Below are 57,671 nucleotides of genomic sequence, written 5' to 3' on the forward strand. Positions count from 1 at the left end.
ATTGTCAGCCAATGAAGGCAGGCTCACAACACCAAGTGTACTGAGTGCCAAAACGGCGAGTTGTTTTTTTGCAAACATAAATTGCTCCTGTTGATTTTTACTTTGGTTGATTGCGGACTTAAAGAGAATCGTCCGAGGGTTTTAACATTCGAACGAGCGTTTTATCGCGTTTGATAAAGTGGTGAAATAATGCAGCAGTCGCATGGAGGGCTACTAACGCAATTAGTCCCCAGGCAACGTATTTGTGAATTTTACCTGCGCGATCGATATTATCGGCGGATAGCTCGAGCGTGGTCGGGATATTAAAAATGCCAAAAAAATTTGCGCCGCTGCCTTCTGCGGTTGTGATCAAATAGCCGGTAATACAAATCGTGAATACTGCAATATAAATAACAAGCTTCACGAGATTTGCTGCGAGTTGGTTGCTTTTGGGAATTGTCGCTATAGCCTCTGGCGATCCACTGCGGAGTCGCCAAAGCAAACGCAATACCATCAAGAAAAAAATAAGTAAGCCTAATTCGATATGAATTTCAGGTCCACGATGATACCAAGGTGAGTAGTAATCTAACCCGCGCATGTAAACGCCGAGACCAAAGACAAATAGTATTAAGGGAGCGCAAGCCCAGTGAAAAATGATGCTAATTAAACCGTAGCCAGTTTTTGAGTCTTTTAACATTTTTATCCTCCCTATGTAGCCTGTTTGGATGCGCACATTTGCCGGTAGTTCCTAGACTACCGCTGTTTTCACAAAGTTGTGTGACATTAACAGCAATTTAGGCGAAATACAGCAGAGGAAATAAATACTCAAAGACCTTAGTTTTAGGGGGATATAGGTTATCGGCCAAAAGTCGAAGATCTATCTTATTGAATTTAAAATGCTTATTAAGAGTTTATGGGTTTTGCATCAACCGAATGTTTAACAAAAGATCAAATTTTTCGTGTTATTTGATCGAAATCTTGGCGGCATTTTATCCCCTAATAGGTCGTTTTCTACTTTGTTCATCGATGGCTACGTAAACAAACTCACCTTCTGTAACCTTAATGCGTTGGTGTGTTTTAAAATCCTTTATCCACACTTCTATTCCAACTTTTATAGATGTATGACCAATTCCACGCAGGAGCGAATAGCAACTTACCAGAGAGCCAACCGGAACGGGATGCAGGAATTTCATACCGCTCACAGCCACCGTTGTAACGCGCCCTTGCGCAATTTCGAGGGCTAATACAGCACCCGCTATATCCATCTGTGAGAGCAACCAGCCGCCAAAAATATCGCCTTGGGGGTTTGTGTCTGCGGGCATGGAAAGGGTTTGCAGTGTGAGTGTGCCTTGAGGTTGTTCAAGTAAAGTCATGGGGCTATTAACCTGTGTTGGAATTTTTTAATTTCAGCACAGGAACGCCGAACACGCCAGTTTGTTTGGGTCGAGGAATTGGAACGATAAAGCTCAATCGAGAACACGATTGAGCTTTATGCGAATGGACTTATGTCAGGCTTCGTTACTGGGTTTGCCAATGGTCGCTAAAATACCACCATCAACATACACAATTTGGCCGGTTACAAAATCGCTTGCTTTGGATGCAAGAAAAATTGTCGTGCCTTGCAAGTCGCTTGGGTCACCCCATTTTCCTGCTGGGGTGCGGTTGATAATAAAGTCGTTGAAAGGGTGACCGTCAACCCTAATGGGTTCTGTTTGGCTTGTTGCAAAATAGCCTGGGCCAATGCCGTTAACTTGCACGTTATATTTGGCCCACTCAGTCGCCATATTTTTAGTGAGCATTTTTAATCCGCCTTTGGCGGCGGCGTAGGCGCCCACTGAATTTCGGCCGAGCTCACTCATCATTGAGCAAATATTGATAATTTTTCCGCGGCGACGCTCAACCATTTTGCGCGCAACCGGGCGAGTCATAGTAAACACGCCGGTTAAATCAATTTTTATCACTTCCTCAAAATCTTCTAAGGACATTTCCAGTAATGGTGTGCGTTTAATAATGCCGGCGTTGTTAATTAAAATATCTATTGCGCCGTGGTCATTTTCAATTTGGCTAACTGCGGCTGTAACTTGCTCCTCGTCGGTTACATTAAATTTATAGCCGAACGCCTTGAAGCCCATTTCGCGATAGATGTTTACGGCTGCATCAATTTTTTCTTGCGATGAATTGCCGTTAATAATTAAGGTCGCACCGGCGCTAGCGAGACCGGAAGCCATAGCCATACCCAAACCATGAGTTGCACCCGTTACTACTGCAATTTTTCCGGTTAAATCAAACAGCGGATGATTCATTAGCGCACCTCACTCGGCTTGTGAAAATCCATATCCGTGTAATCGTGGTTTTCTCCAGCCATTCCCCAAATAAAAGTGTAACTCGCTGTGCCCACACCGGAGTGCATTGACCACGGAGGTGAAACAACAGCTTGTTCATTCGCAACCCAAATATGGCGCGTTTCTTCTGCAGGGCCCATAAAATGGCAAACAGCGTGATCCTGAGGAATATTGAAATAAAAATAGGCTTCCATGCGGCGGCTATGGGTGTGCATTGGCATGGTGTTCCAAATGCTGCCCGGTTTTAATTCCGTCATGCCCATTTGTAACTGACAGGTATCGAGCACTGTGCTAATCATTAGCTGGTAAATATCGCGCTCGTTGCAAGTGTCACTTGCACCCATGTGCAACACTTTGCTGTTTTCTTTATTCAGTTTTTTGGTGGGATAAGTGCAATGTGCAGGTGTTGAATTCAAATAAAATTTCGCTGGGCTATTTGAATCATCACTGGTGAATATAACGTCTTTTGCGCCGCGGCCAATATAAAGCGCTTCTTTGGTATCAATGGAGTAGGCGGTGCCATCAACAGTAACCGTACCTTTGCCGCCGATATTGATTGCGCCGAGTTCACGTCTGTGCAGAAAATAATCTGATTTTAGTTGGTCGATGGATTCAAGCTTCACGGCTTTAGCAACGGGCATGGCTCCGCCCACCATCAAACGCTCATAGTGCGTGTAAGTAAATTGAATATCGTCAGCGACAAATATATTTTCAATCAAAAAGTGTTTGCGTAATTTTTCGGTATCGTAGTGTTTGTAATCGTCAACATGAACGGCAAAACGTTCTTCGATTTTTTTCATTGCTTAAACCTTATCTAAAAATAGGTGAAGTTGAATTTTGATGCCCTAATTTTTTAACAATCTATGCATTTCTAATCCAGCCAGAATAAAAGGCGTATTACCTTTCGCATCGTTAGAGGTAATAGGCTCAGTCATGTAATAGTCGTAACTGCCATCACGCCCCACACCTAAGCCCGCAACTAGGCATTGGTTATTCATGGAGATTTTTCCATCAGCTTCAACGCTTGCAAACTCATTGATCAAGCCCATGTAGGTTTTAATCGCAGCTTCTTTATATGAGCTGGGTAAATACCCTTGGTTCACTGCTTTGGTCAGGAAGTAACTGAACATAGCGGTTGCGGTAGATTCACGGTAGTTGCCGATATCGCCTGGGCGATCTGTAATTTGCCACCAAGTGGATGTGGCCGGATCTTGGTAGCGCAAAATATCGGCTGCTAATTCATTCACTATATCAAGTAAGGTTTTGCGCAATTGTGTTTCGCTGGGTGGTAAAAAATCCAACACATCGACTAAGGCCATGGCGTACCAGCCCATGCCGCGCGACCAATATTGAGATGCGCGACCGGTTGTTTTATCGGCCCAATCAGCTTTTTTAGATTCATCCCACGCGTGGTAATAAAGTCCGGTTTTAGGGTTGCGCAGGTGATCACGTGCGATTACGAATTCATGTACAGCTTCTTTAAAGCTTTCATGTTGTTGTTTACCCGTTTCATAAGTAGCAGCATATTGCGCAAGAAACGGCATGCCCATATAGACACCGTCTAACCACAATTGATTGGGATAAATAATGCGATGCCAAAACGCGCCTTCAGATGTGCGTGGATGACGTTTTAAATTTGCGCGTAACAAATCAACCGCTTTACGATATTTAGCTTCTTTGGTTTTTTGTTCCAACAAAATAATCATTTCGCCGGGTTTGGTCCTATCAATACTAAACAAGTCAGCGTTGAAACCGATGATAGTTCCGTCATTCTTTATGTAGCTACCGGAAACTTTCTCCAAAGCGTCGCTATAGCGGGTGTCTGGAGAAATTTGGTTTAGTTTTTGGAGCGCACCAATTTGCATGCCCACCACATCGTATTCGAATACAGTAGGGCGTTTGCGATATTCATCCCAGCCGTTAGCGTGATAGCTCAGTGTTTTGCGCGCAAGTTCAGAATCAGCCAAACCTTTACTCCAAGCTAAAGCTGTTTCGGCGGTAATGGGTTTCGCTTTTGCGGCGGCGCTCAATGTAGATTCAACTTTGATACGTGTTTCTTTTGTAAGACGTTCTACTTCGCTATCCAAATAGGCTTTGAATTCAGCTTCTGTTTTAATCGCGTTAATTTCTTGATCCCAAACAGCTACAAAGTAGTAATCCAAATCGCCGCCATTGGTATTCATTACGGAGACATAAGAGCCTGAATCTTCTGTTTGCTTTTCGCGATCGCCTTTGCGGAATATGACAGCCATACCCAAGTAACTATCTGGGCTGCTTAAACTTTGTTTGCCCCAGCTCGCAGCGTAGGTCCACGCGCTACCGCTAATGTTGTCACTGCCAAGAAGTAGTTTTGTGTTGGGGTGTTTAACAACACCGATTGCTATGTTGGGTAGATTTTTATTCACGCGCGCGCGCGGATCTATCTCGTCTGACGGTGGCTCATGCTCGGTTACTTTTAAGCGTGTGTGTACCAAGCGGCTACCAGCGTTCATGGACAATTGCGATGAGAGATCAAAGATATGATTGTTTACTTCCCACTGGTTATATTTGATGTTGAATGCGGAATAGAGCGCACCGTTTTCAACAATAGTAGCGTTCCAGGTTTTAACGTTGGAGACGAGTTCTACTGACTTTCCATTCCAGAAACCGTAACCGCCCGTTCCTAAGGTCTTGCCTACTTTTAAAATGTCTTGGCCCCATGGTGCATCATGGTGGTATTCCTCGTAATCTTTTTGCCCCACATTTTGCAGAACCATTTCCGGTGTTTTTTTACCAAAAATATCGAATCCATTTCGCCAATCTAAATAAACCCGGTAAGCGGTTTTATCTGATTCAATGCCAGGGCCTTCATAGCGGATATAATAGGAATGATCGGTATATTGTGGTGGCGGTGTAAACGATTGAACGTTTTTGAAATGCGTGAAGTTTTCGTAAACCTTTCCGTTCCACTGGCCGCCATCTTTAATAGAGATCTCGGCTTGCGTCTGCTTTTTCAATACAGGTACTTTAATGCTGGAATCACTCACAACATTAAATTTTAACGTTTGAGCTGGTGCAAAATCCGGTACGACTAAAAAAGTATCCGGTTTGCTATCCATATTCGTATCGATAAGTTGGCTCGGCAGAATTTTTCCATCTTGAAGTGCAACCAGATATTTTGCTCGTGCATCATCAAGGGTTAAACCTAATTCGGTAAATGAAAAATAAAGTGGCTCTTGTTTACGTGGCACTTTGGTTGGGTTCGTTGCTTCGATAGTCGCAACAGGTGATGCTTTGGGGGCTTGCGGAGTAACTTGCGTAGGCTTCTCAGTTGCGCACGCAGTGAGACCGCTGAGTATGGCACCGACCAATACAAATCCAACATACTGCTTTGATGATGTAAGCTGATTCAAAATTCCACCTATTGTGTTTATGGCCTTTTTTTGCCTAAAGCAAACTGCAAATTGTTGTAGATAAATCTTCATCTCTAACAAGCAAAGAGGGATGCCGGTATACCGACATCCCTTTTTTAATAGGCTTGTGTAACGCCTATTGATAACGCGTTAACTTGTGCGAATTAAAATTTGTAATTTACGCCCAAGTTAAATTGTCTACCCGTCTCGTGAACGTAAGACAAACGTGGCTCGCTTGATTCAACCCATTGATCATCAATTTCATTGGTCAGGTTAAGCATGTCCAGAGTGACTTTGAAGTGATCGTTTAAATCATAAGACACTTGAGCGTCTACGTTGGTGGTACCGCGAGTACCATTTTGGTAGTTGCCGTTAGAGTCATTTACTGCAAGTGTTAAATAACCATCACGTTTTGCAACAGACACGCGCGCCTTGAAAGCATCTTTTTCAAAATAAATGGTTGCGCTGGACGAATTTGGAGACAAGCTCAACAGAGGGGCTTTGTTAAGAGCACCTGATGAGGTGATGTAATCCATCTCCGCACTTACGTGGGTGTAAGAACCAATGAAACCAAAGTGTTGCCACACACCTGGCAAGAAGGTGAATGGTTGCTGATAATTAATTTCGTAACCATTAATGACACCGCCTGGTGCGTTAACAGGTCTTGAAACCGCCCATTTTAAATTTTCATTACAGTTGGAATTTGCTGCCAAACTGTATGAAGTTCCGCAGGCTTGTACCGCAAGATCAGACGTTAAACCGAGCTCAGCGAAGGTGAGATTATCAGGCACTGTTTGCACAAAGGTATCCACATCTTTTCTAAACAATGCGAGACCTAAAGCAGATTCAGGAGCAAAGTACCATTCAACACCCAAATCGTAACTCTTCGCTTTTGATGGATCTAAGTATGGGTTGTTGATGGAGATTGCGCGGTTGGTACCCGTGTAAGTGACGTTGGTATCATTGGTCAAGCTACCCATATTCGAGCGCGCAATACCTTCAGAATAGGCAGCACGAACGAGCAGGTTTTCTGTCGGCTCCAGGACTAAATTAATTGAAGGCAAAGTATCTGAGTAGCTGCGACTCACATATTCTTGTCCCCACACTTTGTTGCGCTGCACCCAACCACTTGATGTTTGATCTGTTGTGAAATGGCGCAAACCAAAATCACCGCGGAAGGGCATGCCCGCCAATTCCGTTTTGAATTCAACTTGCACATATTCGCTGTTGGTTTTTTCGGTTACATCGAAAGTGCCGCTACGCGCAGTGCTACTTTCAGTTGTGGTCATTGGCTTTTTCCATAACCCGAAGCTATCCATTACCTCTTGGCGATTTGGTAACAACCAAGGTACATCCTGCCCTAGACCTGAATCGTAACTCACAATAAATGTGGGGCTGGCAAGCAAATCAACACCACAAGATGGACTTGGTGTATTCGCGGTTGTGGTATTGCCAGTGAGTGCACAGTTTGCAGTTGTGCCTAAACCTTCACCGCCGAGATAGGCTTGCTGCCATGTATCAAAGGTAAATTCTTTACGTGCTGCACCTGCTTTCAATGTGAAGGTGTCATTGATGTCGAAGCCGAGATTAAAATTCGCTGCGTCATAATCATTTTTTGTCGCTTGCGGGCGTTGGCGAACGCTATTGATTGACCAATTCCCGGGAACAAATGCGCCATCACCGAAGGTAATACGACCATCACCGTTGCGGTAATCCCACGTCAGGTTTTGGTTGTTAGCTTGCATGATGATGGTGTTTTGAATTGGGTTTTGGAAATCAGAGCGCGATTTACCTACCATTGCGTCAACACGGAATCTATCACTAAATTCATGCTTGGCTGACAATGTATACATGGAGTAATCCGTTGTCATTTGGTCTTCGCGGCTTTCAGCCAAAAGACGTGCACCGGTCATGCTGGCGTAGGCCAGAGTTTTGCCAACGATTTCATAATCGGTAATGTTTACGTTCGCGTTTTGCGTGCCGTTCATAGAGGCTTCAAGAAATTTTTCTTTACGTGTTGCTTCATAATTTGATTTCAATGCATCCAAGCTAATTTCAGTTGCATCAGTGGGGCGCCATTGCAAAGACGCGCTCATGCCTTCGCGCGACAAATTGGTTTCGTAAGAATCGTAACGCGGAATACGTGGATGGAACGCAGTTGTAATTGCGTCGGTCGCGAGAATGGTTGTGCCTTTCAACTTACCAAATTTTTCGTTTGCTGCGTTACTCCAGCGAACTGTGCTGGTGCCTTGGTCGAGAATGCTGCGCTCGCCGTAAGAGTAAGAAAACAATGCACCGAGTTTTCCATCTGCAAAAGTATTGCTAATTAGAAAACCGCCTGATGGATCTTGCTCTTTAGAAAGATCGTTGTAGCCCAATTGGCCGTTAGCAGTAAATACAAAGCCTTCTTTATCGAATGGACGTGGCGCGCGCATATCGACGGTTGCGCCCAACGAGCCTTCATCAACATCAGCAGAACCCGTTTTGTGAACAACCAGCGAGCTGAACAAATCAGAAGAGAACACGTTAAAGTCGAAGCTACGGCCACGGTTGTTACCGCCTGTGGCATCTGTACCACCAGTAGTCGTTGATGTTTCCATGCCGTTAATACGAATGCGGGTGTACTGGGCGCTTAAACCACGCACAGAAATATTTCGGCCTTCACCACCCGAACGGGTAATAGCGACACCAGGAATACGTTGCAAAGATTCTGCAAGGTTGTTGTCAGGAAATTCTGCGATGTCCGAAGCCATAATCGCATCGACTGCACCTGTCGATTGGCGTTTGGTATCCAATGCTTTCGCTTGGCTGGCACGGAAACCCGTTACCTGAATTTCTTCAATTGTTTCGTCCTGCGCAAGCGAAACTTGTGTGTACAGGGCGCTCGGCAAGGCTACTGTCATGGCGAGCAATAGTGGATTGATTTTAAATTGTTTACTCATTTTGCTATTCCCATCTTTATTGTTGAATGATCACTTTGAGGTTGTGATATTTATTGTTTACTACGGTTGCAGGTAACAATTCTGTCTTGGTGATTCCTCGCAAAAAAGCTACTCATCACTGTTATTCGTTAAATTGAAAATGGCTTTCCGGAAATGCTGACATTGCTGGATAAAAATCCGTCCATATTTTCAAGGCGGCCTATATCAACAGCTTTATCAAAATGTGAGTTAACTAAATGCAAATTGCGAATAGGTGAGCGTAAATAACCTTTTACATTGAAAATTTGTTGTGCGTTTTTACAATGCAAGTCGCGCACCTCTATATTTTTTACAGTAGGTGGAAATTGACCTGTATCGCCCTCTTCGTAATCAAAATCAATGACGATAGCGGTTTGTACGTCGCCTATATCAATATTGCGGAAGAAAATATTTTCGATGGTTCCGCCGCGCACAGAATTGGTTTTAAAACGCAGGCCGCGTTCAAGTTCATGGCTGCTCATCTCACAATTTTCCGCAAAAATATTGCGTGCGCCGCCCGAAATTTCACTGCCAATTACTATGCCGCCGTGACCATTACGCATCTTGCAATTGCGAATAACGATATTTTCTGAGGGGATATTCAGGCGGCGTCCATCCGCATTGCGGCCTGACTTAATAGCGATGCAATCGTCACCTGTGTCAAAAAAGCAATTTTCTATGATGAGATTTTTGGAAGACTCAGGATCACAGCCATCGGAATTTGGCCCCAAGCTTGAGCAGGTTACACCTCGAATAATCACGTTCTCACAAAGCACTGGGTTAATCAGCCAGAAGGGCGCGCGAGTAATGGTGACATCTTGAATCAAGCAATTTTTACACTCATAAAATTGCACGAATGGCGGACGTAATTGCGAGCCCTCACCATAAATTCTTTCGCTGACAGGACGTTTAGCTTCAACATCTTGTTCTAACTTTTTGCGCGCAGCATCCTGCGTTGCAATGCCTTCTTTGCTCCAATTTTTGGCGCTTTTCCAGCTGCCACCTTTCCACGGCCACCAAGTGAATTCATCTGCCTGACCATCAAGTTTTCCTTTTCCTGTGAGGGCGATATTTTGCTGTTGGTAGGCATAGACCAAAGGCGAATAGCTCATTAGTTCCATTCCTTCCCAGCGGGTAAACACAACCGGTAAGTAATCCTTTGCATTGGTGCTGAATAACAGCGTGCAACCTTCTTCGAGGTGCAGGTTCACATTGGAGAGCAAGTGAATTGGGCCGGTAACGAAATCACCCTTTGGCACAATCACCCGACCGCCGCCACTTTGGTGGCATGCCGCAATCGCATTTGCAAAGGCTTGCGTGTTGTTGCTTCCATCAGCCTTTGCGCCAAAGTCGACTGCGTGAAAATCACGCTTTGGAAATGTGGGCGCTTTGATGTTGCGGATAATTTTGCGCGCGAGCGCCCAAGCCGTTTTGGATTGATCGTTTACCCGCTCAAGTTTGCTGTCTTGCTCCGAATACAGGGCGCAACCTGCTAGACCTACAGCAGATGCAAGAAAGCTTCTACGACTTAATTGGCTCAAGCGGTTATTCAACTGCGTACTCTCTTCAATCGTTATGTTTTTTTTGGGCGCCAGAGATTAGTGGTGCGGTTCGACAAATCTGTTTTCAGTAATGGAAACGGTTATTTATTAGTCGTTGTATTTTTATTGTGAAGAGCGGTTTGAATAAAAGCAATAACCTGCAATGTAAAATTTTCTATAAAAATCCATTTTATTAGTTTTTTTAACCTAAATTAATTTATGAAAACGATTACATTTTGCTTTAAATATTTATGTAAACGTTTTCATGTATTTTGCGAAATAATTTTTTTTGATTTTTTAAAAATATTTTTTGCGGATGGGATTTCGATCTTTTGATTAAACGGAAGTTTATTTAATAACTTTAAGAAGTGAATATAGGATGGATGTTGCAAAATCGTACCTTCATGGTCATGAAAACGTTTCAAGACCCTATGGTTCGCTTGCTTGGGTGTGTTGCAGTTAAAATGCGGGCGGTGCTAGTCTAAAAACGGTATTGACCGAATACCATTGCCGATTTGGGCGCCGCAAGGCGCCTGTTTTTTCTTCTGGAGCCTGAAAAGCGGCATAAATTTCATTGTGTAGTAATTGATTCAGGTGGTTTTGTGAGCAACATTCTGCGTTTGCATGATTTAGACAATGTGGGCATTTGCAAGGTTGCCTTGCCTGCTGGAACTCAACTAATCACCTCTGAGCTGCGCCTGGTAGATGATATCCCCGCACTACACAAGGTTGCCCTGCAGGATATAGCTGCAGGCGAAGCCATCCTCAAATACGGCCAGACCATGGGGTTTGCCAGCCAATTTATTCCTGCCGGCGCTCATGTTCACGTCCACAATTGCGTGATGGGCGACGCCGATAAAGATTACGGATTTTGTAGCAAAGCAGTTGCCACAGATTATGTTCCGAACGCTGAGCGCGCCACTTTTCGCGGCTACAAGCGTGTCAATGGCAAGGTGGGTACGCGCAATTATGTAGGTATTCTGACGACGGTTAACTGTTCTGCAACGGTAGCGCGAGCTATAGCTCAGCACTTCACTTTTTCTGGTGAACTAAAGAACTTCCCCAATATTGATGGCGTGGTGGCGCTTACCCACGAGACGGGTTGTGGCATGCGTTCGGATGGCGAAGGTTATGAAACCCTACGTCGCACCTTTGATGGTTATGCTCGTCATCCCAATTTTGGCGGTGTGATGATGGTGGGCTTAGGTTGTGAAACCATGCAAGTCAGCCGTGTACTGCAAGAGAGCGGTTTGGCGGGTAGTGAAACCTTCGGTTTTTTTACGATTCAGGACGAGGGCGGTACCCGCGCTGCCGTCGAAAAAGGCATAGAAACACTTCGTAAGATGTTGCCTCTCGTCAACAAATTCCAGCGCGAGGAAGTTCCGGCAAGCGAGCTGATGATTGGGTTGCAATGCGGTGGTTCCGACGCTTTGTCAGGTGTAACCGCTAACCCTGCGTTAGGCATCGCGGGTGACATTCTTATTCGTCACGGCGGCACCGTCATTCTGTCGGAAACCCCTGAAATATATGGGGCCGAGCATTTGCTCACTCAGCGCGCCGCTACTCCGAAAATTGCAGAGCAGTTGTTAGATCGCATCAAGTGGTGGGAAGAGTACACCGCGCGCAACGACTTTGAATTAAATAACAATCCGTCGCCCGGTAACAAAGCGGGTGGTTTGACCACCATTATGGAGAAATCCTTGGGGGCGCAGGCAAAGAGCGGTTCCACAAATCTCAACGGGGTTTACCTTTACGCCGAGCACATTGATCAAAAAGGTTTGGTGTTTATGGATAGTCCCGGCTATGACCCTGTGTCAGCTACGGGGCAAGTGGCGTCTGGAGCCCAAATCATTTGCTTTACCACGGGCCGCGGTTCGGCTTTTGGTTGTAAGCCCGCTCCTTGTGTAAAGCTGTCCAGTAATACGCCGCTCTACGAACGCATGAAAGAAGATATAGATATCAACTGCGGCGGTGTATTGGATGGCGAAATAAGCCTGTACGAATGCGGCGAGAAAATCTTTCAGGAAATTTTAAAAATCGCTTCTGGTGAGCAAACCAAGAGTGAGCTCTTAGGTTATGGCGATAACGAATTTACACCGTGGAAAATCGGCGCGACCGTCTAGCAGTTGTTGCGATGGGGGATGGTAAGGATGGTTGAGAGTAGAAAACTCTGAAATCAATGCCTCAAACTTGTATACTAGTTGTCATTCGCTCTATTTCAGATTTTTAAATGTTACCAAGATCGCCAGCCGCTCATTAGCCGCTGGCGATTTTTTACGGCCATTAAGCGCCAAGTTCTTTATCAAAAACTGATCTTTCAATCACCGCACCTCGGTGGCGAATGATTATGCCTGCACAGCGAATACCTTGGCGTGCGGCATCATCAGCGGATGCACCTTGAAGTCGTGCGGCCAAATAGCCAGCGTTAAAAGTATCACCTGCGCCGGTAGTGTCTATGACATTGGCAACAGGCGGCACAGGAACCTGTGTCTGTGAATTTGCAGTGATGATTACCGCATCTTCTGCTCCGCGCTTTAACACCAGCTCACGCAAGTTGCAATTTGCGTAGCGTGATTTGCATCCTTCAATGGTGTCGTCGCCCCACAGAAGTTGCTCATCATCCAATGTTAGAAGTGCAATATCTGTGTGCTGCATAATTTGCAGAAGTGCCTGTTGAGCTTCGTCTTTATCGCGCCATAAGCGTGGACGATAGTTACTGTCGAACGCTATTGTCACGCCGGCAGCGCGTAATTTTTTCAGTGCGCCAAATAAATTCTGGCGCGATTGTTCGCCAATAATCGCAAGTGTGATTCCGCTTAAATATACGCAGTTAAATTCTTTCAATTGTTGAAGAAGTGCTTCGCAATTTTCTTGCGTGGAAAACAATTCACGCGCTGGTGCTTCTTTACGCCAGTAAGAAAATTCGCGTTCGCCGTCCGGCGTATTGCTAATAATATAAAGCCCGGGAGAGCGGCCAGGCATGCATTGAATCATATCTGTACCAATGTTTTCATTGTGCATGCGCTGCAGGATTTTTTGCGAATAGGTGTCTTCACCTAAGTTAGTCACGTAGTGCGTATGCAAACCAAGGCGAGCCATATAAACCGAGGTGTTGTAAGTATCTCCCGCGAATGACAGGGCCATAATGTCGCGGCCTTGTGCTTCTGGGGTATTCATTGGGAAGGGGGAGAGTTCTACCATAACTTCGCCAATCGCTGCGATAGTTGGGCTTTTCGATACAGACGCGCTATTTAATTCGGATGCCATTTTAATTTCCGGTTGAAAGATCAGGTTGATAATTTTTGTATGTGAAAGTGATCAAAATATATCACTTCAAAAATTGAATTCACACAAGTATTTTTTTTAAAAAACTTAATTAAAACTTTAATTTATCGCGGAAGATCTTATGAATAGATTGAGTCAGGCATGTGTAAGTGAATTACCGTCAGATGTGAGCTTACCAAAATATGATCGCAAACAATTAAAGGCTGGTATTGTGCATTTGGGTATAGGTGCATTTCATCGTGCCCACCAGGCGTTTTACACAGAAGCAGTGTTAAATAAATTTGGCGGTGATTGGGGAATCGTTGGTTGCAGTTTGCGTTCGCCTAGTGTGCGTGATCAATTGGCTCCGCAAGATGGTTTGTATACTTTGGTAGAGCGCTCTGGCGACGGTGAGAAGTTACAATTAATTGGTGCAGTTATTAAGAATGTAGTTGGGCCTGAAAACCCGGCAGAATTAGTGAGCCTGATGGCGCAACCCAACATAAAAATTGTTTCTTTAACCATTACCGAAAAAGGTTATTGCCACGATCCAGCGACAGGTAATTTAAATTCCGCACATCCCGACATTGAGCACGACATTCAAAATCTATCTCATCCTAAATCCGCGATAGGCTTCTTGGTGGCTGCTTTAGCAGAACGTTTTAAATCAGGCACAAAAAGTTTTACGGTGCTCAGTTGCGACAACTTGCCGAATAATGGCGAAGTATTGGAAAAAATGATTGTTCAATTCGCTGAAAAAATTTCAGCCGAATTAGCGGCTTGGATAAAAGCTAATACCTGCTTTCCGTCAACCATGGTTGATCGCATTGTGCCAGCGACAACAGATGATGATCGCCGCGATGTTGAAAAGCGCCTGGGTTTGCGTGACGAAGGTGTTGTGATTGCAGAACCGTTTTCGCAATGGGTCATTGAAGATAAATTTTCCGATGGTCGCCCGCAATGGGATCAGGTCGGCGCACTACTTGTGGAAGATGTTCGCGTCTTTGAAAAAATAAAATTACGTTTGCTCAATGGCGCGCATTCGATTATGGCATACACCGGTTACTTATCTGGCTTTGACTATATCAGCGAAGTTATGAATGAACCTGCTTTTGTGAATATGGTTAAAACCTATATGGCGCGTGAAGCCGGTGAAACCATTGTTGCGCCAGCGGGTTTTGATATTGAAGCCTATAAGCAGCAGTTGCGCGACCGTTTTTCCAATAAAGCCCTAAAACACCGCACATGGCAAATTGCGATGGATGGCTCACAAAAACTGCCGCAGCGTTTATTGGAAAGTTTGCGAGTCCAGCTTAAATCAAACGGCAATATCGATATCATTTGCTTAGGTGTTGCCGCTTGGATTCGTTATGTGTCCGGCGTTGATGAAAAAGGAAATGCTATTGAAGTATCTGACCCTTTTGCAGCTGAATTGCGTGCATTGTCAGACGCGAACAAAGATGATGCAGCGGCAAATGTGCGCGCTATAGTGGGTATTTCAAAAATCTTTGGTGATGACCTGATTAACGAAGAACGATTTGTGCTGACCACCATTGATTGGTTAACAAGATTTAGAGCTAAAGGTGTGTTAGACAGTATTAGAGAAAGCTTTTTATAAACATGCGTAGCAGGTGTATTGAAGTGCATGGAAATTTAGTTTTAGCGTTTTGTATGTTTTCATGTGCTTCTTAGGCTATGCAGAGAATCTTTGAGAATCGCGCTTTTATTACAAAAGCGCGATTCTCACCGATGGCTCTAGGGTCTTAGCACTCAAGATCTATCTTAGTATTCACTAAAAAATAATACGAATTGGGGTTTGAAAAACTAGGTTATTGTTTGAAGTGGCTTAGGCAAATATCCACTTCATTGGCAGATCCAAGAATCACAGGAATTCGCTGGTGTAATTTATCGGGAATAATTTCCAGTATATCTTGCTGCTCACTCCGTGCATCTCCGTGCGCATTGATCGTTAAAAAAGCCATTGGATTTGCCTCATAAATTAAACGCAATTTTGCGGGTTGTTTTGCATCGCGTGAATCGGAGGGATACAAAAAAATTCCGCCGCGCAACAAGACCCGATGCACGTCACCGACCATAGAAGCATTCCAGCGCATATTGAAACGTTTTCCTCTGCTTCCAATCTCTCCATCTAAAAGGCTCTGAATATAGTTGCGTATAGGCGGAGACCAAAATCTTTGATTACTCATGTTGATGGAAAATTCCTGTGTTTCATCAGGAATATGTAAATCAGGCTGCGTGAGTAAAAAGGTTTTTGATTCGGGATCTAGGGTAAATAAATCCGTTCCTTTGCCAATACTGAGCGCCAATTGGGTTGATGCTCCATAGATCGCGTATGCGGCAGCCAGTTGATTTCTCCCCGGTTGCAGAAACTGGTATTCGCTCTCAATATTTTCAGATGCCAATCTAGGTAAAACGCTGAAGATGCTACCGATTTGGCCATTCACATCGATATTGGAGGAGCCGTCTAAGGGATCAAAAGCGACCAGAAACTGTCCGCCTTGATGAAAGCTCAAACTAGTATCCTCTTCTTCAGATGCAATGGCTGCAATCTCTGGGCATAAGTGCAAATCAGCTTTCAATAAATCATTGGCAATAATATCCAGCTTCTTTTGTGTTTCGCCCTGAATGTTTTCATTTTCGCTAGAGCCGAGCACGCCAGCGAGTGCTCCGCGTTCTACTAATGCTGAAATTTTTATACATGCCTTAGCTAGCGAATGTATAACCTCGCGCAAACCATCAGATGTTGTGTGGTGTAGTAAATATTCCTCTAAAGTTTGCATAAGTTTACCTGTACTGATTAATACAATTTAAATCCGCAAAGGATTGATGCAAGCGTTTTACCATGGCCTCTTCGCTTTTTCTCAGCCACACACGAGGGTCGTAAAATTTTTTGTTGGGTTTATCATCACCATTTGGATTTCCGATTTGGCTTTGCAAATAATCGTGATGATTTTTGTAATAATCCATCACGCCTTGCCAGCTGGCCCATTGAGTGTCTGTATCAATATTCATTTTTACAACACCATATTGAATTGCTTCAACAATTTCTTCTCGAGCTGAACCTGATCCCCCATGAAAAACAAAGTCTAAACTATTATGGGGTAGTCCAAATTTTTCACTCACGTGAGCTTGTGAGTTTTTAAGTATGGCGGGTGTCAGCTTTACGTTGCCGGGTTTGTAAACACCGTGAACGTTACCGAAGGACGCGGCTATTGTAAATTTATCGCTTATTGCGCTCAGTACCTCATAAGCGTAAGCAACGTCTTCAGGTTGTGTGTAAAGTGCTGCGCTATCTATACCTGTGTTATCCACGCCATCCTCTTCACCGCCAGTGCAACCTAATTCAATTTCAAGCGTAACGCCCATCTTGCTCATGCGTTTTAAATAGTTTGCGCTGGTTTCAATGTTTTCTAACAAAGGTTCTTCAGAAAGATCAATCATGTGTGAACTAAACAATGGCTTTCCGGTTTGCGAAAAATGCTTTTCGCTCGCGCTAAGCATTGCATCTACCCATGGCAATAAATTTTTGGCAGCATGATCTGTATGTAAAATCACTGGCACACCATAAGCCTCGGCAACGGAATGAATATATTGCGCAGAAGCTATGGCTCCTAGAATTGAACTTTGATGGGTTGCGAGCTTAATTCCCTTGCCCATAAAAAACGCCGAGCCGTTATAGGACAGTTGGACGATGACGGGTGAATTAATGGTGTGTGCAGCTTCTAGCGTCGCATTGATAGAATTGGAGCCCGCAACGTTAACCGCTGGGTAGGCAAAGCCATGTTGTTTGGCAAATTGAAATAGCGTTTGCACTTGGTCGCCGGTAACGACGCCAGGTGCAACGAGCTTGGCTAAAGATGTCATGATGAGTACTACCTACAGTTGATATGGAAATTTTTATTTCTCTCACTGTATTGATGCTCATGCCATTGCCTGTTCAGACACTTGCTCGCATATCGCAAGAAAGTGTCCTGGGTCTAGACTGGCACCGCCAACAAGCAGGCCGTCTATATCTTGTTGTTTTAATAATTCTGTTGCGTTGTTTTTGTTAACACTACCGCCGTAGACAATCCGCACGCGATTTGCGATCTCGGCGTTGTACAAGCGTGTTAATTCTGTGCGAATAAATTGGTGGATTTCTTGAACCATCTCCGGCGTTGCTGCCAATCCGGTTCCGATTGCCCAAACAGGTTCGTACGCGATGCAAATATCTTTTCCATTCAGATCAACAGTATTTAATCCCTCGCTCAATTGCGTGAGCAAAATGGATTTTGTTGTATTTGCAGCGCGTTCTTCTTGTGTTTCACCGACGCATAAAACGGGTAACAAACCGTGGTTCAATGCAGTCTGCACTTTTACTTGGCAACCCAGATTATTTTCCGCAAACATCGCGCGACGTTCAGAGTGCCCGATAATACACAATGAGCATCCAGCTTCTTTCAGCATTTGTGCGGAAGTTTCGCCGGTGTAAGCGCCAGATTCGTAGCGACTCACATTTTGACTACCAATTTTCAATTCCGAATACTGCAAAAAAGTCAGCATGTCGCGCATGTAAAGGTAGGGCGGGCAAATCACTATATCGGTCTCAAAATGTTTGCCGATAAAGGACGCGACTGACGTGCAGATCAAATCTATTCCGCCGTTAAGCTTCCAATTTGCAATCACTATGGGTCTACGTTTTTTCATTATTGTCTCGCAGTCAAAAACTCCGCAAAAATGCGGGGTCGAGATACTTATTTGGGGGAGAGGTCGTCATTCAATGTCGCTGAGAAAGCGATTGATTACTTAAGTGTAGCCTTGCAGAGGGGTTCCACAATAAGTCCTATCCCGAGGCACGCGTGCCTCAATTTTTTGGTTGGATCGAATTTATTGCCGATGAGTAGGGTAGGTTTTTATTTTTTGTAGAGACTACACAGAAGCCTTTGTTCTGGCAACCGCAAAGCAAGATGAAATCGCAAAAATAGCAATTATTTGAGTATGCTTTTCCAAAAAATGTTATGGAAACGAAAACAATATTTTTATATTTTTAATGTAAACGTTTTCCGATTTTTTAATAGTCTTTGCCAGTATACAGACCAAATCTATTTCTTCTCACCCAATTGCCGACGCAAAGCAGTAATCACCGGAATCACCTCAGGGCGTATATCACGCCACAAGTAAAAGGCTTCGGCGGCTTGGCCTACCAACATTCCCAATCCATCGGCGAGTTTTGCTGCGCCATTTTGCTCGGCCCACGTTAAAAATACGGTTGGTTCCGCGCCGTACATCATGTCGTAACAGCTCGCGCCGGGTTTTAAGAGCTGCGCAGGCAAGGGTGGCAAGTCACCATTTAAACTTGCCGAAGTTCCATTGATAACCAAATCGAACTGCTCGCCCGCTAACTGCGAAAACTCGCAAGCTTTCATATCTGCCAAGTCATGAAACTCCGCAACCAGCTCTTGGGCTTTGGATAGCGTTCGGTTCGCGATAACCACCTGCGCAGGACGCTCTTCTAGCAAAGGCTGCAAGATACCGCGCACTGCGCCGCCGGCACCCAGAATCAAAACACGCTTATCTTGGATATCCCAGCCGAGGTTGTGCATGTCGTGAACCATGCCTATACCATCAGTGTTATCTCCCAGAATCTTGCCGTCTGCCCGCAAGGCCAGGGTGTTAACGGCTCCGGCACGGCGCGCACGAGGGGTCAACTCTTGCGCAAAGCTGTAGGCGTCAATTTTAAAGGGAACCGTAATGTTGAGGCCTTTTCCACCTTGGGCGAAAAAGGTTTGCGCGGCAGTCGCAAAGCCATCCTCCGCGACAAGTTGCTTGGCGTAATGCAAATCCTGACCGGTCTGTTCGGCGAACTGCTTGTGTATCGCAGGGGATTTGCTGTGATTGATAGGGTTGCCGAATACGGCGTATTGATCTGTCATTCCGATGGATTCCAAAAACAGTACGGCCGCGCTGCGAAGCTGCGACCTGTCGCAAACATAAAGTGCGTTTTTTATAGGATATTTACTTCAGCCAGTCGCGCTCAGGTAAAAATTTTTCGTACAACTCCGCCTCGGCGCTGCCGGGAGCTGGATTATAGTCGTACTCCCAGCGCACGAGTGGAGGAAGCGACATAAGGATCGACTCAGTACGTCCCCCCGTCTGCAAACCAAAGAGCGTGCCGCGGTCAAACACCAGGTTAAATTCTACATAGCGACCACGGCGGTACAATTGGAACTGGCGCTCGCGTTCACCGTAGGTCATGGCTTTACGAGCGGCCACAATAGGTTGGTAGGCTGCCACGTAGCTGTCACCCACCGCACGCAAAAAGGCGAAACTTTTGTCAAAACCCCATTCGTTCAAATCATCAAAGAACAAACCGCCCACGCCGCGCGCTTCTTTGCGATGCCTCAAATAAAAATACTCGTCACACCATTTTTTGTAGCGGGGATAGACCTCCTCACCAAAAGGCTCGCAGGCGTTTTTAGCGGTTTGATGCCAGTGAACAACATCAGCTTCATTGCCGTAGTAAGGCGTTAAATCATAACCACCGCCAAACCACCAGACGGGCTCAGCGCCTTCTTTTTCAGCGATAAAGAAGCGAACGTTGGCATGACTGGTGGGAACGTAAGGATTGTTGGGGTGAATAACCAACGACACCCCCATTGCCTCAAACGCACGGCCAGCCAACTCGGGGCGATGAGCTGTGGCCGATGCGGGCATTTGCGTACCGTGCACGTGCGAAAAGTTAACGCCGCCCTTTTCAATCACAGGACCGTTGGCTAACACACGAGTGCGGCCACCGCCGCCCTCCGCGCGCTCCCAGGAATCTTCCACAAAACCGGCTCCGCCATCTTCGACGGCCAGCGCGTTGCAAATACGATCCTGCAGATCCAATAAATAGGCTTTTACCGCCGCTTTGTCAGGTGCGTTGCTCATACAATTCCTTAACCCAAATATGGATTATTAGAGGGGATCAACCCGCGCGAACGATGTCGCCCGTCATCAAGTCGCGGATTTCCGATGGATTGGTACGTTTACCTACGGTGCCAGAAGTGATGGCATCCAGCTCGCCGCCGAAATAGCGCTGCACTTCAAAGGCTGTGCGCGCCGGAGGGCGGCCTTGGGTATTACAAGAGGTGGAAACGATGGGCGCACCAAAGGCACGGCTCAGGCCTGCCGCAACCGGGTGGTCGGTTACACGCAGCGCAACGCCGGTGTAGTCGCCTGTAATCCACTTGGGTGCCATGCCGTTATTAGGCACGAGCCAGGTTACCGGGCCGGGCCACGTATTTTTAATGCGCTGGCGTTGAATGTCGTTCAAATGGTAGATGAAAGGCTCGAATTGGCTGATATCTGCAGCCAACAGGATTAAACCCTTATTGACGGGGCGCTGCTTTAACTCCAGCAACTCCATAACAGCATCTTCGTTAAACGGATTACAGCCCAAGCCCCAAACGGCCTCCGTCGGGTATGCCACTACGCCGCCATGCCACATTTGTTTGGCAGCAAATTGAATGCGGGGATTAATCGCCCAATTGTTCATAAGAGCACCTTGCAAAAAAGATTGCTGCAATTTACCCAAATTAGGTCACTGAGGAAACCTTTAATCGCTACCTCATCTAGATGCGCTGATAGGCCACGCCAACTTGTTGCACAAATCCCTTAATCTCTAAGCCTATCAACTGGGCTGCAACTAAACCGGCGGGATTTCCGGTACGATCAATCAAATCATCTACCGTAACTGGGTCATAGCCCATGGCCTGTAAAATTTCCTGCTCTCCTGCGGATAAAGAATCCAGCGATTTATCGTCGATTTCTGATTTTTTCGCCGCTTTTTCGCGCAACTTGTCCAAAGTTTCACGCTGATAACCCAGAATGCCTTGCAGCTGATCGACTATGTCCTGCGCCGTTTCCACCAAAGTTGCGCCTTGACGAATCAGTTGATGGCAGCCGCGCGCAAGCGGGTTGTGAATCGAACCTGGAATTGCAAAGACCTCACGGTTTTGCTGCAAGGCAGTATGAGCTGTAATGAGCGATCCACTCTGAATCGCCGCCTCTACCACCAATACACCACAGCTCAAGCCGCTGATAATCCGATTGCGCTGTGGGAAATTCGCTGCTTTGGAACCGCTGCCTAAAGGCAATTCTGTTACCAAAGCGCCGCCCGTTTCGACAATCTCCTGCGCGAGGCGACGGTGACGCGATGGGTAAATTAAATCCAAGCCAGTCCCCATAACGGCCACGGTTTTACCGCCCGCCGCCAGCGCACCCTGATGCGCCGACGCATCCACCCCCAAAGCTAAACCGCTGGTGATGGCAAAACCATTCGCCGCTAAAAATTCCGCAAAGCGATGCGCATTTTCATGGCCGCCCACCGTAGGGTTGCGGCTACCGACGATGGCAACTTGCGGGAGATTGAGCAGGTGAACATTGCCACGCACAAACAATAAAGGCGGCAACTTGGGGATCTCGCGCAACAACTCAGGGTAGGTGGCGTCGCCAATGGAAACCAAATGCACATCGGTTTGCAAGGCTAGCCATTCCAAATCCAGCAGCACTTTTTGGCCAACAACGGAGTTCTCAGCACGCACCTGAAAGTCTTGCAAGGCCACCAAAGTTTCGTTATCCAAGAAGGATTCCAGACGGTTTATGGGGGCGGCCAAAACCTTTTCAGGCGAACCGAAATGCTGGATTAAACGCTGATAGGTGGCTGCGCCAACGTGGGGTAAACGGTGTAAAACGAGGGAGTAAAAACGAGGGTCTTGCATGATACTTCCTTGTGGTGAGGGTGACCTTTAAGCAGGTAGCGGCGCTCCATGCGCCGCCTTCGCAAATAATATTAGGGATTTTGCAAGGAATCGCCAACCGCCAGAGGGCGATCTGCTTCCAATACTAACGCGAAGCTCATTTTTCTAAAGGTGCGGAACACCATCAACAAGCCAGCGCGCTCATCGGGCAGAGAAACTTTACCGCCGGTAACGCGATCCACAACCACCTCACCTTTTTTGTAGATGGCGAGTACGTTGCCCACTTTCAAACCTTCACGATCGCCGCGGTTGATCATCACCACATTGTATTTACCAACCTGCTGCACACCACCTTCAACACCGATGATCGAACCTTTTATATCGGTATCTGGGCCGCTTGGGAAGAAAGTAGACGCCGTTGAACGATCTTCGCTTGGTAAGAGCTTGTCGCCAATACGGATTTCCTCATTGGCACGCACCACGTTCACGGTGGCTATATCGCCCTGTTGGGATTTGATGCTCACCGCGCCCACACCTGAGGCGTAGAGGCCAAGCACTTCGCGGGTCTGCGGGTCGTAAAAGAACTCGCCCTTGCGGAACACACCGAAGTTAGTCAGATCTTTAAAATCGCCGCGCGCATAAGCTTCGTCGCCAGCACCAGCCACGATACGTTTTTGCGGACCAGCAAGAATGTAGGGAGCCTTGTCCATCATCTTCTCGCTCTCAACGATACGGCTGCGAGAAAGGAAACTATCAATCTTATCCAAGGGGATCGCGGCAATAGCAGCCTCGTTCTGTACCACGCGAATCTGGGGGGAGAGCTTCTCAGTACCGTTGATGCCACCACTTGCACCTGGAACCAGCTTCAGCGTGCGCTCAGAGGTCAAACGAGCCTCGCCGTCGATATAAATCAACTTGATTAAATCGCCGGGGTAAATCAAATGGGGGTTTTCAATTTGGGGGTTGGCATGCCATATCTCAGGCCATTTCCACGGGGATTTCAGGAAGGTACTGGAAATATCCCAGAGGGTATCGCCTTTCTTAACGGTGTATTCGTCCGGGTGGCCGTCTCTGAGCAGCGAGTCTTGTGCCCATACATTGAGGCTCAAAAGTGCAGCGGCTATAACGCCGATAAATATTTTTTTCATAGAAACCGATCCTGTTTTATTCGGTCATGGGACAGATAGACGTTATAATAGCTTATTAATCCACCACGCTGCTTCCAGATTACAGAGTATTTCCTGTACGATCATCATGTTAGCAGCGCTTATTATCTTTTTACTAGAAGTTTGTCACAAGACTATGGCGATATTAGAGATACTCGAATTCCCCGATCCCCGCTTACGCACTATAGCCAAGCCCGTCACCCATGTAGACGACCGCGTTCGCAAGCTGATCGATGACATGTTTGAAACCATGTACGACGCACCCGGCGTTGGATTGGCCGCATCGCAAATCAACGTGCATGAACGCATAGTCGTTATAGACGTGAGCGAAGATAAATCCCAACCCATGGTCTTTATAAACCCGGAAGTAACCGTTTTAGACAGCGATATGCACGAATACGACGAAGGCTGCCTCTCGGTGCCCGGCTTTTACGAAACCGTGGAACGCCCCGAGCACATCAGCGTCACTGCACTCGACCGCAATGGTAAAGAGTTTACGATCAAACCTGAGGGTTTGCTGGCTGTTTGTATCCAACATGAACTGGATCACTTGAACGGCAAGCTTTTTGTGGACTACATCTCTGCCTTCAAGCGCGGGCGCATCAAGAAAAAGCTTGAGAAGAAGCATAAAGAAGAGGCGCGCTAAGCGCCTTTTTGTTTTTCCCGACCACTCTATTCCTTACCTTTTGATATCGAAAACCAATGCCCGACACTCCTTTGAACATCATCTTCGCCGGCACCCCCGAATTTGCCGCCGAGCACCTAAAAGCCTTGCTGGGCAGTCGCCACAAGGTGATCGCCGTTTACTCGCAACCCGACCGCCCTGCAGGTCGCGGTAAAAAGCTCACGGCCAGTCCTGTGAAAGAGGTTGCGCTCGAACACAATATTCCGGTGTATCAGCCGCTCAACTTCAAAAGTGACGAAGCCAAAGCAGAACTAGCTGCGCTCAATGCAGATTTGATGGTGGTAGTGGCTTATGGATTGATCCTCCCCAAAGCCGTTTTGGATACACCGCGACTCGGCTGCATCAACGTCCACGCCTCGATTCTTCCCCGCTGGCGCGGTGCCGCACCTATCCAGCGTGCGATTGAAGCGGGCGATACGGAAACCGGCGTAACCATTATGCAGATGGATGTAGGACTGGATACTGGCGATATGCTGATCAAAGCATTTTGCCCGATTTTAGCAACAGATACAGGCGGAAGCCTGCACGATAAACTCATTTCAGTTGGCGCACCCGCGCTTTTGGAAGCTTTGGACCAAATTCAGACCGGAAAAACCAATCCCATCAAACAAGATGATTCCCTAAGCAATTACGCCCCCAAGCTCAGCAAAGAAGAGGCGGCGTTAAACTGGCACCTATCTGCAATTGAGCTGGAAAGAAAGGTTCGCGCGTTCAACCCCTTCCCTGTAGCTCATACCAAACCTTCAGACGCGGCGGATGACGCACGCATCCGTGTATGGGCCGCAAAAGCTACCAACACCTCAGCTAGCGCCCCTCTCGGAAGCATTACCAAAATTTCAGCAGATGGAGTTTGGGTAGCCTGCGCGGAAGGGCAATTAATACTTGAAAACATCCAACTTCCCGGAAAAAAAGCGTTGAACATCGGCGAAATCCTTAGAGGCCATCCTGATCTGTTTAAAGTAGGTGACAAACTGGAGCTTCCCGCATGATGAGCGTTCGCGCTGCGGCAGCACAGGTGCTTGCGCAAATTTTACGCGACCAAGGCTCGCTTTCGAGCTTGCTGCCAAGCATTCAACATCAAGTTGCCGAGCAAGATCGTCCTTTGCTGCAAGAACTTTGCTTTGGCACCTGTCGCTACTACCCCCAATTGAGCGCCTATGTTGAATGCCTTTTGGACAAGCCTTTGCGCGCAAAGGACAGCGATATCCAGGCGCTGCTAATGCTTGGCTTATATCAGCTCTTGCACACCCGCATCCCAGACCATGCCGCACTTGGCGAAACAGTGGAAGTGACCAGATCCTTGAAAAAGCCGTGGGCGACCAATCTGGTGAATGGCGTTTTGCGCAGTTTTCAGCGAGATCGCGCCAAATTGGACGATCTTTTGGCACAAAATCGCGCTTTTCGGAGCAATCATCCTGCGTGGATGGAAGGCGTCTTGCGCAAAAACTGGCCAGAACAATTTGACCAACTTATTGCGGCTAACAACGAGCATCCACCTTTTACGCTGCGCGTGAACACTCACAAGATCAGTCGCTCCGAGTACCTTACCGAGCTTCAAAACATCGGAATAAATGCAAAACCTACGAAATTCAGCCCATACGGGTTAACACTGGAACAGCCATGCGATCCCCGCAAGCTACCTTTTTTTGAACAGGGATGGATTAGCGTTCAGGACGAGGCGGCGCAATTAAGTGCCGATTTGCTGCAATTGTCGCCCAACTTGCGCGTATTGGATGCCTGCAGCGCACCGGGCGGAAAAACGGGCCATATACTTGAACGCGAGCCGAGCACACAAGTAACAGCCTTGGATGCAGAAGAACGTAGACTCGGGCGTGTACGCGAAAACCTTGCACGCTTGAATCTAAGTGCCAAGATCGTCTGCGGAGACGGCACCAAAACGGACTGGTGGGATGGGGAATTATTTGACCGAATTCTACTGGATGCACCCTGCTCAGCCACCGGCATTATCCGCCGCCACCCCGACATCAAAGTCTTACGCACGCCAGAAGACATCAACAAACTCGCCACACTTCAAGGTCAGCTGCTCGATAATCTCTGGCCAATGCTCAAACCCGGCGGCTTCATGGTTTATGCCACCTGCTCTGTCATGCCAAAAGAAAACACACAGGTCATAGCCGCATTTTTGGAAAGATGCCCGCAGGCCGAGCATCAACCGCTGGCTGTAAATTGGGGAACCCCACAGCCGTTCGGTCGTCAACTTTTACCCATGATCGGCGGGCATGACGGGTTTTACTATGCGGTATTACGCAAGCCAGCAGATTAACGAACGGTCGAATTTAGCCAACAAACAGTTGGGCAGCTTTCATCACGGCATCAAAATATTGGGGGTTACCTTGCCCTTTCGCACCTATCAACCCACCTTGTAGCAAGGCAAAAAACTGGCAAGCCTTCTCGCGGGCGTTCGCGCTGCCCAAGACACGGAATTGCTCTTCAATCCATCCGATATTCAGCTCATAGAAGCTAGCCATTTCCGCTTGGATTTCTTCGGGCAAATTCTTTATTTCGGCCGCCAGCATAGTACACACCGTCATCCGTTGGCTGGTGTTGGCCTCATGGCGATAAATGGCGATGAGGTTATGCAGGGCCTCAGTAGGATTGGAACTTTGTGCGGTAATCGCCTCTAAAGCTTGCGCCAAGCGCTCGCGATATGTTTTAGCCACCTCAACCCCCAAATGGGTTTTGGTGGGAAAGTGATAGTGAATACTCGCGCTTTTAAGGCCCAACTCGGCAGCAATTTCGCGGAAACTGAAGGATGAATAGCCGCGACTGGCGATGGCTTCCTGGGCGAGTTGAATAATTTTTTCTCGAGTATCGGTAGTCATAAAGGCCCAATGGATGATGTTTGTCAACATTTTAATCTACGGAACCTATCTAGTGGTAGATAGGCTTGACTAGAGCAACCACAAAGCCTTAACTTACCTATCACTAGATAGGCAAAATCAGGAATACATCATGACAAATACGCTCAACACTCAAGTGGTCGTTTTAGGTAGCGGCCCCGGCGGTTATTCTGCCGCTTTCCGTGCAGCAGACTTGGGACTCAAAGTCATCATGGTCGAGCAATACAGCACCTTGGGTGGCGTTTGCCTGAATGTTGGCTGCATTCCCTCGAAAGCCTTGCTGCATGTAGCGGAAGTCATCAACGAATCCAAACACGCCAGCCATTTGGGGGTGAATCTCGGCACCGCGACCTATGAACTCGACAAGGTTCGGGCCTATAAAGATTCTGTCGTCGATAAGCTGGTGGGCGGCGTGTCCGGAATGGCTAAAGGCCGTAAGGTCGAGGTCATTCAAGGTTACGGCCGCTTTGTGAGTGGCCATCAACTCGAAGTTGTTAATGGCGATGATAAGACGTTGATTCAATTTGAATATGCCATCATCGCCGCGGGTTCCAGCAGCGTGAAATTGCCCTTTATTCCGGAAGATCCGCGCATTTTCGACTCAACTGGCGCGCTGGAATTGAAATCGGTTCCCGCTCGCTTGTTGGTAATCGGAGGCGGGATTATTGGCTTGGAAATGGCAACTGTTTACGAAGCGCTTGGTAGCAAAGTCACCCTAGTGGAGTTTGCCGACCAACTCATCCCGGCGGCAGACAAAGATTTAGTGACCGTCTTCACCCGCTACAACAAAGACAAATTTGAGTTGTTATTGTCCACTAAGGTGGAAATGGTTACTGCCAAACCCGATGCACTCTACGTGAAATTCAATACCGCATCCGAGGAGCGCAGTTTTGACGCTATTTTAGTGGCGGTAGGTCGCTCGCCTAACGGTAAAAAAATCGCGGTGGAAAACGCAGGCGTTCATGTGGACGAACGTGGATTTATTCCCGTTAATACATACCTGCAAACCAATGTTCCCCATATTTTGGCAATCGGCGACATAGTCGGCCAGCCCATGCTCGCGCACAAAGCCAGCCATGAAGGTCACGCCGCTGCCGAAGTCATCGCGGGGCACCAACACGAATTCGCGCCACTGGCGATTCCGTCCATTGCTTACACCAATCCCGAAATCGCCTGGGTTGGTTTGACGGAGAAAGAAGCCAAACAAAAAGGCATTAACTACAAAACCGCGGTTTATCCTTGGACAGCCAGCGGCCGCGCCCTCAGCGCCGACCGCAGTGAAGGCAAAACGAAATTGATCTACGACCCCACGACAGACCGATTGTTAGGCGCGGGCATCGTTGGCGTCCACGCAGGAGAATTACTGGGTGAGCTAACACTTGCGCTGGAATTTAACGCAAGTGTGGAAGATATAGCCCTCACCATTCACGCACATCCAACCCTTCATGAAAGCGTTGGGCTCGCAGCTGAATTAGCGGGTGGAACTATTACGGATTTGCCCAATCCGGCAGCCGTAAAACTCTAGGCATAATTGTGAAATAAAAAGCCCGGCAGACTTACGTGTGCCGGGCTTTTTTATGTTGTGAGAGATTAAATAACCATAATCCCATCAGCTTCAATTAAAGAGGCGCGTGGCAACTGATTAATACCAATCGCCGCACGTGCAGGGAAGGGAGCGTTGAAATACTGGCCCATCACTTCATTCACAACCGGGAAGTTCGCCAAATCGGTTAGGTAGATGTTGAGCTTAACAATGTCCTTCAAACCACCACCCGCCGCTTCGCACACGGCGCGCAGGTTTTTAAACACTTGATGAGCTTGAGCCGCGAAATCGCCCTCGACCAACTGCATAGTCGCTGGGTCCAAAGGAATTTGGCCCGATAAGTAAACGGTATTGTTGACCTTTACCGCCTGTGAATAGGTGCCTATAGCGGCGGGTGCGTTGTCGCTGTGGATGATGGCTTTGTTGGTCATGGTGAATCCTTAGAGCTGTTCCGGGAAAGCACCGAGTATAAAGAAGCACCGCACTCAAGACCAGCCGCGCACTTACGCGCTTGCCTCCATTGAATTACGGCCCAGCGCCCTTAAAAAACTGAAATGCACGCCTAATCAAGCTATGATGGCGGCCTCTGCGTGGTTCAGATTGGGTTCATCGAAACCTTTCTATAGTCAGGCTGTCATTTCTTTTTCCCAAGTGTTTTGATTACTGCAGGATCATCATGACTTACGCTAAAGCACTAGCAATCCCTTTGTTCTTCACTCTTTGTGCGTCCGCCTTTGCAGATGACAAATCATCCGTTTTTTCCAGCGATTTTGATGGCGAGTCCAAGTGGGCCTTGGTATACGGCGCCGAGTTGGAAAGCGCGCAAGCCCATTCGGGAGACAAATCCCTCAAAGTGGAAAACGAAGCCTCGATTCGCACCAAATCCATGATCGCGGAAGCGGGCACCATGGAAATCTGGTTGCGCACCTCTGCACCTGTTACCAACTACAAAATCAAAGTGTTCGTGAATACAACACTCAGTAATGACGCTGGCTGGGTACAGGTTGGCAATTTGGAGGGGAGCAACAACGACACTGAATACCATGCTAAGCGTGTGTCCGTTGATGACCCGGGCAAAAAATACATTCGTTTGGACATCGAATCTGTTGGCGGTACAACAAACATTGACGATATTTCTGTAGACCGTATTTTGTTGAGCACAGCACTGCAAAAAAATCAGCAGCAAGTGTTTGATGAAGTCATGGGCAAATTGCGCGATGACCAAAGCTACCAGATTCAAACTGAAGCGCTGAAAAAGCTTGGCGACAATTACACCTCGCAAATTGAAATTCAACGCCAGTACATTGAGTACTCCAACGGAATTTACTCAACCATTTCCTTAGTGCTCGCGACCTCCGAGCGCAGCAAAATGGCGAACCCACTGGGCTACGCTACCTTTAAACACGTGATTGATGACGTGAAAAAAGTATCGTCACCTATTCAAAAAACCCGTTTGGATTCGCTGATTCGCCCCTTCGGCGATATTGCAACGGCCTCGTTGAACATTGTCACCGCTGGCGCGTTTAACGCATTTGCGGAACCCTTCAAATCCATCGTAGCAACTACGTTTGAAAAATCTTCATACGAAAACGCCGGTGTAAGCAAAGAAGCGCAGAAGTTTGCGGAGAAAAACGGGCTAAATACCTATCAAACCGCCGAAAAATTCTTGGGCGAAATTGAAAAAGAATTAGCCAAGGCTAACGGCTTGGATAAAGATCTTGCGGATATTCAAACCGATGTAGATAGATTCCGTAAAGATTTGAGCAAACACTTGAAAGATTATTTGGTATACGGCGGTCAAGACAAACAATCTGAAAACTTTAACAAGGTAATGAGTAAGGATGACCAAGTACGCGCCACTGCATTGAAAGCAATTAACGAAGGTTTTGCAAAACAAGCGGAAGCCGTACAAACACGTTCGACCTCAAACGCACAACTCGTGCAATTTATGTTGCGCGCCAATAACAATATTGACGAGCTGCAAGAGTACAAAGAACGCTTCAATCAAATTACGTCGGCGATGATTACCTTCTACGACAAATTTGATAAATCCATTGCGCCTGATCAGAACCCTTTCAGCAATGCAGATGATCGCAAAGCTTGGGAAATGCACGCAACCAAAACGCGTAATTATATTCAACAATCCAAAGAAGCCTTTAAGAAAGCTTACTTGTAATTGGCGATGTAAAACAAAAAGGCCTGCAGAGATGCAGGCCTTTTTGTTTTATCGCGTTGAAAAATTAATTTTTACTGCGGTGAATCCTGATCACAAAACTCATCAAGCGGATACGACGTAAAATATTGGCAAGGTGAACGCGATTTTGCACACCGATGCAGAGATTAATTACGCTGTTATGGGCATCGCGTTCTTGCACGTTGATGTGTTCAATGCTGCCAGCTTCCTCGTTAATGCGGTTGGCGATGGTGGCGATAATACCGCGCTCGCTTTTTACTTCTACGCGCACATCTACCAAAAATTCGCCGCTGACATTCGCGGCCCAGTTAACTTGGCTGATTTTATCCGGTGAGTTGCGTAATTCTGCGATGTTCTTACAGGTGTCCTGATGAATCACCAAACCTTTTCCAGAACTGATGTGCCCCACAATTGGGTCACCTGGAATAGGGCGACAACAGCGCGCGAAGCTGATCATCAAGCCTTCGGATGAATCAATGGTAATAGGCGCGTTGACGCTGCGAACTTTTACATCACTATCGGGCTTCAGTAATTTTGCAACCGATAAAGCGATGCGATTACCCAAACCAATATCTTCAAGTAATAAATCGAGTGAATCCATTTTGGTGTCGAGCAATAATTTTTGTTGTTGTTCTTCACTCAGCTGATCGAAGTTCATTTGCAAATCACTAAAGGCTTTGCTTAATAAACGACGTCCTAAAGCAATGGATTGATGGTGACGTTGGTTTTTCAAAAAATGGCGAATCGCACTGCGCGCTTTTCCTGAAACCGCAAAGTTCAACCAATTGGGATTGGGTTGCGCACCTTGCGCGGTCATGATCGTTACTTTTTGGCCGCTTAACAAAGGTTGCGATAAAGGCGCGAGGCGGCCATTAATGCGGCAAGCAACGCAGGCATTGCCAACATCGGTATGCACGGCGTAAGCAAAATCTACCGCCGTAGCACCTGTGGGTAATTCAACAATTTTTCCTTTGGGCGTGAATACGTAAACTTCGTCCGGGAACAAATCGATTTTTACGTTTTCAATAAATTCGAGCGAATCGCCAGCGCGCTGTTGCATCTCCAACAAACCTTGTACCCATTGACGAGCGCGGTTGTGGCTGATGTTTACCGTATCGCTGCTGTTGGATTTATAAAGGAAATGCGCAGCAATGCCGCTATTCGCCATTTCATCCATTTCTTTGGTGCGAATTTGCACTTCAATCGGTACGCCGTGCATGCCCACTAAAACAGTGTGCAATGATTGGTATCCGTTGGCTTTGGGAATGGCGATGTAATCTTTAAATTCGCCCGCAACCGGTTTATACAAATTGTGCACGACACCGAGCGCGCGATAACAAGTGTCTACGCTATCCACGATAATGCGGAAGGCATAAACATCCATAATTTCTTTGAAGAATTTTTTCTTGGTGCGCATCTTTTCATAAATACTGAAAAGATGTTTTTCACGGCCAATCACCAGCGCCGTTAAATTCTCACTCGCCAAACGTTTTTCTAACGCTGTTTGAATTTGCTCAACCAATTCTTTGCGATTACCGCGCGCGCTTTTGAGCGCTGCTTGCAGGCGTGTGGCACGCAAGGGATGCATGGTGTAAAAACCGCGATCTTCCAACTCCAAGCGCAAATCATTCATGCCTAAGCGATGCGCGATGGGTGCGTAGATTTCCAAAGTTTCTTTGGCAATGCGGCGTTTTTTCTCGGGCGGCATAGCGCCCAAGGTGCGCATGTTATGCAAGCGGTCGGCAAGTTTTACCAAAATGACACGCAGATCATTCGCCATGGCCAAAGCCATTTTTTGGAAGTTCTCGGCCTGCTTCTCGGCGTGGGATTCAAATTCAATTTGGGTGAGTTTACTGACGCCATCCACCAAGTCTGCCACCGAATCACCAAACTGGGCGGCTATGGCTTTTTTGCTGATGCCTGTGTCTTCAATCACATCGTGCAGCATGGCGGCCATAAGGCTTTGGTGATCCATGTGCATGGTGGCGAGAATGTCGGCAACCGCGAGAGGATGGGTGATATAGGCTTCGCCGCTGCGGCGCTTTTGGCCGTCGTGAGCTTGTTCGGCATAGTAATAGGCACGCTTCACCAAGTTAATTTGGGGCGCTTCCAGATAAGACGAAAGCCGGTGGCTTAAGGCTTCAATGGTTTGCAATGCCGTGCTCCGAACGAAATAAATCTAACAGGAAATACTAAATTACCCAGAGTGTAACGCCAAACACTGAATAAAAGGTGAATTTCGGGCAACAAAAAACCCGCTGAATCACTGATTTAGCGGGTTTTCAGGTGTATCGACGAGGATTAGATCTCGTTGTCGTATACGCGCTCTGGTTTTGGTTGTGGCAGAGTCTCTTTTTCCAAGAGGATGCTGGAATCAATAAAGCCTTCTTCGATTTCGCGCAGGGCGATAACGGTTGGTTTATCGTTCTCTGGCGCTACGTGTGGCTCTTTACCGCCAATCGCCAACTGACGCGCGCGGCGGCTGCTAACCATAACCAGCTCAAAACGGTTGTCCACATGAGCTAAACAATCTTCAACGGTAATACGTGCCATAACTTTGTACTCAGTAAAAACGCGGCGGCTGCCGCCTTAAAAAAGTGGGCGCATTATGCGCTAGATCGGGCAAAACTGCCAAGCACTGCCTAGAAAATAACCGCTGCGCGGGTTCTTAGTCCAACAACTCGTTGATCAAGGCCATGTGCTTTTCCACTTGGCGCGCCAAGCGCAAATGCTGGCTGGTAATCAGCGCCTGGAATTGCGCCAAGGCTGTTGTGAAATCATCGTTAATGATCAGATAGTCCGCTTCCACGTAGTGGGACATCTCGCTAATGGCCTCGGCCATGCGTGCGTCAATCACTTCCTCGGCATCAGTTCCGCGGCCGGTCAGGCGTTGGCGCAAACAGGCGAGCGAAGGCGGGAGGATAAACAGGCTAACCGTGTTCGGCATAAGGTTGCGCACCTGCTTGGCGCCTTGCCAATCAATCTCCAGAATCACATCAATCCCTTGCTGTAGGGTTTCTTCAACCCATTTTTGGGATGTGCCGTAAAGATTGTTGAATACGCGGGCATGTTCAAGAAAGGCAGAGGATTCAATCATCGCCTCAAAAGTCGCGTGATCGACAAAGTGGTAGTTCACACCGTTAACTTCACCGGGGCGCATGGGGCGAGTGGTGTGGGAGACAGAAACGCAGACTTCTGGGTTGGACTGCACCAAGGCCGATACCAAACTGGTTTTGCCCGCGCCGGAGGGAGCGGAAACGGTATAGAGCGTACCCAAGTGAGCCATGTGAGAAACCTGCGCTTGAAAAGTTGAAGTCCAAATTATGGCACAGCTTTAGTTTTACAGCTTTGGTTTTGATGGACGACTTCCCAAGCGCGAACAATTTAAGGCTTTGCAGGGGAAAAGTTTGTGGCATAGTAGCTACCACATACCCGCCAGATACCAATCATGCTGCAACAACTTTTATCCATTACCCAAACCGCCGAACGCCTGCGCGTCCGCCCGGACTACGTGCGCGAGCTGGTGCGCAAACAGCGCCTTACCTTTATTCACGGTGAACAGCTGGACGCCGCCCAAGTGGAAAAGCTCGCAAAACTCATGGATAAGCTGCGCCATAACGGCATTGCAACACTCGTTCAAATCGTGGATGAAAAAGGCGAACTGGAAAGCTGATTAAGCATCGGCGGCGCATAAAAAAACCCGGCCTTAGCCGGGTTTTTATTTGGACTAGCTCGCAGCGGGGTAGTCGGTATAACCAACCGCTGTTGCACCATAAACCGTTTCCCAATTCACATCCGCTAATGGAAGATGTTGCTTGAAACGAGTCAGCAAATCGGGGTTGGCAATGTAGCGAGAGCCGAAGGCTACCGCTGTCGCGCCACCTTTCTTAATCAAAGCCTCGGCAGATTCCTGGGTGAACTTTTCGTTAGCGATATAAGCACCGCCAAAAGCTTCCTTGATTTTGTCGCCAATAGAATCATCGGCCTGGTATTCGCGCGCGCAAATAAACGCGATCTTGCGCTTGCTCAGTTCTTTCGCCAAATAGGTGAATAGTGCGACCGGATTTGAATCGCCCATGGTATGCCCATCACCGCGCGGAGCGATATGGAAGCCAACACGGCTTGCGCCCCAAACCGAGATCACCGCGTCGGCAATTTCCAGCGCGAAACGCGCGCGGTTTTCGATACTGCCACCGTATTGATCGGTACGTTTGTTGGTGCTGTCTTGCAGGAATTGGTCGATGAGATAACCGTTTGCACCGTGGATCTCCACACCATCAAAACCGGCGGCTTTGGCATTTTCCGCACCTTTTCGGAAGGCCTCGACGATGCCCGGAATTTCGCTCGTCTCCAAGGCACGTGGCGTGACATAGGCTTTCTCTGGGCGTACCAAACTGACGTGACCTTGCGCAGCTATAGCACTTGGCGCAACGGGCAGCTCGCCGTTCAAAAACATAGGGTCAGAAATACGGCCCACATGCCACAGCTGCAGGATAATTTTCCCGCCTTTTTCGTGTACTGCGCTGGTGATTTTCTTCCAACCTTCCACCTGCTCATCAGACCAAATTCCCGGCGTGCGCGCATAACCCACGCCCATGGGCGTAACAGCGGTCGCTTCTGAGATGATGAGGCCCGCATCGGCGCGTTGGGAGTAATAAGTTGCCATCAAACTATTGGGGACGCGGTTGTCGGTACCGGTACCGCGTGCGCGGGTGAGGGGCGCCATGACGACACGATTGGCCAATTCCAAATCGCCGATTTTTACGGGTTCAAATAAAACAGACATAAAGCTACCACCTTGGAATTCCAAAAGACGATTTTTGCAACGATAGCGTTGCCCTGAAGACTCAATGAGGCGCGCAAACGAAACTTCAAGGCGAGCAACTCATGAGATTACAAATATCACCTCGCGCAAAATGGCGGGTATATCGGTATTTTTAGAAGCAAAGAATCTGTAAAAGCGGCAAAAGACGCTCAAACTTTATCCAAGCCAGCCGTTAACCCTCTTATCCAAAACAATATCCAGAAAACCAGAAAGAGGGAACACATGATTATTGCCAACGCCCAGATCGCCATGAGCGCCCGCCACGATTATCGGGAGGAGCACCAAGTTAGCGAAAAGCTCGATTTCTGGCTGACTGATAAAGCTAAGGAAACCAAGACGGAGGAAAAAGGCTCCCGTTGGGGCGAGCAAGTGGTTATTTCACAGCGCGGCATGTCTTTGCTGGAATTGGAGCGCAGCAAGCCAAAGCTGGATATCAATAGCCCACTAGATTCGCGCGCGCGCGTTAATCTTGTGATTTTGCAAAAACTCTACGAAGCGATTACTGGTCGCAAAATGACCATCGCCGACCCGCTGGAACTGCAAGATGCCAACTTAAAGTTGGATGAATCAGCGTTAGCGCAGAGCCCAGATAAGAGTCCGGACGCCCCGCGCGACACATCAGAAGGCTACGGCCTGATCTACCAACACCACGAACGCTATCAGGAACAGGAGAAACTGGAGTTCAACGCGGAAGGCGTGATACGCACCGAAGACGGCCGCGAAATCAATTTCTCAGCGGCACTGACAATGAGCCGCAATTACGTAGAGGAATCTAACCTCACCATTCGCGCGGGCGACGCCAAAAAAATTGACCCGCTGGTGATTAACTTTGACGGCAAGGGCGCACAGCTAAGCCAAACCCGATTCAAATTCGACTTGGACAACAACGGAACCGAAGAACAAATTGCGACCTTGAGCCAGGGCAGCGGCTTTTTAGCGCTGGATCGCAACGGCGACGGTGTCATCAATAACGGCAGCGAACTCTTTGGCCCAGCCACGGGTCACGGCTTTGAAGAACTCGCCATATTTGACGATGATGGCAACCATTTTATCGACGAAGGCGACGCAATCTATAAAAGGCTGCGTATCTGGAGTTTTAACGAAGACGGCTCACAACAGCTGGTCGCCCTCGGTGATAAAAACATAGGCGCTATCTTTTTAGGCCATGTGACATCGCCCTTCCAACTCAAGGACAACGCCAACAACTCCTTGGGCGAAGTCGCAAGTTCAGGCATTTATCTAACGGAACAGGGCAGCGTGGGGGTTATTCAGCAGATCAATTTAACGGCTTAAGACAGTCGACGGCGGGCTACTGAAGCGCCGCCAGTTCTTGCGCGTTTTTGGGCAAACATTCCAGAACCTCTGCCTGCCAAGGGGTGGCGACCAGAATCTGTTGGATCAGATCTTCGCATTCTTTGTTTGAAAGTTCACCCAATCCTTCCAGCACAAAATCGGGTTCATCTTCATCTAACCGAACCTCAAATACATAGGCCGTTTGCGCAGAATCACCGCCCTGCGCCACCCAATTAAAATGCAACTCCACTTCCCCCGACACCAAAATAGCCCGCCCCAAAGCCCAAGATTCAACCTTACCTTTCGGGAGCGGATCTACGCCTATATCTTCAATAGCACAATCGGCGGTGTAGAAGGGTTTTGCGGGGAGTTTATTCAATGTTCTGCACCTGCTCACGCATTTGTTCGATCAGCACTTTCAACTCAACCGCCGCTTGCGTGGTGTCGCTCACAACGCTTTTGGAAGATAGGGTGTTCGCTTCGCGATTTAATTCCTGCATAAGGAAATCCAAACGGCGACCTAGAGAATCGGTTTGTTTTAGGCTGCGCTTTACTTCGATAACGTGCGTGTCTAAACGATCCAACTCTTCATCTACGTCAGCTTTTTGAGCGAGCAATACGATTTCTTGTTCCAAGCGTTCGGGGTCGAGTTCGATTTGTAAGGCGGCGAGTTTGGTTTGGAGTTTTTCGCGCTGGGCGGCAAGGATTTCAGGCATGCGTGCGCGCACTTTTACAACTTGGGCTGATACGGAATCCAACCTTTGCAGAATTAATTGCTCAAGCTCATTACCTTCGCGGGTGCGGTGTTCAATAAGTCCTTCAAGGGCGGATTGAAATAGGGTTAATACTTCGGCTTGCATGGCTTCGCGATCGAGTTCTTGCTTCTGCAGCACGCCGGGGTATTTGAGGATATCCAGCGCGCTAATAGGTGCGGCGGCGGCACCGAGCAGTATGTTGATCTGCTGCGCGGCTTTGGTGAGTTGGACTACGCGTTGCGTGTTGATGCCCAGATCGGCTTCGCCTTCTTGCTCCCAATGGATGCTTAGGCTGGCTTCAACTTTGCCGCGCTGGAGGGATTTACGCATGGCATCGCGCAGTTGGGGTTCAATTTCGCGGAAATCTTCTGGCAGGCGAAAGCTGGGTTCGAGGTAGCGGTGGTTAACGCTACGAATTTCCCAAACGGCCGTTCCCCAAGGGAGCTTTGCTTCGCGGCGGGCGAACCCGGTCATACTGCGCGGCATATAAATATTCCTTAAATTTCAGTAGCTTGGTGGCTTAGGATCGGCATAACTGGTAAAGTTCGGCGCGTTTTAGCCACATTAGGTTTAGGCGGGATGGTAGCATACCTTCCCCGAATCACACTCAGAAGTAAGGAATTAGAGCATGCAACGTCCCAGCGGCCGTAACCCCAACCAACTCCGCGATATTCGCATCACCCGTCGCTACACCAAGCATGCTGAAGGATCGGTATTGGTCGAGTTTGGCGATACCAAAGTGATTTGCACCGCCAGCGTGGTGAACAATGTTCCGGGCTTTTTGCGTGGACAAGGGCAAGGCTGGTTAACCGCCGAATACGGAATGTTGCCGCGTTCAACCGGCACCCGTATGGATCGTGAAGCGGCGCGTGGTAAGCAACAAGGCCGTACCGTGGAAATCCAACGCTTGATTGGCCGCTCGCTGCGTGCAGCAGTGGATTTGAGTTTGTTGGGCGAAAATACCATCAATATCGACTGTGATGTTATCCAAGCTGACGGTGGTACTCGTACAGCCTCTATTACTGGCGCTTGGGTCGCATTGGCCGATGCAGTCGCGTTTTTGAAGGCTTCCGGTAAAGTTACCGGTGAACCACTTAAACGCGCGATTGCCTCCGTTTCTGTGGGCATTTATCAAGGTGTGCCCGTATTGGATTTAGATTACCCGGAAGATTCCGCCGCTGACACCGACATGAATGTGGTGATGGGCGATGATGGCGGCATTATTGAAATTCAAGGCACCGCAGAAGCTGAGCCTTTCACTGAGGAAGAATTTGCAGCCATGTTGAAATTGGCTAAGCAGGGGATTGGTGAATTGCATCGTTTGCAGCAGGAAGCTTTGGCGAAGAATTAAGGCTCAAAAAATCCCGCAATTTCAAGTTGCGGGATTTTTTTTGAACCTTATTTATTGTTTAGCTGGCAATGTCCGCCAATAAAACCTGGGTGACTTCGTTTTATCCGCATCTGTATTTTCCATACATTCCTGCACAATCGCAGGCTCCACATCAACCATTTTAATTTCCCGGGTGACCGGATCAGTTACTGATTGTTGAACTCGGTGTTTTTCACCGACCGCATAAACAACGTCACCATAAATGCAGCCTTCTACTTTTTGCGATTTTGGCGTCCCCTTGTCTTGCGCCAGCGTAAATTGGCTCAATAGCGCTAAGGTAATTAAAAATGAAACTCTTTTCATCATATGATCCTTTAATTGATTGATTAAATTTTGCGTAGACGAAATTCAACAAAAAAGCCAAACATACCACTGAAGAACAGCATTGCGCCTACCAGCATCAAATAGTGATTAGGTGTTCCTCGTCCATCCCTTAAACTACTATAAAAATAGACACGCTGTCCGCCTTCAACATTTTTGTAAATGGCTGCACCTTGATAATCTGCAAGTAACAACGTTTCAATTTTTTCACGAACATTAATATTTTTGGACGGATCTACACACGCTTGTGGATCAAATTTTCCATCTACAGGTATTGGGCAGCCATTAGAATAAAAATAACGATTCCGATGCTCAAAAAGATCCATTGGCTCATTAGGCTTTATAACACCACCGGAAATGTACTCATATTGCACCGCACCGAAAATTAACGATTTATAACCCGCCACAATCAATGTCAGCCCAATCACACAGGCCGCCGCTGAGCCAAACAACCATTTTTTGATGTTGTAGATTTTGTACGCAACGCCCGCGTTCAAATAATTAGCGACATCGGGAATCTGTCTTAATTGGCGATAAATGATTTTTTCGTCTATCCCTTCCAAAAAATTTCCTACATCAACACACAAGGCTTTAAGGATTGCCTGAAAGATATCCGCAGACGGAATGGATTTATCATTTTCCAATTTAGACAAATAGGATTGCTCAATACCAATGGCCTCTGCCAATTGTGGTTGAGTGAGATTTTTCTCTGTGCGGAGTTGTTTAATTTTTTCGCCAATGTTCATAGGTTGTCCTTGTGTGCGGTGGAAAAAGGTTGTTACCGCAATTTATTCTTTGAGATTCCTGTAAAACTTGGAAGATGAATATGACGGAATAATAGGGATAGAGTCATTTTTTTATTCAGAGCCCCAAAATAAAAAACTCGCTCGGGTTAGGGAGCGAGTTTTTCTGAAAACATCTTACTTAAGGTGCAAGTTCAATATCGTAATCAATAATGACCGGCATATGACTTGAGAACTGCTGAGTTTTATAAATTGCAGCGTATTCCACTTTCGGGCCAATGCTGTTGGAAACGACTTGGAAGTCAGTTCGCCAACCATCGCCTTCTCCTTTAACACCGGATGGCCACCAACTGTATTCGTCAGCGTCTTTATTAACTCGACGGAAAGCATCTACGTAACCTAATTGGTTATAGAGCTGGCTGAGCCATTGGCGCTCATGGGGCAAAAAACCGGAGTTGTGTTGGTTTTCGGTTGAGTTGCTTACGTCGCGCGGGGTATGAGCCATGGCCCAGTTGCCGCAGAAAATATATTCGCGACGCTTGCGGGTAATTTTGTCGAGGTGCGCCTGGAAATCATCAAAGAATTTGATTTTAACTTCTTGGGATTCAACTTCAGAGGTGGCGCTGGGTGCGAGCAATGAACCAACGCTCAGTTGTTCGTAGTCCACTTGCAAGTAACGGCCTTCCATATCCACACCAGAAGCAAAGCCCAATCCGTAAATAAGTGCTTTGGGTTGGTAGCGGGTATAAATGGCAACGCCGTTGTAATTTTTGGTTCCAGAGTCGAAGAAATAGGCAAAGTAGCCGTCAAGTTGATACTCAGGCTTTTCCATATCGCGCTCACGAACGCGAAGGTCTTGCAGGCAGATTAGATCTGCATCCTGATTTGCCAGCCAGTCATAAAGACCGCGCTGCGCCGACTGAACAATCCCGTCGACGCTAAGACTTATAACTCTCATGTTAGCCCCTTGATTACGGACTGTGTATGATACCCAAGGTTTGTCACAATGTGTTACCTATGTTTCGGATTGATACAATTTTTGAAAGCTTGTGGGGAATTGTACGTAGGAAAACAACTGGATAACCAATGACAATTGAGTAAAGCCCCTAAAATCTTATTCTTGAGTCTGCCCGACCTTATTGCTTTTAAACTTAGTTCATAAATAGGAAATTTGCATGCAAAAATACCAGCACGACTTCATCCAGCTGGCGATTAAACACCAAGCCCTGTGCTTTGGTGAATTCACCCTCAAGTCCGGCCGCACCAGCCCCTACTTTTTTAATGCAGGTCGGTTCCAAACCGGCAGTGCGCTTGCAGAGCTAGGCCGTTACTACGCGGCTGCGATCAAAGACGCCAACGTAGATTTTGATATTGTTTTCGGGCCAGCCTATAAAGGCATTCCATTGGCAGCAACGACCGCCATTGCGTTATCCGATCATCATAGCCAAGATCTACCTTATTGCTACAACCGTAAAGAAGCAAAAGATCACGGCGAAGGTGGCACCTTGGTTGGCGCCCCATTAAAGGGCAAAGTTCTGATTGTTGATGACGTCATCACTGCGGGAACTGCAGTGCGTGAAGTGATGTCCATCATTCAAGCCGCTGGTGCGCAACCTGCTGCCGTTCTTATCGGCCTTAACCGCCAAGAGCGCGGACAAGGTGAATTATCTGCCATTCAGGAAGTTGAACAATCTTTTGGCATTCCTGTGGTCAGCATTATTAATTTAAACCATATAATCCATTATCTTGAAAGTCAGTCAAATCAGCAGGATATGGTAAATAAGATTAAAGCTTATCGCGAAACCTACGGTGTAAACTAAGCTAAGATTAGCGGACGAACTTTGTACCCAATATCCAAACCCTGAATTTTTAGTGGTTAGTCGGTAGCTATGAAACAACGAAACCTTTTGCTTCACTCACTTTTACTCGGCAGCTGTGTTGTATTGGCGAGTGTGAATAGCTTTGCACAAGATAAAAAAGTGTTTTTCCGCTATACCTTGAGCGATGGTCGCAAGGTGGTTTCGCAAACTATCCCACCTCAGTACGTGCGCAATGGTTATGAGATGTTGACCATTAGCGGTGAGGTATTGAAGGTTGTTCCACCCGCTCCGCCAGAAGCAGACGCGGAGCGTATCGCTAACGAACGCAGAGCAGCGAAAGAACAAGCGCGCATTGATCTGGAACTGCGCAGAACCTATAGCTCGGTTAAGGAAATAGAATCTGCCAAGACGCGCGGCCTTCAGGATCTCACAAACACCATTAATATTTTGCAAGCGAACTTGGTGAGCGTAAAAAAACAATTAAAAGCGCAAGAAGAACACGCCGCCACGATTGAGCGCAATGGAAAGACAGTTACAGAAGATATTTTGAAAAATATTGCAACACTGCGAAGCGAAGAAAAAGATTTAAATAATCAAATCAAACAACGCCAAAGCGAATATGATGGTGCTGCTGAAAAATATGAAAAAGAAAAGGCGCGCTTTATTGAAATTAGTAATCAACCTAAATAAACCGGCCTAGCCGGTTTATTTATTTCAGGCATCTGCCAATTCCGGTTTCACCAATAGAGAAGTCAAAGCGCACCATTGCTCTATCCAAAGTTCGGTAGGCGCCATTTGGAATTCACTTCGCACAAACCGAACTAATACTCCATCGATATAGGCGACCAGTAAATGGGCGAAGGCAGCTGCTGGTAAACTGGCATCTATTTGATGCCGCGATTCAGCATCGCGCAAAATTTGTTTTAATTGCGTTTCAATACGCTCAAAAAACTGGACAATGCGTTGACGTAAGCGTTCTGTTTCGCCAGTCAAGGCATCGCCAACCAATAACCGCGACAAACCTGGATTGCGCTCCACAAAAAGCAGGATGGATTTAACAATCATTTCGCAGCGTTTTGTAGGAGATTTTTCCTCCGCCAAAATTAATGTAATTTTGGAAAAAACAGTGTCTTCGATATACTCGATCAAACCTTCGAACATTTTTGTTTTGCTGGGGAAATGCCGATAGAGTGCGGCTTCAGATACGCCAACCGCTTTTGCCAGAATCGCCGTGGTAATACGTTCGCCAGGGCTGGCCTCAAGCATTTTTGCAAGCGCCGTTAAAATTTGCTCGCGGCGCGACAGGGGTGTTGCAAGCTTACTCATATTACACCTGACTTCCGTGGTAAAGATTTAGCAGGCGCTATACATGCGCCTGCTAAGATTGAGCTTAACTTTTGGGTTTATTGGTGATCAATGTACCCACACCAGCATCAGTGAAAATTTCCAACAACACAGCGTGATCTACACGTCCATCAATAATGTGTGCGCTGGTACAGCCGCCCTTCACTGCATCTAACGCACAGGCAATTTTCGGCAACATACCACCGTAAATAGTGCCGTCTTCAATCAATGCATCGACTTGTTGAGTACTCAAACCTGTGAGCACCTTGCCTTGCTTGTCTTGCAAACCCGCAACGTTGGTTAACAACATTAATTTTTCCGCATTCAAATATTCAGCGATTTTTCCTGCAACCAAATCGGCGTTAATGTTGTAAGAAGAACCGTCTTCACCCACACCGATAGGCGCAATCACTGGAATAAAATCGCTGTTTATTAACATGTCGATCACAGCCGTATTTACGCCTGACACTTCACCCACGTGGCCTATATCGAGAATTTCCGGTGCGGTCATTTCCGGAGTTTTATGTGTCACCGTTAATTTTTTGGCGCGAATTAATTGCCCGTCTTTACCGGTCAATCCAATAGCTTGACCACCGTTGCGATTAATTAAACTTACGATTTGTTTGTTTACGGTTCCGCCGAGAACCATTTCAACCACATCCATAGTTGCACTATCGGTCACGCGCATACCGTTAACAAATTCGGATTTGATATTTAATTTTTCCAACAAACTACCGATTTGCGGGCCGCCGCCGTGTACAACAACGGGGTTCATGCCTACGAGTTTCATTAATACTATGTCGCGCGCAAAGCTATTTTGGAGAGCCTCGCCTTCCATTGCGTTGCCGCCAAATTTCACAACGATTGTTTTTCCGGTGAAACGCTGAATGTAGGGAAGCGCTTCTGTTAATACGTTGGCAATATTCATTGCCGAATCACGATTGAGTGACATAAATAATTCCTGTGCTCAGTAAAAAATTAAAACTTCAACGCGAGGTTCGCATCAATTTTCAGCAATTCACGTTTAAATATTTGCTTAATAATGTTTAAAGCTTCCTGGTTTTCTGCTTCAAAGCGCAAGGTTAAGGCTGGCGATGTATTGGACGCGCGCACCAAGCCCCAGCCCTTGCTGTAATCTACCCGAACGCCATCTATAGTGGTGACATTGCCCTGTTGGAAGTCGCCTGTTTCCACCAACTTTTTGATTAATTCAAACTTAAGGTTATCTGATACAGGCACTTTAATTTCGGGTGTCGTTAACAACTGTGGAAATGCGGAAAATATATCGTCGATGGATTGGTCGCGTAGCGTAATAATTTCCAACAAACGCGCCATAGCATAAAGGCCATCATCAAATCCGTACCAGCGGTCCTTGATAAAAATATGGCCGGAATACTCGCCGCCAATTAACGCGCCTGTCTCAACCATTTTTGCTTTCATCGGTGAGTGCCCCGTTTTCCACATAATGGGGCGACCACCATAACCACTAATAACCTGATTCAATTGACGCGAGCATTTTACATCGAACAATACATCTGCACCGGGGTTGCGGGCCAAAATATCTTTAGCGAAAAGCATCAACAAACGATCCGGCCAAATGATGTCACCTTTTGCGCTAACCACAACCAAGCGATCACCATCACCATCAAATGCAACGCCCAGATCGGCATTGATTTCTTTTACTTTTTCAATCAATGCAATCAGGTTGCTTTCTTGCGTTGGGTCTGGGTCGTGGTGCGGGAATTCACCGTCGAGATCACAATAAAGCGGTGTAACCTGACAGCCCAATTCTTCGAACAGTTGGGGTGCAACTACACCCGTTACGGCGTTACCTGCATCTATCACTAAGGACACGTCGCTCGCGAGAGCAACGTCGGAAAAAATGCGCTCGATGTAGTGTGGAATAATTTCGCGAAAACTCTCCTCTCCAAGACCTTGATGCAATTGCTGACGCAAAATTCGCGTACGCAATTCGGTAATGGCCTCGTCCGCTAACGCATTATTGTTGATAACGATTTTGAAACCGTTGTATTCCGCGGGATTGTGGCTAGCAGTGACCATGACACCACTGCGAACGTCCTGGAAATGATAGGTTGCAAAATACATGAGCGGTGTTGGCACTACGCCAATATTCACCACATTACAACCAGAACGCAAAATACCTTTGATCAGCGCGTTGGTTAAATCCTGACTGTGAATTCTACCGTCGCGCGCAACTATTAACGCTGTCTCGCCCTTATCAAGGGCTTCACTTCCCACGGCTTGGCCAATTTTATCCGCGAGGATTATATCCAAGTCTTTTCCAACTACGCCGCGAATATCGTATGAACGGAAAATATGTGCGGGCACACCCGATTCATCCAAGCCGGTGTGCGCCCCGGATTCGCTGGATTGTTTTTTATTGCGCGTGTCGTTTAAACCTAAAATATCTTCATCTTCATCGATAACTTTTATATCGAGAATATCTTGTTTTTGGAAAAGAGGATTAGTAGAGTTCTCTGAAATTGGCGCTATGGTTGCCTTATTCATATCCGCAAGCGTAGGTGCTACTTGTTGTTCTGCTTCTTGCTCCGCTTTTGCGAGGAAGCGACTTAATACCAACGCAAGAAATAAACTTAAGGCTGTGCTACACCCAACGACTAACAACCAAAGTGTGGGCGATTCTTCTGCACTAGCGACCAAAACATCTGATGCGGTAAATTTTATTTCCCAATTACTGGCGGGAACAGCTAAGGTTTGGCTTGGAAGCGCGTTGCCACTACCAAATTTAAATAGAGTGATCGCCGGTGATTTCGCAAATTTTTGTTGCAAAACTTTTTCGCCATGGCCGCCTTGAGTTGCTTGTAGACTTTTTTTCAATTGCTCCGCATCTAGCGTCATCATCATGCTACCAATCAAGGGAAGGTCTTTGCCTGCTGTTACTGGTGCCACAAAATGAATTAGCCATTTCTCATTAATCCGCGCCGCTTCCGCAAAGGCTTGTTCACCGCGCTCCGCACGGCGTAACAAATCAAGTTCTGCATAACGAATCGGCACCGCGCTAGTTGGGTCAACATCCGCTTCACCCGCAACAAAAATTTTTAAATCAGCAAGGTTTGCTATGGACGCCGACAGGGATTTGGTTAACGCTGCCAAGGTATCTTTATTTTTTTCGTTTAACGCCTGAATAAGTTCTGGATGTTGCGCGATTTGATTTAAGGCATCCTGATTTTCTTTTAAATATTTACTTGCAACGCGAACACCAGAATCCAACTCCTGTTGAATGGCTTTTTGTTCGTTTTCGCGCGACACATCTTCAACCATAATGCCACGGAGAAAATAACCCAAAACCAAATTCAGCACCAAGGCCACACCTAGCATGATAAACAACAAACGTTGCTGAGCTTGGGCTTTTCGCTTGGCCTGCTCTTGCGCTCGCGTTGCAGCGCGGGAAGCAGCACTGGACGAGGGCGCAACAATTTGCGGAATGACTGCAAGACCCGGCTTATTTATTTTGTTATCGAGATCGTCCACATTGTCCCCTAGGTGATTATGTGAGTGGTATTGATTCAATCTTAAACAAAGCGATTATTGTTAAATTCGTTCGTCCAACTTCTTCGCAAACACCGACATCAACTCGCGCGCGAGTTGCTGCTTACTGCGTTGGCTAATTTCCTGGTGATGGGTTTTATCTACCAATGTGACTGCATTGTCATCCGAGTTAAATCCTATACCGGCGACGCTTATATTATTGGCAATCACCAAATCCAAATTTTTTCGCGCTAATTTTTGCTGTGCGTAGGCGATAAGATTTTCGCTCTCTGCTGCAAAACCCACTGTAAAGGGTTTGTGCTCCAAGGCCGCAACGGAGGCCACAATGTCAGGATTTTTAACCAACTCCAGCGTGATAGTTTCTTCGCCCGACTTTTTAATTTTTTGCTCGGCTACTCGGGCGGCACGGTAATCCGCTACGGCGGCGGCGGCGATAAATACATCGCAACCATTAGCCTGCGCCAGACTTGCCTCAAGCATCTCTTGGGCAGTGGTAACCGCAATAAATTCCACACGCTCCGGCGCAGCTAATTGCGTTGGGCCAGAAATTAGCACGGTTTTTGCGCCCGCTTCAGCCGCGGCCTGCGCCAAGGCGTAACCCATTTTGCCAGAACTGTGATTGCTGATGTAACGCACAGGGTCAATTGCCTCGCGCGTTGGACCGGCGGTAATAACCACTTTTTTGCCAGCAAGCACGCCTGTCGCAAACAAACCGGCGGCGGCGTCTACCAACGCGAGGGGTTCCAGCATACGGCCGGGGCCCACATCACCACAGGCTTGTTCGCCGGCAGCGGGACCAAAGAGGTGAACCTTACGCTCAATTAAGGTGGCGACATTCGCCTGAGTACTCGCGTTGCGCCACATACCTTGGTTCATGGCGGGCGCTAAAGCTATGGGAGCTGCCGTGGCGAGGCATAGCGTTGTCAGCAAATCATCGCCCTGACCTTGAACCAGGCGAGCCATAAAATCTGCGCTTGCGGGTGCGACCAAAACTAAATCTGCCCAACGCGCTAACTGGATATGCCCCATACCCGCTTCGGCTTCCGGGTCGAGCAAGGTGGTGTGTACGGGATTGCCCGAGAGCGCCTGCATGGTGAGCGTGGTGATAAATTCCTGAGCGGCCGCGGTCATCACCACGCGCACCTCAGCACCGGCATCTTGCAAACGACGCACGAGATCAGCGCTTTTGTAGGCAGCAATGCCGCCGGTCACACCCAGCAAAATACGTTTATTGGCGAGCGAACTCATAGGCAGGTCTTAAGTTAGTCAGTCAATTAGCCATTGTAGCGCAATGTAACTGACTACTAACCCTCGATAGCGCGAATATGGTGATAAAGCCGACTATTTCAGCAGGACTATGTTGGACTCCGCCAGATAGCAATCGGTTTGCAACAGGCCTTTGGCCGGGTTAAAGGACGTGGTGAACACAATATTACTCTCCCGCTTAAGAGCAGTAGCTAGCTCTGCTTTGGCAAAGTCGAAGTAGTAGAGATCTGACTCGCGGCACATGCCGCCTCGAATGAGATAAACACCCTTGTCATCCACCTTGAGTAGTTTGGTGTTGTCGCCAATTCCGGTCGCGAGTTGTTCCAAGCTATCGTCCTTGTGGCGAAGCACCCAAAGGCTGGTCTCGCCGACATATTGAAAGTAAATATCGCCAGCGTACTCAATAGCGGAGCCCACGGTGCCGAAAGTCAGCTGCTTTTGCTGCTGGTTTTGAGTGTTGATTCGCCAGAGATTGCGTACTTCGCCATTGCTTTTGAGCACCAGCGCGCGATGCTGTTCCGGGTGATAGGCGATGGGCTCAATGCGTTCGTTATCGCTCAACAGGAGGTTGGTCTCGGCCGTTTTAAAGCTGTAATCGTAAAGGTTAGAGCCAGCGCTAAACAGAAGGTGTTCGGCATCCGCAGACCACACAATCACCCCCACTTTTTTGGGAATGGGCTGCGCCGTTAGCTGCCGCTCCTGACCGCCCTCCACCAACCATAGGTGAATCTGGTTGTTGCGGACGGAGGCATAGACCACGCGCTCACCATCGGGCGAAAAGCTGGCGCTGTAGTTGAAGTCCGCATTGTCGGTGACCTTCGTCTTTTTACCATCCAACCCCAACAACAGAATATTGGAGCTGCGCTTTTCTTCGGTGTAGAAGATCGCCTCACCATCGGGGCGGAAACGAGGGCGAGAGAACACCCGGTCTTTTACATCTGTCAGAGGAATTTGGGTTTGCTCGCCATTCAGGTAAAGCGTGAAGAGTTTGCGTTCGTCTTCTGCGTAGACGAGCACCCCGCTACCGTCGGGAATCCAGCTGATATCTGCAGCAGGAACATTCAGTTGCCAACGGCTAATGCGGGATTGATCCTCGTTCAAAAAATCAATCTGCACCGCATTTTTGTTAAGGCTGGCCAACGCCGTTTTTTTGTTCAGCACTGTACTGGCAACCGGGTTGGCGACGCCTTCTACCTCATCAAGCATGCTCAAACGCTGGTCTTGAATGGAGTAGCGGTAGCGGGCGTTGCGGGCGTTCGGGCCCTGTTTGGCGACGAACTCCAGGCTAGCGTCATCCCACCAGGTCACACTGAAAATGCGACCCTGCCATTGGCTGAGGAGCTGTTTTTCCAGCAGGCGATTGTTGGCTAAATCCAGCGTGAAAATATGGAAGGAGTACAGGTAGTTTGGTTTTTCGTAAAAGTTGGGGCTAAAAGGCAGGCCTTCGCTGCGGCGAACCTCCACGGCAACCAAGTGCTGACCGGAGGGCGACCACGCCATTTTGAACCAAGAGCCATGGGTGCTGGCTACGCGCCAGTCTTTGCCGTTTTTGTCGCGAACCAAAATGTCGCTGTCGGTCTCGCCACGGTTGTCGCTGTTAAACTTCTCCCGAATATAGGCCACATGCTCGTTATCCGGATGCGGTACTGCGTTGCGCTCATGGCCGGTTTCGTTGGTGTAGCCTTGGCTGGTCACAAACAGCGTTTTGTGAGCCTTAACCACTCTTATATGAGGCGCGCCGCTGTAAATAAACACGCCCGACATAATCACCACAACGCCCAGCACAGCAATCCACAAAGCAGGGCGCGGCCAATGCCAAGATGCCGGTAGCTCGGGGGGTTGCATATCGGAGGATGCCGTCGCCGAATCAGTCACCGCAAACGAAGGCTCCAACTTCAGCTGGTAACCACGCTTGGAATAGTGAGCAATGATTTCCTGATCGCCCAAAAACTCTGCCAAGGCGCTGCGCAAAGCATTAATACTTTTTTGCACGGAACCATGAGTAACTATGCGCCCCGCCCAGAGCTCCTTAATCAGTTCTTCATTACTGATCACGCGGCCATGATTCCGCGCCAGATAATGCAACACGGCCATCACCTTGGGCTGAATCTTCAGCACACGCGTACCTGCACTCAAGGTGTTGTGCGAGGGTGAAACTTGAACATCGCCAAGTGTAAAACTTGCGTCTTTATGTGCGTCCATCAGGCACCACACTTAGCCTTGAACACCGGAGCCCTATTCATAGTGCTTACCTTTTCATGTCTTCCAAAGTCAACTTCTTCTTATATTAGGGGATTGCCAGCATGGCGCTGGGCAAACCCTGACCTGACCGCAATTTTGCAAGATCGCACCTGTGAAAGACAAGTTTTACCGCTTTCCGATAAATTTATATCTTATTGATTTATAAAGGGTATTTTTTGGTAAGCAAAAGGTAAGCAACAGGTTTTTGTATGGTCAGTGTTTTTTTCCGCAATTGCAATATATTCACTCCAACGCACTCTTGCTGGGAATGCAATGCCGACGCTGGGTGCTGTTATCAACAATCAAACAAACAGGTAACAGGCTATGAAATACTCACTACTTCTTCTGGCTCTCCTCACACCAATGCTAGCTATAGCTGCTGACGATCAACCACTCAGCGCAAAAGCGCCACTCGTCTACGTGAATAAGAACCTTGGCTTTAATGTGCCGGGGTACAAATACAAGCAATCGGGCTTTCCCTGCGAACTCGATAAGGTATTGGTCGATAACCTAGTAGAACAATCAAAACTCAATGGTATTCGGATGGAGCCGGTAGCCACTGCCGACAAAATCCGCAATGGCGTTGTGCCTGTATTGCTGATCGACGTTGAGCAATTGGTGTTGGGGGATCGCCAATTCGGCACCGAGCGTGATTCCAAACTACCTAAGGTACAGGTCACCGCTGCAGTGTTGAAAGGCAAAAACATGACTACCGCAAAACACACCTGCGCCATCATGACGCTCAATGAGTTTACGTCTTCCAGCGATGTGCTCGATTTAGGCAGCAATGGTGTGACCGTGTGCGCAGCTACTCGTAAATGCTTGCAAGATCTCAGCAAAGATGTGGTTCAGTGGGTTGAACCCCAACTGCAGTAATAGACAGAGTTGTTTTTAAGATGTTGTTCCGTGTTGTTCGTTTGTAGTACCGCTCCACCTACAGCGTAATTTAAGCGGTTGTTTGCGCTGTATCGTGGAACACCTTTCGATCTTCCACGTTGTAAATGCAGTCCCCCTATCAGCCCGACAATAAAAGGCTCTCCTCCAACGCATAACCGGCGCAGTTAGCCGGTTATGCACTCCCGAGAACTAGTCGATTTTTAAAGCACCACTAACTTGAAGTTCAGCTAAGCCTGTCACGGCGCCTGCCGTAGGGCGAAGCGTAATGCGCACCCGTCGCCCTTGGGCAGATTCCGTCTCCAGCACGCGTGTTTGGCTGGAATCCTGGCCTTCAATCTGCTCTATCAACTTGCGCCATTTGCCCGTACGGTCTTCCACTTCCGCCACAAATCCGTAGGGCGCTGCCTGCGGGAAGCTCAGCTTAATGTTATGTACCTCTACCACCCGCTCAAGGTCTAAGGTAAGGCTCATCTGCTTGTCATTGGCATCGCTCGCCCAATAAGTATTGATGTTTCCATCATTCGCCATACGCGAACTATGGCTCGGCTTGCTGGAACTGGCGAAGGTCGGGTTATTCAGGCCAAACGTATTGTCACCTTCGCGTTCGCGAACAGGGTTAGTAAAGGCGACGTAAGGTCGATCGGCAGCGAGCGGCGTTGTCCCTTTTACAAAGCGCGGGCCATCCAAAGTGCGCACCACAGCCAAACCATCCTTCAGGCCGGATGACGTTGCCCGCAAGCGAGTTACTCCCGCTTGCCAGCTGCGCAAGGCGATAGCGGCTTCGCCATCGCGAATGGTGATATCGCTATCCGGCGCGAAGTCGATAGATCGACCTGTGGGAAATTCGCCGGGGCCGGACTCAATGGTCAAGTGCACCGGCGGACTGTTGCTCAGGCGCTGACCTTTGGCATCCACCACGCTAACAATGACTTGCACATCATCAGTGCCGTCGGCCTGTTTGATGGCGGGGGCACTGGTTTTAATACGCAGCGCCGCTGGCGTTCCCTCTACTGGCCATGCAGGAGGCGGTACTTGCGCATAGGCATTGCGATACCAGTAGTATTGGCGTTTAGGTAAGCGGAAGTAATCAATCATGCCCATACCGCCAAAGCGTTTACCGGCAATGGAACCGTGATCAAAGCCCGCCCAAATTGCCTCCCCTGAACGCCAAGGCAAGCGCCAGGAACCTTCTTTGCCGGGTTCAGCACCGGGTGTTTTGGCCAAATCATCCCAACCCGGCTCGTAAGTACCCGGCCTGTCGGTCATGGTGGAGCCATATTCCGCCACAAAATTGGGGATTCCCGGGTTCGGGAACAGGCTCGCGCCATCGCCGTTATAGCCCGCAATATCACCCAGCTTGTCGATCTCACCGCGCTGGGCGCCATTGATGGAGGCTGGGCGGGTAGGGTCGAGTTCGTGTGACAAAACCACCAGCTCTTTCAACAGGCGTTTCACTTCCGGCAAGGTTTCCTTGGCGGTAAAGAAGACTTCGTTATCCATACCCCAGGCAATAATTGATGGGCTGTTGCGGTTGATACGAATCATCTCAGCAAGCTGTTGCTTCACGCTCGCATCAAAAGCGGCGCGATCGGCGGCGGCAGTTGGGTAAGCCGAAGATCCCCAAGGGTTTTTGAAGGATGCGGTTCCCCAAAAAGGCGCTTCCGACAAGAACAGCACGCCGAGTTTGTCCGTCATCCGGGCAAAGTGCGGGTCGTGGGGATAGTGAGAGCCGCGGATAAAATCGAAGCCGGCGTCTTTTATCATTCGAATATCGCGCTCAATCGCGCGGTTAGTCACCGCATCACCCCAACCCGCCTGATCTTGATGCACATTGGCGCCGCGGAAATAGCGATGTGTGCCATTCAGGAAAAAGCCGCGATCAGCCGTCCACTCAAACCAGCGGAAGCCGAAATCAGTTTCGTACTGATCGCGCGTCTTACCGTCCACTTTCAAACTGGTCACCACCTTATAAAGCACCGGCGTTTCCGGGCTCCACAAATCCGGCCGCGCTATGGGCGCAGAAGTCTGCTGGGCAATGACCACCGCACCCGGTTCCACCACCACTTGCTGGTCCGGGAGGCTGACAACTTTGCTGCCTTGGGCATCGAGAATACGGGTTTGCACCAAGACTTCCGCTCGGCTGGCGCTGTCGTTGCGGACTTCCGTCTCAACCGCAACCTTGCCGGATTTGGCCGACAACTCCGGTGTAGTCACGCGCGTACCGGTCCAAGGCACGTGGATGGCATCGGAACTCACCAGCCACACATCGCGATAGATCCCGCCACTAAACACATGCTCGCCCGCACGCGGCGCCAAGGTGGCTTGCCATTCATTATTTACCTTCACAGCCACCAAGTTACGTCCGGGGCGTAGGGCACGGGTGATATCGACAGCAAAACCCGTATATCCGCCACGGTGATGCGCAAGTTCAATACCGTTCACATAGACGCGAGCATCTTGAAACGCGCCCTCAAATTCTAGTGAAAGACGACGATCAGCCTTTAACTCCGGCAACACAAAGGCTTTGCGATACCAACCATCACCCGTATAAAAAGCAGGGGCGCGAAAATAAGGAAGACTAAAACTATGGGGCAAGCCCACGGATTCCCACGATTCATCATTAAAATCGGGGGCTTCAGAGCCGTCACTTTTACCCAGTTTAAAGCGCCAGTCAGCATTGAAGTTTAAGGTTATTCGACCTTTCTGATCTAATGCTAAAGGTTTGGAGGGAAGGGTCGTATTGGCTTGCGCGCCGACAATAGCCGCTAAAGATACGAGTACACAAAGGGCCCAGCGTTTATAGACAGTCACTTTATAGACAATCATTGGGTGCTCCGTAATTTATTATATGTAAAAGACAATATATCATACAAAATAATCATTTCGCTATGAAGCGAAAGACTCGCTCTTGACGATTTCTATTAGATTCCGCATTCTCTCAGCTCACGCCCATAGCCTTGGGCTCACACTTAAACAAGGAATGTCTATGTCTATTGCCGATTGGCCCGCCGCCGAACGCCCCCGCGAAAAACTCCTCGAGCTTGGCCCCAAAGCCTTATCCGATGCCGAACTGCTCGCCATCTTCCTGCGCGTTGGCTGCGTGGGGAAATCTGCCGTCGATCTCGCCCGCGAACTCCTGCAGGAATACGGCGGTTTGCGCCCTTTACTAGAAGCAAGCCAAAGCGATTTTTGTAAGGGATTGGGTTTGGGCAGCGCCAAATACGCGCAGCTGCAGGCGGTGTTGGAAATGGGGCGGCGGCATTTGTCGGCCAGCATGAAAGAGGGCGACTTGCTTACCAGCCCCGACTTAGTCCGCAATTACCTGAGCGCGCAACTGAGGCACCAAGCGCAAGAGGTCTTCGCCGTCTTATTTCTAGACAATCAACACCGCCTCATTGCCTACGAAGAAATGTTTTTTGGAACCATAGATGGCGCATCAGTTTACCCACGCGAGGTGGTTAAAAAGGCACTCGCCAAGAATGCAGCCGCCGTCATACTCAGCCACAATCATCCATCGGGAATCGCCGAGCCCAGCCAAGCCGATCAACGAATAACTCGCCGCCTGCAAGATGCCTTACAACTGGTAGATGTACGCGTCATCGACCACATGGTTGTGGGCGATAAAGAGGTCATTTCCTTCGCCGAGCGCGGCCTATTGTAAAGATGGTCTATTTCGGCATCTTTTTTGGCTAAAAAATCAGCTAGTCATTGCTATTGGAAAGCTGTTTTGGTATAAAACGCGGCTCTTTGCGGCAGGGTTATTTTGAGCACTTTTATTCATGGTCTCAAAGTGAAGCGCCCCGCACAAATTTCCCTGTGAAGTTTGCCTGACTGACTCAAATTTCAGTCCGCGAATTTGAAAATAGGCTGCTTACAACAATGCTCTAAGCTGGTTGTTAGTCTGTGTTACGGCTCCCAGCGCCGCCAACTTAACGGCCGGCTTAGTGCGCTGATTTATTGAATGAGGCAATAGAATGTCCAGAGTATGTCAAGTTACTGGTAAGCGTCCAATTACCGGTCACAATGTATCTCACGCAAAAAACCACACCAAACGTCGTTTTTTGCCAAACCTTCACACTCACCGTTTCTGGGTAGAGGCTGAAAAGCGCTTTGTTAGCTTGCGCGTTTCTGCAAAAGGTATGCGCGTAATCGACAAGCGCGGTATCGATGCAGTATTGGCTGAAATCCGTGCAAACGGCGAAAAAGTTTAATTAGGAGCAGCGTCATGCGCGATAAAATTCGTCTTAACTCTAGCGCCGGTACTGGTCACTTCTACACCACTGACAAGAACAAGCGCACCATGCCAGAAAAAATGGAAATCAAAAAGTACGATCCAGTTGTGCGCAAGCACGTGGTCTACAAAGAAGGCAAAATCAAGTAATTGATTGCCCGATTTCCCAAAACCCGCTTCGGCGGGTTTTTTTATGCCTGATGATTTAGGTGCAAATAACCAGCAAGTCGCCCAACCTGATCTAAACTGGATGGTACGAATAAATATTAAAAGGAATAACTTGAATGAGTGAATTGCGCGGCCTAGATGCATGGATGAGAGCCCTGTCCGACCAGGATATGCCCACCTTGAATTCAGTAGTGAAGGATATTTGTGAGCTCAGTGATGACGATGAATGCCGCGCAGACGACCTCACCAAAATCATACTGCGCGATGCCAACCTTACGTCTAAAGTGCTAAAAATCGCCAACTCCATTCATTACAACCGCTCCTTCACCCCCATCAAGACCGTATCGCGCGGCATTGTTCAGCTGGGTTTCGACAACCTCAAAAACATCACACTGGCAAGCAGCCTTATCGACAGCTTCTTGCGTGGAAAACCCAAAGCCCTGTTAATAGAAAGCCTCGCCAAATCCTTTCATGCCGCTGTGCAAGCGCGCGCGCTCGTTCCTTACTTGAACGGGGAACACAAAGAACAGGTATTTATCGCTGCACTTTTACGCAATATCGGCGAACTTGCGCTCTTATCAACTGGTCGTGAAGCAGCAGAAAGATTCGTGACCCTTCGCAATGAGCACCCCGAAAACGAGGCTGCCATCTCGCGGGAATGTTTGGGTGTGGATATCAACCAGATTAACCGAGGGCTTATCAAAGAGTGGTCTTTGGGTGAGTTAGCACGTGAATCCTGCGAAGACACAGTTCGCCCTACGACCATGGCGAGCGCAGTCAACCTAGGCAATGAAATGAGTAAATACATCCACAAAGGTGTTAATTCGCCGGAAATGGAACGTATTTATCAACATATGGCGAAACTTTGCGGCATTACGGCCGCAGCCGCGAAAACACAAGTTGCGCAAATGGCAGAAGAAGCCGCCGTTGTCGCCAAGAGTTACGGCGTTGAGGTTCTGCTACAAGCTTTGCCGGACACCCAAGTAGCCGAAGAACTGGCGGAAGAATTACCTCCTCAACGTACCGGCTATGAGTTTCAACAGCACATCAACCAAATCCACAAAATCATGCTTGAAGGCGGAGACATATCCAAAATCATGCAGCTTTCGGTGGCAGCCCTGTACGAGGGCTCGGGGATTGCGCGGGTAATTATCTCCATGCTGGACTATAAATCCAAATCGCTGGATATACGCTACGTCGCAGGCAAGGGCACTAACCTCTGGCGGCAAACCGTAAAAATTGAACTGGATAAGTTACACAAGGGCGAGTTGTTGCACGAATTTCTGCGGGTTCAACAGGCAGTTTGGTACCAACCGTCACAAGGTGTAAAGCCATTAGGCGCCTTATCTGCCCTGGATCCAAAAAGCGACTTGATGATGGCTCCTCTTCGAATCGATAAGCGGTTAGTAGCAATTCTCTATGCCGATGGTGCCGATCACAAGCTATCTGCACGCCAGTTCGAAGACTTCCAGTTAATTGCTAATCAACTAAACCTGATTTTAAAAGTGAACGCGGCAAGCTGACCCGAACTTTTTTAAAAGCACGTCTTGAGCAAGGGGATACCAGAGGCTTTTGAGCTACTCCGGTTTCTGGCAAGCTATGCGCTGATGATTCCCTGAAGGGCACCTATGCCAGAACTACCCGAAGTCGAAACCACCCTGCGCGGTATAGCGCCCCATACAATCAACCGCAAAGTCAGCCGCGTGCTTATTCGCCAACCCAGCCTGCGTTGGCCTATTCCTAATGAACTGCCCGGTTTGATTGAAGGTAACAAACTGCGAAATATTAGCCGCCGCGGAAAGTACCTGCTGTTTGAGTTTGCGACCGGTCAGGCGCTTATCCATTTAGGGATGTCCGGCAGCCTTCGCATAGTGCCGGCCGACACACCACCCAACGCCCATGACCATTTCGATTGGGTTTTTGGCGATACCGCCTTGCGCTACCACGACCCGCGCCGCTTCGGCTGCTTGTTGTGGGTAGACGGCGAACCTAGCCAACACAAGTTATTGGCCAAGTTGGGACCCGAACCCTTAACTGACGAGTTCAACGCGGACTACCTGTTCCAGCGCAGTCGCAAGCGCACCCAAGCCGTAAAGCAATTCATCATGGACAGCCATATTGTGGTGGGGGTGGGCAATATTTACGCGAACGAATCCCTGTTTATGTCGCGCATTAAAC

At 48.0% G+C, this 57,671-nt stretch carries 51 protein-coding genes (1 of these 51 running past the window's edge); 18 read left to right on the plus strand and 33 right to left on the minus strand.

Annotated elements, in window-relative coordinates; translation table 11 throughout:
- Positions 1 to 118 precede the first annotated feature (118 nt).
- From U1F02_RS08450 to U1F02_RS08480, 7 genes are all read right to left on the minus strand, one after another.
- Entirely contained in the window at positions 119 to 676 is a 558-nt protein-coding gene (locus tag U1F02_RS08450) for a cytochrome b (protein ID WP_409989945.1), read from the minus strand.
- A 292-nt stretch (positions 677 to 968) separates the two neighbouring features.
- Entirely contained in the window at positions 969 to 1,352 is a 384-nt protein-coding gene (locus U1F02_RS08455; RefSeq protein WP_409989946.1) for an acyl-CoA thioesterase, read from the minus strand.
- Positions 1,353 to 1,487: 135 nt separating this feature from the next.
- Positions 1,488 to 2,282: a gluconate 5-dehydrogenase gene (locus tag U1F02_RS08460; protein ID WP_409989947.1), complete on the minus strand. Its 795-nt coding sequence runs from the start codon at positions 2,280 to 2,282 to the stop codon at positions 1,488 to 1,490.
- Positions 2,282 to 3,121 carry a 5-dehydro-4-deoxy-D-glucuronate isomerase gene (kduI, locus tag U1F02_RS08465; RefSeq protein ID WP_409989948.1) on the minus strand — a complete coding sequence of 280 codons (840 nt, stop codon included), beginning with the start codon at positions 3,119 to 3,121 and terminating at the stop codon, positions 2,282 to 2,284. The genes U1F02_RS08460 and kduI overlap by 1 nt, the downstream gene beginning before the upstream one ends.
- 45 nt (positions 3,122 to 3,166) lie before the next feature.
- Positions 3,167 to 5,713, minus strand: a complete 2,547-nt coding sequence (locus U1F02_RS08470) for a DUF4861 family protein (protein WP_409989949.1) — start codon at positions 5,711 to 5,713, stop codon at positions 3,167 to 3,169.
- Between the two features lie 164 nt (positions 5,714 to 5,877).
- Complete coding sequence (locus tag U1F02_RS08475) at positions 5,878 to 8,655, minus strand: TonB-dependent receptor (protein ID WP_409989950.1); 2,778 nt, start codon at positions 8,653 to 8,655, stop codon at positions 5,878 to 5,880.
- 128 nt (positions 8,656 to 8,783) lie between these two features.
- Positions 8,784 to 10,214 carry a glycoside hydrolase family 28 protein gene (locus tag U1F02_RS08480; protein WP_409989951.1) on the minus strand — a complete coding sequence of 477 codons (1,431 nt, stop codon included), beginning with the start codon at positions 10,212 to 10,214 and terminating at the stop codon, positions 8,784 to 8,786.
- A 602-nt stretch (positions 10,215 to 10,816) separates the two neighbouring features.
- Between U1F02_RS08480 and U1F02_RS08485 the strand changes: the two genes are divergently transcribed.
- Positions 10,817 to 12,337 (plus strand): UxaA family hydrolase, encoded by a 1,521-nt coding sequence (locus tag U1F02_RS08485; RefSeq protein WP_409989952.1) that lies wholly within the window; start codon positions 10,817 to 10,819, stop codon positions 12,335 to 12,337.
- A 160-nt stretch (positions 12,338 to 12,497) separates the two neighbouring features.
- On the opposite strand, the gene U1F02_RS08490 is transcribed toward U1F02_RS08485, so the two are convergent.
- Positions 12,498 to 13,481 (minus strand): sugar kinase, encoded by a 984-nt coding sequence (locus U1F02_RS08490; protein WP_409989953.1) that lies wholly within the window; start codon positions 13,479 to 13,481, stop codon positions 12,498 to 12,500.
- 139 nt (positions 13,482 to 13,620) lie between these two features.
- On the opposite strand from U1F02_RS08490, the gene U1F02_RS08495 reads away from it, so the two are divergent.
- Complete coding sequence (locus U1F02_RS08495; protein ID WP_409989954.1) at positions 13,621 to 15,096, plus strand: mannitol dehydrogenase family protein; 1,476 nt, start codon at positions 13,621 to 13,623, stop codon at positions 15,094 to 15,096.
- Positions 15,097 to 15,307: 211 nt separating this feature from the next.
- Here the strand turns inward: U1F02_RS08495 and U1F02_RS08500 are convergent, their stop codons facing one another.
- From U1F02_RS08500 to U1F02_RS08535, 8 genes are all read right to left on the minus strand, one after another.
- Positions 15,308 to 16,279 carry a class 1 fructose-bisphosphatase gene (locus U1F02_RS08500; RefSeq protein WP_409989955.1) on the minus strand — a complete coding sequence of 324 codons (972 nt, stop codon included), beginning with the start codon at positions 16,277 to 16,279 and terminating at the stop codon, positions 15,308 to 15,310.
- Positions 16,280 to 16,283: 4 nt separating this feature from the next.
- The gene (gene fbaA, locus U1F02_RS08505) at positions 16,284 to 17,363 is read right to left on the minus strand and encodes a class II fructose-bisphosphate aldolase (RefSeq protein ID WP_409989956.1); all 1,080 of its coding nucleotides are present in this window, start codon (positions 17,361 to 17,363) and stop codon (positions 16,284 to 16,286) included.
- 57 nt (positions 17,364 to 17,420) lie between these two features.
- Complete coding sequence (gene tpiA / locus U1F02_RS08510; RefSeq protein ID WP_409989957.1) at positions 17,421 to 18,185, minus strand: triose-phosphate isomerase; 765 nt, start codon at positions 18,183 to 18,185, stop codon at positions 17,421 to 17,423.
- A gap of 395 nt (positions 18,186 to 18,580) precedes the next feature.
- Entirely contained in the window at positions 18,581 to 19,411 is an 831-nt protein-coding gene (gene aroE, locus U1F02_RS08515; RefSeq protein WP_409989958.1) for a shikimate dehydrogenase, read from the minus strand.
- A gap of 82 nt (positions 19,412 to 19,493) precedes the next feature.
- On the minus strand, positions 19,494 to 20,408 hold the full coding sequence (hemF, locus tag U1F02_RS08520) for an oxygen-dependent coproporphyrinogen oxidase (RefSeq protein ID WP_409989959.1): 915 nt from the start codon (positions 20,406 to 20,408) through the stop codon (positions 19,494 to 19,496).
- Positions 20,409 to 20,445: 37 nt separating this feature from the next.
- Positions 20,446 to 21,015, minus strand: coding sequence for an L-threonylcarbamoyladenylate synthase (locus U1F02_RS08525; RefSeq protein ID WP_409989960.1), 570 nt, complete (start codon positions 21,013 to 21,015; stop codon positions 20,446 to 20,448).
- Positions 21,016 to 21,091: 76 nt separating this feature from the next.
- A complete protein-coding gene (gene dprA / locus U1F02_RS08530; RefSeq protein WP_409989961.1) occupies positions 21,092 to 22,240 on the minus strand; it encodes a DNA-processing protein DprA in 1,149 nt (382 codons plus the stop codon).
- Between the two features lie 71 nt (positions 22,241 to 22,311).
- Positions 22,312 to 23,367 (minus strand): LysM peptidoglycan-binding domain-containing protein, encoded by a 1,056-nt coding sequence (locus tag U1F02_RS08535; RefSeq protein ID WP_409989962.1) that lies wholly within the window; start codon positions 23,365 to 23,367, stop codon positions 22,312 to 22,314.
- 154 nt (positions 23,368 to 23,521) lie between these two features.
- On the opposite strand from U1F02_RS08535, the gene def reads away from it, so the two are divergent.
- Genes def through rsmB form a run of 3 tightly spaced genes read left to right on the plus strand, consistent with a single transcriptional unit; the run spans position 23,522 to position 26,354 of the window.
- Positions 23,522 to 24,031 (plus strand): peptide deformylase, encoded by a 510-nt coding sequence (gene def, locus U1F02_RS08540; RefSeq protein WP_409990284.1) that lies wholly within the window; start codon positions 23,522 to 23,524, stop codon positions 24,029 to 24,031.
- Between the two features lie 56 nt (positions 24,032 to 24,087).
- On the plus strand, positions 24,088 to 25,059 hold the full coding sequence (gene fmt / locus U1F02_RS08545) for a methionyl-tRNA formyltransferase (protein WP_409989963.1): 972 nt from the start codon (positions 24,088 to 24,090) through the stop codon (positions 25,057 to 25,059).
- Positions 25,056 to 26,354 (plus strand): 16S rRNA (cytosine(967)-C(5))-methyltransferase RsmB, encoded by a 1,299-nt coding sequence (gene rsmB, locus U1F02_RS08550; protein ID WP_409989964.1) that lies wholly within the window; start codon positions 25,056 to 25,058, stop codon positions 26,352 to 26,354. Before fmt ends, rsmB begins: the two co-directional genes overlap by 4 nt.
- A 13-nt stretch (positions 26,355 to 26,367) precedes the next feature.
- Here the strand turns inward: rsmB and U1F02_RS08555 are convergent, their stop codons facing one another.
- The gene (locus U1F02_RS08555) at positions 26,368 to 26,913 is read right to left on the minus strand and encodes a TetR/AcrR family transcriptional regulator (protein WP_409989965.1); all 546 of its coding nucleotides are present in this window, start codon (positions 26,911 to 26,913) and stop codon (positions 26,368 to 26,370) included.
- A 130-nt stretch (positions 26,914 to 27,043) separates the two neighbouring features.
- Between U1F02_RS08555 and lpdA the strand changes: the two genes are divergently transcribed.
- Positions 27,044 to 28,456: a dihydrolipoyl dehydrogenase gene (gene lpdA / locus U1F02_RS08560; protein ID WP_409989966.1), complete on the plus strand. Its 1,413-nt coding sequence runs from the start codon at positions 27,044 to 27,046 to the stop codon at positions 28,454 to 28,456.
- Between the two features lie 65 nt (positions 28,457 to 28,521).
- Here the strand turns inward: lpdA and U1F02_RS08565 are convergent, their stop codons facing one another.
- On the minus strand, positions 28,522 to 28,905 hold the full coding sequence (locus U1F02_RS08565; protein WP_409989967.1) for a RidA family protein: 384 nt from the start codon (positions 28,903 to 28,905) through the stop codon (positions 28,522 to 28,524).
- A gap of 245 nt (positions 28,906 to 29,150) precedes the next feature.
- Between U1F02_RS08565 and U1F02_RS08570 the strand changes: the two genes are divergently transcribed.
- Complete coding sequence (locus U1F02_RS08570) at positions 29,151 to 30,650, plus strand: hypothetical protein (protein WP_409989968.1); 1,500 nt, start codon at positions 29,151 to 29,153, stop codon at positions 30,648 to 30,650.
- A gap of 64 nt (positions 30,651 to 30,714) precedes the next feature.
- On the opposite strand, the gene spoT is transcribed toward U1F02_RS08570, so the two are convergent.
- The 3 genes from spoT to gmk form a co-directional block, all read right to left on the minus strand.
- Positions 30,715 to 32,823, minus strand: a complete 2,109-nt coding sequence (gene spoT / locus U1F02_RS08575) for a bifunctional GTP diphosphokinase/guanosine-3',5'-bis pyrophosphate 3'-pyrophosphohydrolase (RefSeq protein WP_409989969.1) — start codon at positions 32,821 to 32,823, stop codon at positions 30,715 to 30,717.
- Positions 32,824 to 32,969: 146 nt separating this feature from the next.
- The gene (rpoZ, locus tag U1F02_RS08580) at positions 32,970 to 33,221 is read right to left on the minus strand and encodes a DNA-directed RNA polymerase subunit omega (protein WP_409989970.1); all 252 of its coding nucleotides are present in this window, start codon (positions 33,219 to 33,221) and stop codon (positions 32,970 to 32,972) included.
- 115 nt (positions 33,222 to 33,336) lie between these two features.
- A complete protein-coding gene (gmk, locus tag U1F02_RS08585; protein WP_409989971.1) occupies positions 33,337 to 33,954 on the minus strand; it encodes a guanylate kinase in 618 nt (205 codons plus the stop codon).
- A 162-nt stretch (positions 33,955 to 34,116) separates the two neighbouring features.
- Between gmk and U1F02_RS08590 the strand changes: the two genes are divergently transcribed.
- Positions 34,117 to 34,341: a hypothetical protein gene (locus U1F02_RS08590; protein WP_409989972.1), complete on the plus strand. Its 225-nt coding sequence runs from the start codon at positions 34,117 to 34,119 to the stop codon at positions 34,339 to 34,341.
- Positions 34,342 to 34,395: 54 nt separating this feature from the next.
- Here the strand turns inward: U1F02_RS08590 and U1F02_RS08595 are convergent, their stop codons facing one another.
- A complete protein-coding gene (locus U1F02_RS08595; protein ID WP_409989973.1) occupies positions 34,396 to 35,454 on the minus strand; it encodes an alkene reductase in 1,059 nt (352 codons plus the stop codon).
- A gap of 261 nt (positions 35,455 to 35,715) precedes the next feature.
- Between U1F02_RS08595 and U1F02_RS08600 the strand changes: the two genes are divergently transcribed.
- Complete coding sequence (locus tag U1F02_RS08600; RefSeq protein WP_409989974.1) at positions 35,716 to 36,786, plus strand: hypothetical protein; 1,071 nt, start codon at positions 35,716 to 35,718, stop codon at positions 36,784 to 36,786.
- A gap of 16 nt (positions 36,787 to 36,802) precedes the next feature.
- On the opposite strand, the gene U1F02_RS08605 is transcribed toward U1F02_RS08600, so the two are convergent.
- Both U1F02_RS08605 and U1F02_RS08610 read right to left on the minus strand, forming a co-directional pair.
- Complete coding sequence (locus tag U1F02_RS08605) at positions 36,803 to 37,165, minus strand: hypothetical protein (protein WP_409989975.1); 363 nt, start codon at positions 37,163 to 37,165, stop codon at positions 36,803 to 36,805.
- Entirely contained in the window at positions 37,158 to 38,027 is an 870-nt protein-coding gene (locus tag U1F02_RS08610) for a YicC/YloC family endoribonuclease (RefSeq protein ID WP_409989976.1), read from the minus strand. Before U1F02_RS08610 ends, U1F02_RS08605 begins: the two co-directional genes overlap by 8 nt.
- A 142-nt stretch (positions 38,028 to 38,169) precedes the next feature.
- Here U1F02_RS08610 and rph point away from each other — a divergent pair, with 142 nt between their 5' ends.
- Positions 38,170 to 38,892, plus strand: coding sequence for a ribonuclease PH (gene rph, locus U1F02_RS08615; RefSeq protein ID WP_409989977.1), 723 nt, complete (start codon positions 38,170 to 38,172; stop codon positions 38,890 to 38,892).
- Between the two features lie 51 nt (positions 38,893 to 38,943).
- Here the strand turns inward: rph and U1F02_RS08620 are convergent, their stop codons facing one another.
- From U1F02_RS08620 to U1F02_RS08630, 3 genes are all read right to left on the minus strand, one after another.
- The gene (locus tag U1F02_RS08620) at positions 38,944 to 39,237 is read right to left on the minus strand and encodes a hypothetical protein (RefSeq protein WP_409989978.1); all 294 of its coding nucleotides are present in this window, start codon (positions 39,235 to 39,237) and stop codon (positions 38,944 to 38,946) included.
- Between the two features lie 20 nt (positions 39,238 to 39,257).
- Complete coding sequence (locus U1F02_RS08625) at positions 39,258 to 39,998, minus strand: helix-turn-helix domain-containing protein (protein ID WP_409989979.1); 741 nt, start codon at positions 39,996 to 39,998, stop codon at positions 39,258 to 39,260.
- 178 nt (positions 39,999 to 40,176) lie between these two features.
- Positions 40,177 to 40,953: an exodeoxyribonuclease III gene (locus U1F02_RS08630; protein ID WP_409989980.1), complete on the minus strand. Its 777-nt coding sequence runs from the start codon at positions 40,951 to 40,953 to the stop codon at positions 40,177 to 40,179.
- 217 nt (positions 40,954 to 41,170) lie between these two features.
- Here U1F02_RS08630 and pyrE point away from each other — a divergent pair, with 217 nt between their 5' ends.
- Both pyrE and U1F02_RS08640 read left to right on the plus strand, forming a co-directional pair.
- A complete protein-coding gene (pyrE, locus tag U1F02_RS08635; RefSeq protein ID WP_409989981.1) occupies positions 41,171 to 41,815 on the plus strand; it encodes an orotate phosphoribosyltransferase in 645 nt (214 codons plus the stop codon).
- Positions 41,816 to 41,884: 69 nt separating this feature from the next.
- Entirely contained in the window at positions 41,885 to 42,505 is a 621-nt protein-coding gene (locus U1F02_RS08640) for a hypothetical protein (protein ID WP_409989982.1), read from the plus strand.
- Positions 42,506 to 42,529: 24 nt separating this feature from the next.
- Here the strand turns inward: U1F02_RS08640 and slmA are convergent, their stop codons facing one another.
- From slmA to U1F02_RS08665, 5 genes are all read right to left on the minus strand, one after another.
- The gene (gene slmA / locus U1F02_RS08645) at positions 42,530 to 43,141 is read right to left on the minus strand and encodes a nucleoid occlusion factor SlmA (protein WP_409989983.1); all 612 of its coding nucleotides are present in this window, start codon (positions 43,139 to 43,141) and stop codon (positions 42,530 to 42,532) included.
- A 64-nt stretch (positions 43,142 to 43,205) separates the two neighbouring features.
- Positions 43,206 to 44,111 (minus strand): acetylglutamate kinase, encoded by a 906-nt coding sequence (argB, locus tag U1F02_RS08650; protein WP_409989984.1) that lies wholly within the window; start codon positions 44,109 to 44,111, stop codon positions 43,206 to 43,208.
- Between the two features lie 26 nt (positions 44,112 to 44,137).
- Complete coding sequence (locus U1F02_RS08655; protein WP_409989985.1) at positions 44,138 to 46,672, minus strand: phosphomannomutase/phosphoglucomutase; 2,535 nt, start codon at positions 46,670 to 46,672, stop codon at positions 44,138 to 44,140.
- A gap of 60 nt (positions 46,673 to 46,732) precedes the next feature.
- The gene (gene coaBC, locus U1F02_RS08660; protein WP_409989986.1) at positions 46,733 to 47,938 is read right to left on the minus strand and encodes a bifunctional phosphopantothenoylcysteine decarboxylase/phosphopantothenate--cysteine ligase CoaBC; all 1,206 of its coding nucleotides are present in this window, start codon (positions 47,936 to 47,938) and stop codon (positions 46,733 to 46,735) included.
- A 93-nt stretch (positions 47,939 to 48,031) separates the two neighbouring features.
- Positions 48,032 to 50,158 (minus strand): winged helix-turn-helix domain-containing protein, encoded by a 2,127-nt coding sequence (locus U1F02_RS08665; protein ID WP_409989987.1) that lies wholly within the window; start codon positions 50,156 to 50,158, stop codon positions 48,032 to 48,034.
- A gap of 363 nt (positions 50,159 to 50,521) precedes the next feature.
- On the opposite strand from U1F02_RS08665, the gene U1F02_RS08670 reads away from it, so the two are divergent.
- The gene (locus tag U1F02_RS08670; RefSeq protein WP_409989988.1) at positions 50,522 to 51,073 is read left to right on the plus strand and encodes a hypothetical protein; all 552 of its coding nucleotides are present in this window, start codon (positions 50,522 to 50,524) and stop codon (positions 51,071 to 51,073) included.
- A gap of 210 nt (positions 51,074 to 51,283) precedes the next feature.
- On the opposite strand, the gene U1F02_RS08675 is transcribed toward U1F02_RS08670, so the two are convergent.
- Entirely contained in the window at positions 51,284 to 53,920 is a 2,637-nt protein-coding gene (locus U1F02_RS08675) for a glycoside hydrolase family 2 TIM barrel-domain containing protein (RefSeq protein ID WP_409989989.1), read from the minus strand.
- 160 nt (positions 53,921 to 54,080) lie between these two features.
- On the opposite strand from U1F02_RS08675, the gene radC reads away from it, so the two are divergent.
- The 5 genes from radC to mutM form a co-directional block, all read left to right on the plus strand.
- Positions 54,081 to 54,755, plus strand: a complete 675-nt coding sequence (gene radC / locus U1F02_RS08680) for a RadC family protein (RefSeq protein WP_409989990.1) — start codon at positions 54,081 to 54,083, stop codon at positions 54,753 to 54,755.
- 313 nt (positions 54,756 to 55,068) lie between these two features.
- Positions 55,069 to 55,305 (plus strand): 50S ribosomal protein L28, encoded by a 237-nt coding sequence (rpmB, locus tag U1F02_RS08685; RefSeq protein ID WP_409989991.1) that lies wholly within the window; start codon positions 55,069 to 55,071, stop codon positions 55,303 to 55,305.
- A 14-nt stretch (positions 55,306 to 55,319) separates the two neighbouring features.
- Positions 55,320 to 55,475 carry a 50S ribosomal protein L33 gene (gene rpmG / locus U1F02_RS08690; protein WP_189420547.1) on the plus strand — a complete coding sequence of 52 codons (156 nt, stop codon included), beginning with the start codon at positions 55,320 to 55,322 and terminating at the stop codon, positions 55,473 to 55,475.
- Between the two features lie 134 nt (positions 55,476 to 55,609).
- On the plus strand, positions 55,610 to 57,016 hold the full coding sequence (locus tag U1F02_RS08695; protein WP_409989992.1) for an HDOD domain-containing protein: 1,407 nt from the start codon (positions 55,610 to 55,612) through the stop codon (positions 57,014 to 57,016).
- A 105-nt stretch (positions 57,017 to 57,121) separates the two neighbouring features.
- Positions 57,122 to 57,671, plus strand: the 5' portion of a protein-coding gene (gene mutM / locus U1F02_RS08700; protein ID WP_409989993.1) for a bifunctional DNA-formamidopyrimidine glycosylase/DNA-(apurinic or apyrimidinic site) lyase. Its footprint extends 263 nt past the window's final position; 550 of the gene's 813 nt are visible here — the first part of the coding sequence; its start codon is at positions 57,122 to 57,124; its stop codon lies off the right edge, out of view.

It is taken from the genome of Cellvibrio sp. (assembly GCF_046347455.1).
GTDB lineage: Bacteria > Pseudomonadota > Gammaproteobacteria > Pseudomonadales > Cellvibrionaceae > Cellvibrio.

Coding starts and splice junctions, on each gene's coding strand:
- rph (WP_409989977.1), top strand. CDS start 38,170: ATGCAACGTCCCAGCGGCCGTAACCCCAACCAACTCCGCGATATTCGC.
- lpdA (WP_409989966.1), top strand. CDS start 27,044: ATGACAAATACGCTCAACACTCAAGTGGTCGTTTTAGGTAGCGGCCCC.
- U1F02_RS08495 (WP_409989954.1), top strand. CDS start 13,621: ATGAATAGATTGAGTCAGGCATGTGTAAGTGAATTACCGTCAGATGTG.
- U1F02_RS08610 (WP_409989976.1), bottom strand. CDS start 38,027: ATGCCGCGCAGTATGACCGGGTTCGCCCGCCGCGAAGCAAAGCTCCCT.
- U1F02_RS08600 (WP_409989974.1), top strand. CDS start 35,716: ATGATTATTGCCAACGCCCAGATCGCCATGAGCGCCCGCCACGATTAT.
- def (WP_409990284.1), top strand. CDS start 23,522: ATGGCGATATTAGAGATACTCGAATTCCCCGATCCCCGCTTACGCACT.
- tpiA (WP_409989957.1), bottom strand. CDS start 18,185: ATGAAAAAACGTAGACCCATAGTGATTGCAAATTGGAAGCTTAACGGC.
- U1F02_RS08475 (WP_409989950.1), bottom strand. CDS start 8,655: ATGAGTAAACAATTTAAAATCAATCCACTATTGCTCGCCATGACAGTA.
- U1F02_RS08565 (WP_409989967.1), bottom strand. CDS start 28,905: ATGACCAACAAAGCCATCATCCACAGCGACAACGCACCCGCCGCTATA.
- rsmB (WP_409989964.1), top strand. CDS start 25,056: ATGATGAGCGTTCGCGCTGCGGCAGCACAGGTGCTTGCGCAAATTTTA.
- U1F02_RS08570 (WP_409989968.1), top strand. CDS start 29,151: ATGACTTACGCTAAAGCACTAGCAATCCCTTTGTTCTTCACTCTTTGT.
- U1F02_RS08640 (WP_409989982.1), top strand. CDS start 41,885: ATGAAACAACGAAACCTTTTGCTTCACTCACTTTTACTCGGCAGCTGT.
- U1F02_RS08535 (WP_409989962.1), bottom strand. CDS start 23,367: ATGAAAAAAATATTTATCGGCGTTATAGCCGCTGCACTTTTGAGCCTC.
- U1F02_RS08555 (WP_409989965.1), bottom strand. CDS start 26,913: ATGACTACCGATACTCGAGAAAAAATTATTCAACTCGCCCAGGAAGCC.
- U1F02_RS08695 (WP_409989992.1), top strand. CDS start 55,610: ATGAGTGAATTGCGCGGCCTAGATGCATGGATGAGAGCCCTGTCCGAC.
- gmk (WP_409989971.1), bottom strand. CDS start 33,954: ATGGCTCACTTGGGTACGCTCTATACCGTTTCCGCTCCCTCCGGCGCG.
- U1F02_RS08450 (WP_409989945.1), bottom strand. CDS start 676: ATGTTAAAAGACTCAAAAACTGGCTACGGTTTAATTAGCATCATTTTT.
- U1F02_RS08455 (WP_409989946.1), bottom strand. CDS start 1,352: ATGACTTTACTTGAACAACCTCAAGGCACACTCACACTGCAAACCCTT.
- fbaA (WP_409989956.1), bottom strand. CDS start 17,363: ATGACATCTTTAGCCAAGCTCGTTGCACCTGGCGTCGTTACCGGCGAC.
- dprA (WP_409989961.1), bottom strand. CDS start 22,240: ATGCAAGACCCTCGTTTTTACTCCCTCGTTTTACACCGTTTACCCCAC.
- U1F02_RS08665 (WP_409989987.1), bottom strand. CDS start 50,158: ATGGACGCACATAAAGACGCAAGTTTTACACTTGGCGATGTTCAAGTT.
- U1F02_RS08460 (WP_409989947.1), bottom strand. CDS start 2,282: ATGAATCATCCGCTGTTTGATTTAACCGGAAAAATTGCAGTAGTAACG.
- U1F02_RS08590 (WP_409989972.1), top strand. CDS start 34,117: ATGCTGCAACAACTTTTATCCATTACCCAAACCGCCGAACGCCTGCGC.
- hemF (WP_409989959.1), bottom strand. CDS start 20,408: ATGAGCAACGCACCTGACAAAGCGGCGGTAAAAGCCTATTTATTGGAT.
- U1F02_RS08525 (WP_409989960.1), bottom strand. CDS start 21,015: ATGAACAATTGGGCGATTAATCCCCGCATTCAATTTGCTGCCAAACAA.
- coaBC (WP_409989986.1), bottom strand. CDS start 47,938: ATGAGTTCGCTCGCCAATAAACGTATTTTGCTGGGTGTGACCGGCGGC.
- slmA (WP_409989983.1), bottom strand. CDS start 43,141: ATGAGTAAGCTTGCAACACCCCTGTCGCGCCGCGAGCAAATTTTAACG.
- radC (WP_409989990.1), top strand. CDS start 54,081: ATGTCTATTGCCGATTGGCCCGCCGCCGAACGCCCCCGCGAAAAACTC.
- U1F02_RS08595 (WP_409989973.1), bottom strand. CDS start 35,454: ATGTCTGTTTTATTTGAACCCGTAAAAATCGGCGATTTGGAATTGGCC.
- rpoZ (WP_409989970.1), bottom strand. CDS start 33,221: ATGGCACGTATTACCGTTGAAGATTGTTTAGCTCATGTGGACAACCGT.
- aroE (WP_409989958.1), bottom strand. CDS start 19,411: ATGACAGATCAATACGCCGTATTCGGCAACCCTATCAATCACAGCAAA.
- U1F02_RS08500 (WP_409989955.1), bottom strand. CDS start 16,279: ATGCAAACTTTAGAGGAATATTTACTACACCACACAACATCTGATGGT.
- U1F02_RS08620 (WP_409989978.1), bottom strand. CDS start 39,237: ATGATGAAAAGAGTTTCATTTTTAATTACCTTAGCGCTATTGAGCCAA.
- U1F02_RS08625 (WP_409989979.1), bottom strand. CDS start 39,998: ATGAACATTGGCGAAAAAATTAAACAACTCCGCACAGAGAAAAATCTC.
- U1F02_RS08490 (WP_409989953.1), bottom strand. CDS start 13,481: ATGGCATCCGAATTAAATAGCGCGTCTGTATCGAAAAGCCCAACTATC.
- pyrE (WP_409989981.1), top strand. CDS start 41,171: ATGCAAAAATACCAGCACGACTTCATCCAGCTGGCGATTAAACACCAA.
- argB (WP_409989984.1), bottom strand. CDS start 44,111: ATGTCACTCAATCGTGATTCGGCAATGAATATTGCCAACGTATTAACA.
- fmt (WP_409989963.1), top strand. CDS start 24,088: ATGCCCGACACTCCTTTGAACATCATCTTCGCCGGCACCCCCGAATTT.
- rpmG (WP_189420547.1), top strand. CDS start 55,320: ATGCGCGATAAAATTCGTCTTAACTCTAGCGCCGGTACTGGTCACTTC.
- U1F02_RS08630 (WP_409989980.1), bottom strand. CDS start 40,953: ATGAGAGTTATAAGTCTTAGCGTCGACGGGATTGTTCAGTCGGCGCAG.
- rpmB (WP_409989991.1), top strand. CDS start 55,069: ATGTCCAGAGTATGTCAAGTTACTGGTAAGCGTCCAATTACCGGTCAC.
- U1F02_RS08670 (WP_409989988.1), top strand. CDS start 50,522: ATGAAATACTCACTACTTCTTCTGGCTCTCCTCACACCAATGCTAGCT.
- kduI (WP_409989948.1), bottom strand. CDS start 3,121: ATGAAAAAAATCGAAGAACGTTTTGCCGTTCATGTTGACGATTACAAA.
- U1F02_RS08675 (WP_409989989.1), bottom strand. CDS start 53,920: ATGATTGTCTATAAAGTGACTGTCTATAAACGCTGGGCCCTTTGTGTA.